Below are 54,870 nucleotides of genomic sequence, written 5' to 3'. Positions count from 1 at the left end.
GCGGCCGCGCTCGAGCATGCGCTGCAGCTCCTCCTCGCTCCCGACCTCCATCGCCACGTGGAGGTCGAAGTCGTGCTGGTCCTTGAAGTCGAAGTCCCGGTCCGGCGCCTCGAAGAAGGCGAGGAAGGTGCCGTCGCCGAGGCGGAAGAAGGTGTGCAGCACCTTGGTCTGCCGCCCGGTCTGGGTGGTGCGGATGTCCAGCGCGCCGGCGAGTTCGAGGCCGAGGAAGTCCTCGTAGAACCGCCGCGTCACCTCGGAATCGCGGCAGCGATAGGCGACGTGGTGGAAGGCGCGAATGCCCATGGCCCGCCCCCCTTCAGGCCTTCGCCGTCCGCTGCGCGAGGCAGTGGTCGCGCCAGGCCTCCCACGGCCCGTTGACCTCGGCCCAGCAGGGCCGCGCGCGCATCGCCTCCATCCAGCGCGTGATGCGCGGATAGGGCGCGAAGTCGAAGGCGATCATCTCGCCGATGCTGGCGAAGCAGACGCCCAGGTAATCCGCCAGGTCGGGGTCGGCGCCGCCGAGATAGGGGCCGTCCCCGCCGAGCCAGTGGTCGTTCAGGACGCCCATCAGCTGCGCGGACCGCTCGGCGCCGCGCGCCAGCACCGCCGCCTGCACCGCCGGGCCCTTCCAGCCGAGGTGGGGCAGGATCTGCGGATAGACGAAGCCGTAGCCGAATTCCCGGTAGAAGCCGGTGTTGAACCAGTCCATCTGCGCGTTGACCCGCGCCCGCCCGCGCGGGTCGGACGGGTAGGCGGGCGAGCCGGCCTTCTCAGCCAGGTACTTGAGGATCGCCGAGGACTCCGCGAGGCGGAAGCCGTCCGGCTCCTCGAGCACCGGAACGCACCGGTTGGCATTGATCGCCCCGAACGCGGCGGTGAGGTGGGCGCCCGACATCAGGTCCACGGTCTCCAGCGCCAGCGGGACGCCCGCCTCGGCGGCGAACATCTGGACCGGGCGGCAGGTGGTCGAGCCGGGGAAATAATAGAGCTTCATGGCGGCGTTCCTCCCGGAGCAGCCGCGGCAACATAGTCGCCGCACTGCGCGAAGGCACGCACCATCGCCGCCGGCGGGAGTCGCACGCGCGTGAGCGAGAGCGCCCCGGCCGCCTCGCCCGGCCCGGAGAGGGGCGGCGTCAGCGCGGCGGCGGCATGTGCATCGACTCCGTCCGGTAGTCGGCCGGCGGACGGAAACGCGCGGGCTCCTGCGGCCCGTAGGCGACGCGCGTCGCCTCGATTCCCTCCGCGCCGTCGGGCCCGCGGGCGTGCAACAGCACCCCATCGGCGGTGACGCGGGCGGAGCCGCGCCGGCCGTTCTGCTCCTGCACCTGCCAGACGGTGCAGGAATGGCCGGCGACGCGGTCGCTGCCCTCGCGCGTCAGCCGGGCGTTCGGCGGGATCTGGACCGGCCAGGGCAGGCTCCCGCCGGCCGGGATCTCTATGACCACGCGCAGCGCATCCATCACAGGAAGGCGCGGCGCTCCTTCAGGTCCATGATCATCGCGCCCTGGCCCTCGGGCATGTCCACCCGCATGCGCTGCTCGCCGCTGAGCCAGGCGATGCGCATCTCCCGGTCCCCGGCGAGGCGATAGGTGACGGCGATATCGCGCGGCGGCAGGCGCGGCGCCGGCGACAAGGGCGAGCGCAGTGCGGCGCATGCGGAACACTCCCCGGAACGCCGCGCACCGTCGTCCGGCACCGCTGGCCGAATCAAGCGCGGGCGCGGGACGGCGCCGGGCCGCGCCACCGTCCCGCCCCCTCTCCTGCGTCGCCGCCGCGCCGACGCGGGGAGCGCCGCGCCCGCCGTCCGCTCCCGCCCTCACTCCTCCGTCCGCCGCGCCAGCACCTCGCGCTTGCCGACGTGGTTCGCCGGCCCGACGATGCCCTCCTTCTCCATCTGCTCGATCAGCTTGGCCGCGCGGTTGTAGCCGATCTGCAGGTGGCGCTGGAGGAAGCTGGTGCTCGCCTTGCCCTCGATGGTGACGAGGCGCACCGCCTGGTCGAACAGGCTCTTCTCGCCCTCGCTCGCGCCCGCGATGCCGGAGAGCGACAGGCCCCCGGCCTCGCTGCCCTCCTCGTCGGTCTCCGTCACCTCCTCGACGTAGCTCGGCTCGCCCTGCTCGCGCAGGAAGGCGACGACGCGCTCGACCTCCGCGTCGCTCACGAACGGCCCGTGCACGCGGCTGATGCGGCCGCCGCCCGCCATGTGCAGCATGTCGCCCTGGCCGAGGAGCTGCTCCGCCCCCTGCTCGCCGAGGATGGTGCGGCTGTCGATCTTCGAGGTCACCTGGAAGGAGATGCGGGTCGGGAAGTTCGCCTTGATCGTGCCGGTGATCACGTCCACCGAGGGCCGCTGCGTCGCCATGATCACGTGGATGCCCGCCGCGCGCGCCATCTGCGCCAGGCGCTGCACCGCCGCCTCGATCTCCTTGCCGGCGACGATCATCAGGTCGGCCATCTCGTCTATGACGACGACGATCATCGGCAGCGGCTCGAGCGTGAGCGGCTGGTCCTCGAACACCGGCTTGCCCGTCTCCGGGTCGAAGCCGGTCTGCACGCGGCGCGTCAGCACCTCGCCGCGGCGGCGCGCCTCCGTCACCTTCTCGTTGTAGCCCGCGATGTTGCGCACGCCGAGCTGCGACATGGCGCGGTAGCGCCGCTCCATCTCGCGCACCGTCCACTTCAGCGCGCCGATCGCCTTGGGCGGCTCGGTGACGACGGGCGCCAGCAGATGCGGGATGCGGTCGTAGACCGAGAGCTCCAGCATCTTCGGGTCGATCATGATGAACCGGCACTCGTCCGGGCTCAGCCGGTAGAGCAGGCTCAGGATCATCGTGTTCACGGCGACCGACTTGCCCGAGCCGGTGGTGCCGGCGATCAGCAGGTGCGGCATGCGGGCGAGGTCGGCGATCACCGGCGCGCCGCCGATGTCCTTGCCGAGCGCGAGGTTGAGCCGCCCCGGATGGCGCGCCCAGTCCTCCGATTCCAGCAGCTCGCGCAAGAACACCGTCTCGCGCCGCGCGTTCGGCAGCTCGATGCCGATGACGTTGCGCCCGGGGACGGTGGCGATGCGCACCGCGAGCACGCTCATCGAGCGCGCGATGTCGTCGGCGAGGCCGATGACGCGCGCGCTCTTCGTCCCCGGCGCCGGCTCCAGCTCGTAGAGCGTGACCACGGGGCCGGGGCGGATCTCGACGATGCGCCCGCGCACGCCGTAGTCCTCGAGCACGCTCTCGAGCAGGCGGGCGTTGCCCTGCAGCGCCTCCTCGCTCGGCCGCCCGGCGCCGCGCCTCGCGCCCGGCTCGGCCAGCAGGTCGAGCGGCGGCAGGCGCCAGGCGCCGTCCTCCAGCGCGAGGCTCGGCTGCAGCGCGGCGGCGCTCTTCCTCGGATCCGGCGCGCGCTCGGCGACGCGCGGCGCGTCGGGCGGAGCGGCCATGCGCCCCGGGCGCTGCGCCTCGGGCACCACCGGCGGCTCGGGAGGGACATAGGCGCCACCGCCATGCCGGCCGGCCGGCGACGCATGCGCCGCCCCGGCAGCCGCGGCGTCGGCGGCGCGCAGCACGGCGCCGAGCGGCACCGCGCCGTGGCCGTGACCGCGCCGCTCGCGGCGCAGCAGCGGCGGCCACCACCCGCCGCCGAAGGCGCGCGCCAGCAGCGCCGGAGGACGCCGCGGCGGCGCCTCGGCGGCGCGCGTCGGCTCGTCCCGCGGCGCGACCACGGGCGAGGCGCGAGCAGGCCGCGAGTCGCGGCGGCGCAGCGGCCACAGGACGAGGCGGGCGAGCCCGACGCCGTGCCGCCCCGCGCGGGCCGCCGCCCGTCCGACGCCGCGCCACTCGCCGGGAGTGAGCCCGCAGGCGACGAAGCCCAGCCCGGCCGCGGCGCCCGCCAGCAGCGCGTGGCCGATCGCCGTGCCGAGCGGTCCGAACCAGTCCGACAGCCCCTCGACCACCAGCCGCGCCACCAGCGGGCCGGCCGCGCCGCCCGGCCCCGCCTCGACCGGAAGGGAGGCGGGCAGCGGCAGCAGGGTGAGCACGGCGGCGAGCAGCGGCAGCGCCGCGAGCAGCGCCGCGACCCGGCCGGCGAAGGGGTCGAGCCCGCGATGCGACGCCAGTCGCCACGCCCAGGCGAGCAGACAGAGCACCGGCAGCAGCGCCGCGAAGCCGACGCCCTGGAGCAGCAGGTCGGACACCAGCGCGCCGACCGGCCCTGCCAGGTTCGTCGCCGCCCGATCGGTCGCGGTGTTCAGCGACGGATCGGCCGGATCATGGCTGGCCAGCGCGAGCAGCAGCGCCAGCCCCGCCAGCGCCAGCGCCAGGCCAAGGAACTCCCGGATGCGCCGGCGCAGCACGGCGCGGACGACGGGCGAGGCGAAGCGGCGCGGGCCGGAGGCGACCCGGCCGGAGGAGCCGGCGGATCGGTCGGCAGCGAGGGCATCGGTGGCGCGTGGCATCGGGGGCTGCTTGATATCGAACCGCAATCATACACGGGAAACGCTTGCCCGGTCAGCACCTTCGCCAGCCTGGCCGGGTCCCTGCGCGCCATGGCGGCACTCTCGCTCCCCGCGCGGCCGGCAGCGCCGGAGCGGCCGCGCCGCAGTCGGCACGGCGGCGGAGCGGCGCGGACCGCCGGCAGTCTCGCCGGCGATGGTCCCGGGACGGGGGGGCGCCTATCTAGGGGGCTCTCCCCCCGATCCCGTCGAAAGCGCGCATCGTGCCTCCTCCCGCCGACCGATCCACGTCCTCCGCCCTGCCGGCCTTCCTCGACCATGGCCGCCCGCCGGTGCCCGACCTCGTGGTGCCGCGCGGCGTGCTGCCCTTCCATCTCGAGGGGCAGCCCATCCGCGGACGGCTGGTCCGGCTCGGCCCGTTGGCCGAGGCGATCCTCAGCCGCCACGAGCACCCGCCCGTGGTCGCCACGCTGCTCGGCCAGGCGCTCGCGCTGGTCGCCGGGCTCGCGGCGGCGCTGAAGTTCAGCGGCAGCTTCTCGCTCCAGGCGCAGGGCAACGGGCCGGTGCCGGTGCTGCTGGCCGACTGCACCGACCAGGGCGCGCTGCGCGGCTATGTGCGCAGCCGCCCCGACCGCCTCGCCGCGCTGCTCGAGGCCGGCGAGGCGCCCGACGCCGCGGCGCTGCTCGGCAAGGGCCACCTCGCCTTCACCTGCGACCAGGGTCCGGACATGACCCGCTACCAGGGTCTCGTCGCGATCGAGGGCGCGACGCTGTCGCAGATGGCGGAGCACTACTTCGGCGCCTCCGCGCAGCTTCCGACCCACGTCCACCTCGCCGCGGCACGGGCGGGGGAGGACACCGCCTGGCGCGCCGGCGCCCTGTTCCTCGAGCGGATCGCCGTCGCCGGCCGGGGCGAACCCGACGCGGCGGCCGCGGGCGCGGAGGCCTGGCGCACGGCGCGCGCCCTCGCGGCGACGCTGACCGACGCCGAGCTCCTCGACGATTCCCTCCCGGGCCCCGCGCTGCTGCGGCGGCTCTTCGCCACCGAGGGCCGGGTGGTGCTCGACCGGGCGCGCAGCCTGTCCTACGGCTGCCGCTGCTCGCGCGCCCGGCTGGCCGGCATCCTGGAGCGCTTCCCGGAGGAGGACCTGGACCACATGGCCGAGGAGGACGGCGCGATCACCATGAACTGCGAGTTCTGCAACCTCGGCTTCCGCTTCGAGCGGAGCGAGCTCCAGGGTGGCGCCCGGCGCGGCTGAGTGGTTTGCTGCGCTTGCCCGCGCAACGGCCTGCCTGGGGGAGCGATGCCGACGCCGCCGCCGATCGAGCCCGGAGTTCCGCACGGGGCGCCACGCCTGCCGCGCCGCCGCATCCTGCTGGCCGGCGGGCTGTCCCCGCTGGTCGGCCTCGCGCCCGCGGGCTGCGCGGAGGACGGGTCGGCGCCGGCGGTCGCCTTCGGTCCGCCGCCGGGCTACGCGCACCTGACGCCGCTTCGCCTCAACGTCGCCGACATCGAGATCGGCCCGCCGCCGAGCGGCCCGGCCGGCGCGGTGATGGGGCCGGCCCCGATCATCCCGGCCGAGGCGATGGCGACCATGGCGCGCGATCGCCTCGTTCCCGCCGGATCGAGCGGCGTCGCGCGCTTCACCATCCAGGAGGCGTCCCTGGTCCGCAACGACCTGCCCGGCGGGATGTTCGCCCGCGGCGGCGAGCGGCTGGTCTGCGCGCTCCGCTGCCGGCTCGACCTCTTCGCCGGCGAGGGCGGCGGCACCGGCTTCGTCGAGGCGCAGGCGCGCCGGGTGCTGACCGCGCCCGGTCCGACCAGCCCCGAGCGCAGGTCGGCCGCGGCGGACCGCGTGGTGCGGGCGGCCATGGACGCGATGAACGTCGAGCTGGAGTATCAGATCCGGCGCAACCTGCGCGGCTGGCTGCTGGCGTCGCCGCCGCCCGGCGTGGCGCCGCCGCCGGGCGCGGGCGGCCTAGGCGGGCCGGAAGAGGTGCTGCGCGAGGACCTGCCGCGCCAGATGGGAGGGCGATGACGATGGCGACGATCCGGTTCGGCAATCCCGAGGGCGTCCATTCCACCGGCGGGCGCTACGCGCACGCGGCGCTGATCGAGGGCGGGCCCGCGCGGCGGCTCGTGGTCTCCGGCCAGGTCGGGCTGAAGCCCGACGGCAGCCTCGCCGAGGGCGGCGAGGCGCAGGTCGAGCAGGCGCTCGCGAACCTCGGCACGGTGCTGCGCGCGCACGGCATGGCACCCTCGGACGTGGTGAAGGTGACGGTGTTCCTCACCGAGCGGGCGCTGATCGGCGCCTGGCGCGAGCAGCGCGCCGCCTTCTTCGGCGCGCACGTGCCGGCGAGCACGCTGCTCCTCGTCGCGGGCCTCGCCGATCCTCGCTTCCTGGTCGAGGTGGAGGCCGAGGCGGTCCAGTAGGCCGGGACGGACCAGCCGCGAGGGCTGCGTTCCGCGGGAAACCGCGGCAGGCGGAGCCGCGCTGCGCCGGGCAGGGGGACGAGCCATGCCCCGAACCCTGCCGGGCGCGCGACGCTGGTCGCGCTCGCCCTGGCCGGCCTCGGCGCCTGCGCGGCGGTCAGCGAGCAGCCGGCCTACTACCCGCCGATGGCGGCGACGGCGCCGGGCTACCACGCGCCACGCCGACGGGACGCCATGGCGCGCCCGACTACGTCGCCTCCGCGGCCGCGGGCGACACCTGCTGCCGGGGGGCGCTGGCCGCGGTGCGCCAGTCCGAGGCGGAGGCCGCCCATACCGGCTCGCCGCCCCGATCGCGCGGCCGGAGCGCGCGCCTTCGCCAGCCGCGACTGCTGAACCGGGCCGCCCGCCGGGCGCGGACCTCCGTCCGGTCTGCCCGGCTTCGCCGCATCGGTCACTCGCCGAGCGGCAGGCCGACGTAGTTCTGCGCCAGCAGCGTCGCCCCGGCGACGGTGCCGGTCACCAGCTCCAGCTCGGCGAGCTGGCGCCGGTCGTCGAACGCGCTCGCGCCCTCGAAGCGGTGCAGCATCGAGGTCATCCACCAGGAGAAGTGCTGCGCCCGCCACACGCGCCGGAGCGCCGCCGCCGAATAGCCGTCCAGCAGCGCGCTCGAGCCCGTCGCGTAGAAGGCGCCGAGCGCGCGGTCGAGCAGGAAGACGTCGTTGACCGCGAGGTTGAGGCCCTTCGCCCCGGTCGGCGGCACGACATGCGCCGCGTCGCCGGCGAGGAACAGGCGGCCGTGGCGCATCGGCTCGCAGACGAAGCTGCGCATGGCGACGATGTTCTTCTGGAAGATCGGCCCCTCCTTCAGCCGGAACCCCTCGGCCTCGGTGCGCGCCCGCAGCTCCGCCCAGATCCGGTCGTCCGGCCAGTTGTCCACCGCATCCTCCGGGTCGCACTGCAGGTACATGCGCTGCACCTCCGGCGAGCGGGTGCTGATCAGGGCGAAGCCGCGCTCGTGCCGGGCGTAGATCAGCTCCTCCGAGGAGGGCGGCGCCTGGCAGAGGATGCCGAGCCAGCCGAAGGGGTAGGTGCGCTGGTACTCGCGGCGCGCGCCCTCCGGGATGGCGGCGCGGCAGACGCCCCAGAAGCCGTCGCAGCCGGCGACGAAGTCGCAGGCGAGCTCGCCCTCCGCCCCGTCCGGCCCGACATGGCGGATCACCGGGCGCGGGCCGTCGAGGCCGTCGAGGCCCGTGACCCGCGTCCCGAAGCGGATGTCGCCGCCGGCGGCGAGGCGGGCCGCGATCAGGTCCTTCAGCACCTCGTGCTGGGCATAGACGGTGATCGCGCGCCCGCCCGTCAGGGCGTGGAAGTCGATCCGGTGGCCGCGGCGGTCGAAGCGCAGCTCGGTGCCGCGATGGACGAAGCCCTCGCGCCGGAGGCGGTCGCCGAGGCCGGTCTCGACCATCAGGTCCACCGTGCCCTGCTCCAGCACGCCGGCGCGGATCGTGCCCTCGACGGTCTCGCGCGCGCGCGATTCGAGGACGACCGACCCGATGCCGCGCCGATGGAGCAGGTGGGAGAGCATCAGCCCCGCCGGCCCGGCTCCGACGATTCCAACCTGGGTGCGCATCGCGATCTCGGCTCCCTCGCGGGCGGCTCGGCGGCGGCGGGAGCCCGGCCGGCGCGCCGGCGCCGGGCGATCCCGCCCGCCGCTTATAGGACATCCGCCCGCCGACCGGACCCGCCATTTCCCCCCTGGTCGGGCGCCCTCCGCCGCCACAGGCTGGCGGGCCGCCTCCGCGCGCGGCGCGGAGGGAGAGGGAGGGACGACGGATGCGCCACGACAAGGCCCTGATGGACCTGCGGATCTACCCCATCCGCCCGCGCGGCACGGCGGCATGCCCGGGGCTGTTCGACGCGCCGGCGATGCCGGTGCGGCGCCGCCACATCGGCCCGCCGCTCGCCCGCTTCGTCGGCGAGCACGGGCCGCTGGACCGGCTGGCGCACCTCCGGGCCCGCCACAGCCTGGCCGGCATGGAGGCGCGCCGCGCCGCGCGCAACGCCGATCCGGACCGGGCGACCTGCCGGAACGCCTCGGCGCATCCGGTGGTGGCGCGGGGGAACCGGATCCGCCGCCGCGCCGGTCTGCCCAGCCCGCGGCAGGGGAGGGCGTGAGCCATGGCCGGGACGACCTCGGACACGCCCCGCGTCGCGCTCGTCACGGGCGGCGCCGACGGCATCGGCTGGGCGATCGCGCGGCGCTTCGCCGCCGGGGGATTCCGCGTGGCGATCGCGGATTTGCGCGGCGACGCGGCGGCCGCCCGCGCGCGCGAGCTCGGCGAAGGGCACCTCGCCCTCGCGGCCGACGTCGCGGTGGAGGCGGAGGCCTGCGCGATGGTGGCGCAAACCGCGGAGCGCCTCGGCCGGCTCGACGTGCTGGTCAACAACGCGGGCGTCGCCGACAGCCTGCAGCCGACGCTGGAGCAGAGCGCGGCGCATTTCGGCCGGCTGCTCGACATCCACCTCAAGGGCAGCTTCGTCGCCTCGCGCGAGGCGGCGCGCGTGATGCTGCGGCAGGGCGAGGGCGGGGCGATCGTCAACCTCGCCTCGATCGCGGCGCTGACCGGCCTGCCGCGGCGCAACGCCTACGGCGCGGCGAAGGCCGGCATCGTGGCGATGACGCGGTCCATGGCCGCCGAATGGGGGCGCCGCGGCATCCGCGTCAACGCCATCGCCCCCGGCTACGTCCGCACCGCGCTGATCGAGGCGCTGGAGCGCGCGGGCAAGGTGGACACGAGGGCGCTGGAGCGGCGCGCGCCGCTCGGCCGCCTCGCGCGGCCGGAGGAGATCGCGGAGGCGGCGTGGTTCCTCGCCTCGCCGCAGGCGAGCTACGTCACCGGCACGGTGCTCACCGTGGACGGCGGCTGGATGGCCCTCGGCACGGCGGGCGACGCGCCGGAGTGAGGAGCGCCGTGCGCCGGGGGCTTGCGGGGTGCGTGCCTGGGCGTCTGAAGCGGCAGGGCGCGTTTCGCCCGGTCGCGTCCCATCGCATGGTGTAGGAGCGCGATGGCCCTCGCCGGATTGGGCTGCCGGGTCAGGCGGGCACGGCCGAATTCCTTCGTCACCGCGGCCTTCAGGCCCTCATGGGCGTCGGAAACCACCAGCTTCGCGCCTGCCAGGCGGCGCCGCCTCGGGCTGCGCAGGCAGTCCGGCCATAACGGCTCCGCTTCGGAATTGCCGACCGCCACGCCGGGTACCTCGCGCCGGCCGTCGGTATTTACGACGACCGCGATGGCCCCCTTGGAACGATCCGCCCGGTCTCGCGGGCCTTGGCGCAGGTGGCGCCGAGCCAGGGTGCGGCCGATCGCCCCCGATGGGCCGGGCGAGAAGGCCGCCGGCGCACCCGCCGATCCCGGCACAGAGGCGCGAGACCTGGCTGCAGCTGATGCCCTCCATGCCCATGGCACGCACCAGCTCGTCCACCGGGACCGGGCGGGTGGAGATGCCCTGGACATGGGCCTTCCCGATCACCGCCGTCAGCGCCTTCGCGGCGGTCCTGCGGGCCTCCGGGGAGGCCGGGGAGCAGGAGCCGCGCCGGCGCCCGGGGATCCGCGGCTCGCCCGTGCCGGCGCGGGCCTGCCGGTCGCGCTCCCGCTCGCCGTTGCGCAGCCCCGGGCGGTCGGGGCCGCGCCCGCTAGGAGCGGCGCCGGTCATGTCGCGGAGGAGGGTCGCATCGAAGCCCTTCTCCGCCATCTCGCGAAGGCGATCCCGTCGCCGGTCGTCGTGGCCGAGCCACGGTCCCGAGCCGCAGGTCGCGACAACCCAACCCTGCCGAGGATCACCGCGGTGGCCGCCCGGGCCGGCCGCACCACCAGACGCGACGCGACCCACTCCGGCTGGTCGGGCGACTTCGCCCGCTCTGTTCCCGGCCAAATGCGATAGCCGCGGAAAGATTCGGGAGGGCGCTTGATCCGCCTGAGCGGACGGGATAGGAAGCAGCCGCATTTCAACGTCCCCTTCGTCTAGAGGCCTAGGACACCGCCCTCTCACGGCGGCAACACGGGTTCGAATCCCGTAGGGGACACCATTCCTTCCTACAAACTCGCTCTCCGGTTGGGTGGCCGGCGCCTGGAACCACAGGTTGCGCCAGGGTTGGCGCGTGAACCTTGGGAGCGCCGGGGGCGGAGCGGGCCGGAATTCCCTCTCTAGACGGCGCGTTCTCTCCGAACCTCGGGACTTGGCCGATTTAGTCTACAAGCTCATAAACTGCGAAAATTCAAGGACTTGTAAGGGGCTCCTGGCCGACGTGGTTCGCGCTTTACGCGCCCCACCATAAGCTCCAGGGGGCGAACTTTTCATGGCCGACCCCAGGCAGGCCACGCACCTCTCAGTGGCCCATTTGGATTTAGGCCGATACAAGGTCCCCTACACCATCTAGAATCTTCCGCCCGCGTTAGGAGGGAGACTGCACCGGAAGCCGCCATGAGCACGTCCCGCCACATCGTCGCCCTGCTGCAGAGCCACATCGCCGGAGATGAGGACCGCTTCCTCTCCGTGGCAACGCAGCTTGCTGCGCACGAGGCGCGGCAGGGACACGGTAAGCTCGCCCAGGAGCTGCGGGAGTTGATCGACAGCGCGAAGGGCAAGCGAGCGACCGTGGCTCGCCGGGGTGCCGGCCCTGTGCCAATCGCCCAGCCCAAGGGCGAGATCGCGGGCTTTCTCGCTGCTCGCTACTCGGACGTTAGACTCTCCAGCATGGTACTGACCCCCGACCTGGAGGCTCGGCTGACCAGGGTGCTCCGGGAACAACGTCAGCAGGAACGGCTGCGCGCGCACGGCCTAGCACCACGCCGCAAGCTGCTCCTGGTCGGACCGCCGGGATCTGGGAAGACCATGACTGCCGCCGCTCTCGCGGGCGAGCTGAAGCTGCCGCTGTTCACCGTCCTTTACGATGGGTTGATCGGCAAGATGATGGGCGAGACGGCGGCGAGACTGCGCCTCATTTTCGACGCGATCGCCGTCCAGCGAGGCGTCTACCTCTTCGACGAGTTTGACGCGCTCGGGGCGCAGCGCGCCGGCCCGAACGACGTCGGCGAGATTCGGCGCGTCTTGAACTCGTTCCTCCAATTCCTGGAAGACGACGATGGGCCGAGCCTGATCGTCGCAGCCACGAACCATCCTGAGCTGCTCGACAAGGCCCTGTTCCGGCGCTTCGACGACGTCATCCCGTATGCTCTGCCGGGACCGGAGGTCGCGCGGGGCATCCTCGATGCGCATTTGGCTGCCTTTGAGCCGGTGAACATAGACTGGCCGAGCGTGCTGGAGGCGGCGGCGGGGCTGTCCCAGGCGGAACTCGCCCGTGCGGCCGATGAGGCGGCAAAGGCGGCTGTTCTGGGCGAGCACGACGGGGTAACAACAACGGCACTGCTCTCAGCCCTCGCCGAGAGGAAAGCTGCGGCCTTGTAGGTGTCGTCCACGCCCATGACTGACCTCCCGCGCGACCGCCCGCACCTCCACATCGAGGGCGGCGGCCAGAGCGAAACATACACTTCTCCTCGGACAGTGAGGCAGGGTCTGCCGCCGGCACGCGCGCGTGCCGCGCACGCGGCGCGCCTCGAGCGGGCGATCGGGACGGCCCTCGCCGAGGGGCGTCGGCGCATAGCTGCGCGCGAGACGAGCATCGCCGAGGGCGAGCCGGGCTTCTACCTGGAATTCGATATACCCGTTGCCGAGCGCGCGGCGGTCGAGGGCCTGGAGAACAAGCCGAAGGCTATTGAGCTGGTCGCCGTTCGACCGCCGGCCGAGGGCGACGAGATGGTCACGGCGACGGTGTTCGTACCCGAGCGCTCGGCCGACTTCTTCGTCAAGAAGATCGAGGCCTACCGCGACGAGGACACCAAGAAGGGGCGGCCCAAGAACCAGAACCTGATTGCCCGCATCGAGGACGTGCGCCTGGGCGCGGTGCGTTCGCTCTTCACCGACAGCATGGAGTTGTTCCCGGCCGGGGGACGCCAAACCTGGTGGGAGGTTTGGCTGCGGGACGGGCGGCTCGCCACCTTCCAGAGGGTCGCAGCGCGGCTCAGCGTGGCGCTGAAGGAACACGCCATCAGCTTTCCCGAGCGCGACGTGGTCATCGCCCTGGCCGACGAGGCCACGATGGCGCGGCTGATCGAGAACTCGGATGCCGTCGCCGAGCTGCGTATCGCAAAGGACACGCCGACGCTGTTCCAGGAGATGCACCCGGTGGAGCAGGCGGACTGGGCGCGTGACCTGGCCGGGCGCGTGATACCCCCATCTGTGCTCGCGCCCGTTGTGTGCCTGCTCGACAGCGGTGCCACGCAGGCGCACCCGCTGATCGCGCCGGGCCTCGATCCTGTGGACCAGCATGCCTATGACGACGCCTGGGGCGTCGGCGACAGCGCATACTGGAACGGGCACGGCACGGCAATGGCAGGGGTCGCCCTCTATGGCGACCTGGAGGCTGCGCTCGCCAATGGCGGGGCTGTCGAGCTCGGCCACGGGCTGGAGACGGTCAAGATCCTGCCGCCTGCCGGTCAGAACGACCCAGACCTGTACGGCGCGATCACCGCCCTGAGCATTGGCAAGGCCGAGGCCAAGGCGCCTCGCCGGCGGCGGGTCTTCTGCATGGCCGTCACGAGCGAGGTCGGCTTGGGGCGCGGGCGGCCGTCCTCCTGGTCGGCGGCGGTCGACCAGCTCTGCTATGGCGGGGGCGACCGACGGCGTCTGATGGTGCTCGCGGCAGGCAACCTGCGCGGCGACATCAACGCGGGTGAGTATCCAGACCGCAATGACCTCGAGGAGGCGGAGAATCCGGCACAGGCATGGAATCCGCTCGTCGTTGGCGCCTACACGGACAAGATCACGATCACGCAGCAGGACTACGCCGGCTGGGAGGCCTTGGCGCCGGCTGGCGACCTGTCGCCGTCGAGCCGCACCTCCGGCATCTGGGACCGCCAGTGGCCGATCCGGCCGGACGTCGTGTTCGAGGGCTGGAACTGCGCCCACGATGGCGTCAACCCCGCGGTGGCGATCGACGACCTGCAGCTCCTGACCACCCACTACCGACCAAACAGGCGCCTGTTCCAGGAGTTTGGCGACACGAGCGCGGCCTCCGCCCTCGGGGCCCATCTTGCAGCCGGCATCATGACGGCACGGCCGGAGCTCTGGCCCGAGACCGTGCGCGGCCTCGTCGTCCATTCGGCGGAATGGACCCCGGCGATGCGCGCACGATTCGAGGCCGCCGGCTCACAGCAGCAGAAGCTCGCCATGCTGCGGCGCTATGGATGGGGCGTACCGGACCTCGGCCGTGCGCTACTCAGTGCCTCGAACGACGCCACGTTGATGGTGGAGGATGCCCTCCTGCCATTCCGCAAGGATGGGTCGACCATCAAGACGCGCGACATGCACCTCCATCAGCTGCCCTGGCCCCGCGAGGAGCTCCTCGCGCTTGGCGAGCAGGATGTCGAGCTGCGGGTGACACTCTCCTATTTTATCGAACCGAATCCCGGCGAGCGCGGTTGGACACGCCGGCACCGCTACGCATCCCATAGCCTTCGCTTCGCGGTGAAGCGGTCACTCGAGAGCCTCTCCGCATTCCGGCAGAGGATCAACAAGGCTGCCCTCGCCGAAGAGTCTGGGGAGGCACGCGGATCCGGTGGAGGCGATGGTTGGCTCCTGGGCACGATCCGCGATCGTGGATCCATCCATTCTGATATTTGGCGAGGTAGTGCCGCTGCGCTCGCCGAGCGTGACGCGATTGGCGTGTTCCCGATTAGCGGCTGGTGGAAGGAAAAGCCGGGGTTGCAGCGCTGGGACCGCTCGGTCCGCTACTCGCTCCTGATCTCGATCCGCGCTCCGGCTGCCGAAACCGATATCTACACCGCCATAGCCAACCAAATCGCAGTGGCAGTCCCGATATCATCGTAGCTCTCTGGCCGCGGCCGCAGTGAAAGTGGCAGCAGGCACGATCTCGCAGCGCCAATGGCAGCCGCTCGGCGCCATGTAGGGCATCACGCGCACGCGCTGGTAACCGCGCTTGTGCAGATCCCCAACCATGGCGAGGACCCGTACCGAGCGCCGGAGCGGATCCGGGTGCTGGACGGGCGCTTTCATCCCACCTTGAACACCCGCATCGCCTCGTCGCCATAGTGGTTGATCACCTTCACGGCGATGCGCCCTGACTTTGGCGCCGGGAAGGGGCGGCTCTCCTTGGCGTAGAGGGTGGACCAGGCGGCCTCGTCCACCTCGGCCTTGAGCGCGGTCTTCAGCTTCTCGAAGGGGTCCTTGCCGCCGAGGAAGTAGGCCTGGCGGACGAAGAAGCTGTCGCCGTCGTAGTCGGTGTCCACGAACCAGCAGGCAACATCCTCCTCCACCTTGCCGGAGGAGCGGACCTCGCCCGTGGTCGGGTCGAAGATATCCACGCCGCGCAGGCGCACGATGCAGGCGCCGTCCTTGGTGCGGTCGAGGGCGATGTCCGGCTCACCGAACACCACGAACAGGTTGCCGCCGCCGGCCTTGTAGGCGTCCGCCGCGTGCAGCTCCTGGCTCATGCGCGCCTTCAGCACCGTCAGGCGGCCGAGATTCATGGTGGTCTCGCCCACCTGCGGGTCGAAGGCGAAGCCGCAGACCACCAGGGCATCGGCCCAGTCGCGGCACTCCCGCGCCGCCTCCCGCACCAGCTCCTGGCCGACCGTGCCGTATTCGGGGCCGATGACAATGGCGGCGCGGCGCTGCTGGCCGGCTTCCTCGTAGGTGGCCTCGGCGGCGACGTGGCCCTTGCCGGGCCAGGGGCGGATGGTGGCGAAGGTCAGGCGCTCGTTCTTCTTGGTGTTCTGCACACCGGCCTTGGCCAGGTTGTCCAGCACGGCGGTGACGAAGTCGTCGCCGGTGCTGGCGGTGGCTTCGGAGTTGGGCCGCAGCCGGCGGCGGGGCGGCGGAGCCTCGCCGGCCTCGGCGGCCAGCGCCTCCACCACCGCCTCGTCCTCCTCGTCGGCGGGGAGCACGCGGTGAGGGGAGAGGCTCTCCACCGTGAAGGGGCCGGTGACGCGGACGGCGCCCTTCTTCGGATAGGGGCGGTCGTGCAGGAATTCGACCTCGGCGTTGCGGGCGATGGAGGCGTCCATCTCCGCCTGCCGCTCGCGCCGTGCCTGCCAGAAGGCGGCATGCGCCTCCCGTGCCGGGGCCGGGGCATCCTCCGGCAGACTGCGGGGCACCTGCCATTCCTCATGGGCTGTGCCGAGGACAGCGTTCAGCGCGGCGCGGGCGGCGTCGAGCTTCGGCTGCCACTTCTCGTGGATGACGTCGATTTCGGCGTTGCTGGCGATGGACTTCAGCGTGACGTGCGGCACCCGCTCCAGCACGAAGCCCTGGCGGATGTCGCCGTGGAACGGCCCTTCCTCGGGCGGACGGCCGGTGATCTCGGCCTCCTTCGCCGCGCCCTCCCTACTATCGCGCAGCAGATAGGCCGGGTGGCGCGCAGCCATAAGGCGCGTGCGGGCGAGGGCCAGAGCAACGCGCGAGGTGTCGATGGTGATCCAGCGACGCCCGAATTGCTCAGCGACGAAAGCGGTGGTGCCGGAGCCGCAGGCGGGTCGAGGACGAGATCACCGGGGTCTGTGGTCATCAGAATACAGCGTTGAACCACCTGTTCGGCTGTCTGAACCACGTAGACCTTGTCGCGAGCACCGCCAACGTCATTCCAAACATGTCCGAGAAGCCTAACGGGATAGTCGTCCCAGAAAAACTTCATGCGGATCATGCGATCCTGCCGCACGATACGACCTGCACGAGCAGCGCGAGCTAGCTCTGGTGTCGTCACTCCCCAATGCCGGTTTGCGCCAGGGTGGAACACTTGGCCCTCAAACTCGAAATCGACGGTCGTGGTCTCTCGGAAGCCATCGGAAGTAAGGGGATATGCAGACCAGTCATCACGGTCGATTGAGTTGAGGCCCTTGCCCGCAATCTCTGGCTTGCCGTCGCGGGGCAAGAAAAGCTTGCGAAACTTCGAGGCTGCCGCAGTCCGATTTCGGGCATACCAAACGATGACATCAGAGTTTGCTTGGATGAACTCGCCTGTTTGGCTTCCAGTCTTCTGAATCAGAATATCGCAAATGTGATTCTCGTATCCAAATACCTCTGCCAAGAGCAATCTGATCAGCGGACTATTCTCAATGCCAATCTGGATAAAAATGCTTCCGCTGTCCGTTAGAAGCTCGCGTGCGACTATCAGGCGGTCGCGTAAATAGGCGAGATAGCTGTGAATACCATCCTTCCACGTGTCACGGAACGCCTTGATCTGCTCCGGCTCGCGGCTCAGTCCCTTCTCGGATCGGTCCTCAGCTTTTGGCTCTTTGGTGCTCGGCTGCCAGTTGCTGGCGAAGCGGATGCCATAGGGCGGGTCCAGGTAGATCATCTGCACCTGCCCGCGGAGGCCTTCCTTCTCCGCCAGGCTGTTCATCACCAGCAGGCTGTCGCCCAGAATCATCCGGTTCGACCAGTTCTCCGCATGGGCGTAGAACTCCAAGCGCGTCTCCGGATCCTCGATCCGGTCGAAGCCGCCGAACAGGTCTGCCTGCGGCGCCGTGCCCTTTCGGCTCTGCCGCTGCAGGTCGCGGATCAACGCCTCCGGCAGCACCTTTTCCTGGATGTAGATCGGTACCGTGGGTACCGCGAGCGCCTCGGCGTCCTGCGCGTCCTTCCCGCGCCAGACGAGCTGCGGGTCGAGGTCCGGGTTGCGCGGGTAGAGCATCAGCCGCGCCCGCGCCTCCTCCTCCGCCATCAGGGAGGAGGTCTCGGCGGTGGGGATGTTGCGGCGGGTGACGTCGGCGGGGTGGCGCAGCGTCTCCACCTCGGTCGTCGCGGCGGAGGCACCGTTCCCGGTAGTCTTCTTCGCAGGCGGCATGGCGTGATGGTCCCGGGTCAGGCGGCGGTCAGGGCAAGGGGCGCCGCTTGGTGCGGCTTGCCAGCGAGGTGGCGGCGGATGGCCTCCGCGACGTCATAGGGGCCGTCGAGCCGCAGGAAGTCCCAGCGGCCGTAGCGGCCGGTGCCGTTCACCGCCGGCACCCAGAGCCGGGCCATGGTGTCGTGCTTGGCGTCGTCCTGCGCATCGCGCTCGCCCTTCACCTCCAGCACCAGGTGCAGCGGGTCGTCGGGGCCGGCGCCGTCGTCCAGCACGGCGATGAAGTCGGGGCGGTAGAGGTGCTCCGCCCCGCCATGCTCATAGGGCACCTCGAAGCCCAGCCGGTCGTTCTTCACGTAGCGCAGCACCTCGGGCATGGACTCCAGCGCCTGGGCGCAGGCCGCCTCCCAGTCGCCGTCGCAGACCACCAGGTTCACCTGGCACTTGGCCGGGTCGGTCTGCCAGAAGTTGGTCTTGGTCGTGGTGAAGGCGACGTGCCGGCTGCTCCCCGTCTCGTTGTAGGGGTCCATGATGGGGCGCAGCGTGCCGGCGCCCTCCTCGTGCTCCACGCAGGCGCGGTAGATGCGCTCGGCCGCCTTGTCGCCCACGTCGCGCCACAGCAGATAGGCGGGGAAGGTGCCGCCCACGCAGGTCAGGCACTCCTCTATCCAGCGCCGGGTGATGGCCAGCAGCGAGGGGAAAAGCCAGGGCTTGCGGTTGCCCTCCTGGTCCTTGAACCAGCGTTCCAGCGTGTAGCCGGCCAGGTGGAAGGCAACGGTGGCGGGGCGCGTCTCCGCCAGCTCCTCCAGGCTCAGCTTGATGTTCTCGCCCACGAAGGGGGCGTTGATGGCGTCCGGCGGCGCCATGTCCGGCGTGATCTGCAACCGGCTCTCCGGCGTGAAAGTCGCCCGCAGCCGGCCAGGCGGCAGCACGACGCGGTAGCCGAGGACGCGGGGGAAGGTGATCTCCAGCGCCTCGCGCTCCGGCAGCACGGCGTGCACGCGGGTGGTGGGCTTGGGCGGCTTGTAGTCGGCCGCCGAGTTGGCGGGAACGAAGGAGAAGGGGATGCCGAGGACGTCCGCGTACTCGGCCTCGAACATCCCGTTGCCCTGCTCGTCCTGACCGACCGGGTCGTAGGAGACGCGGCGCAGGGCCCGGCCGATCACCTGCTCGCACAGGAGCTGGGTGCCGAAGGCGCGCACGCCGAGCACATGGGTGACGGTCCGCGCGTCCCAGCCCTCGGTCAGCATGGAGACGGAGACGACGCAGCGGATCTGCTCGCCGAGGCGGCCCTGCTGGCCGACGGTGTTCATCACCTCGCGCAGCAGGTCGCTGTCGCTGAGGGATTCCGCTTCCGCGTGGCGGCCGCGGGCGCGCAGCTCGCGCTTGAAGGCCTCGATCTCCGGCGCCGCCAGCTTGCGGAAGCTCTCCGAGAGGGCCTCGCCGCTCTCCAGCTCCTCGCTGTCGATCAGGATGGTCCGGGCGCGGGCGGCCATGCGGCGCTGGCCCGGGCCGCCGTCCTCGACATTGGAGAGGAGCGGCAGCTTGCCGGGGACCAGAACCGTGCGCTCGGTGCCGTCCGGCGCCTTCTCGGTCTTCTCGTAGCCGGCGATCCAATCGAAGACGAGCTTCGAGGTCGCGGTGTTGTTGCAGACCACGATGAAGACCGGGGGCGTCGGTCCGCCCTTCGCCTGCCAGTTGGCGAAGACCTTGGCGTAATGGCCGTAGAGGGCCTGCAGGGCGCCGACGAGCTGGCTCGGCAGATCCTCGGGGTCCAGCGCCTTGGCCTGCTTGCCGCGCCCGGCCTTGGGCAGCCGGTCGCGGACGTGCTTGTAGACGTGGCGGTAGATCGGCTCGTCGGCGCCGGCCAGGTCCTGCACCGGCACGCGCGGCACCTTCACGATGCCGCACTCGATGGCGTCGATCAGGGAGAAGTCGGAGACCACCCAGGGGAAGAGCATCCCCTCCGGGTAGCCGGAGCCGCGCAGGAAGAAGGGCGTGGCCGAGAGGTCGTAGACCGTGACCGGGTGCTTCACCACGCGCTGCAGCGCCTCGATGCCGCTGATCCAGAGGCGCGCGGCGGCGTTGTTCTTCTTCGCCTCGGCCTTGCCCTCGGCGTCCAGCTTCGGCGCGCCGGGGCCATCCTCCGCCCCGACCTTCTCGCGGTAGCAGTGGTGGGCCTCGTCGTTCAGCACGATGATGCGCCGGCGCCCGAGCAGCGCGCCGCAGACGCGCTGGACCATCTGGCCCTCGGTCTCCAGCGTCTCCACCGGCCCTTCCCGGCCGCCGAGGATGGCCTTGGCCAGCTTCGGCGCTTCCATCGTCTCCCGCCGCTGGAAGGCGTGGTAGTTGGTGATGACGATCCGGGCCCGCTGGAGGTCGTCGCGCATCTCGCGCGGCACGATGTCGTGCAGCGTGTAGGTGTTGTTCGGATCGGAAGGCAGCAGCACGCGCAGCCGGTCGCGCACGGTGATGCCGGGCGCCACGATCAGGAAGGCGTCGGTGAAGCGGGTGGAGTTGCGGGCGCGGGCGGCATTCAGGGTCTGCCAAGCGATCAGCATCGCCATCACGGTCGTCTTGCCGGCGCCGGTCGCCAGCTTGAAGGCGATGCGCAGGAGGTCGGGATTGGCCTCGGCGCTGAGCGCGCGCAGCCGGTCGAGCTCCTGCTTCGGGGCGACCTCGGTGAGCCAGATCGCGGTCTCGACCGCCTCGACCTGGCAGAAGAAGAGGCGCCGCTGCCGCGTGGGGTCGCGCCAGTGCTGCAGAAGGCGGGCGGTGACCGGGGTGACGGTGGAGCGGAGGCCGGCCTCGCCGAGGGAGCGCCAGGCGGCGACCTTCGACCGCACCTCGTTGATGTAATCGTTCGGCTTGCGCTGGCCGAAGTTGTCCTCGAGGTCGAGGCTGCCCTGCGCCTTCAGCTTGTGCTTGGGCGGGGGGACCGGGACGACGAACTCGCTCCGGCGCCGGCCTTCCGCCGGGAAGCCGGTGGGGATGCCATTCTCGTCGAGCACCCAATGGCGGGTCGGCTCGGCGAAGGGGCTGTTGAGGATGGGGTTGTCGATGACTGTCGTGGGCACATTACGATAATGCCACGCTCTGCGCCCCCGAACAGGGGGGAGGCGGTCATCGCGCCGGATCCCCAGCCTGGTTCCCATGCGCCGAAGATCTGCGGCTGTTCCTCTTCTGTCCTCCCGCGCCGCCCGGAAGGCCGAGTCGCTGCTCGGCCCAGACGGCGGAGAAGGGTGCCATCAGGGTCGGCAGGCTGAGATCAGGAGGCTGCCGCCCATCCAGGATCGCCTCAATGAGGTCCGGTGCGAGGAGCGTCAGTTGGAGGAGTCGGCCGAGATAGCCGCGGTCGATTCGTTCGGCGGCGGCCATCTCGCCGAGCGAGACGTAGCGCCCCTCCTCCAACAGCCGCTTCCACCGGTGCGCCCGGGCCAGCGCCTTGACGAGGGCCGGGTCGGCCCGCGTGCGCGCCGCCGCAGCGCCGGGGCTGCTGCCGTCCGGCGTGACCACCAGCTTCCGCCCGCCGCGGCGGCGGATCGCCAGCGGGACGCGGACCGTGATGCTGGTGGCCGTCGTCACGCCGCCCTCCGGGTCTCGGTCCCGATGCCGCCGAGGTCGCGCGCCAAGCTGGCCAGCCCCTCCAGCCGCAGCCGGATATCGGCACCGGCGGGGCTGATCTCGACGCGCTCGACCAGCAGCCGGACGATGCGGGTCTGCTCGGCCGGGAATAGCTCGTCCCAGAGCGGGTCGAGCCGCTCCAGGGCGGCCAGCGTCTCGGCCTCGGTCAGGTCCGGCGCCTCGGCCCGCGCCGCCCGCCAGGTGCCGACCACCACCTCGGGCTGGCGCAGCAGCGCCCGGACCTGATCCACCACCGCCGCCTCGATCTCGGCCGCCGGCAGGCGCCGGACCGGGCAGTCCTCCGCTTCCCCCTTCAGCACCGCCTGGCTGATGTAGTAGCGGTAGAGCCGCCCCCGCCGCCGCGTGTGGGTGGGCGACATGGCGCGCCCGTCCGGGCCGAAGATCAGGCCGCGCAGCAGGGCCGGGGTCTGCCGGCGGTTCCGGTTGGCGCGGACCCGTGGGCTCTCCCGCAGGATGGCATGAACCCGGTCCCACAGCTCCCGGGGTACGATGGGCCGGTGCTCGCCCGGGTAGACCTTCCCCTTGTGCGCCACCTCGCCGAGGTAGGTGCGGTTGTTCAGCAGCCGGTAGAGCGCCCCCTTGTCGAAGGGCCGGCCGGTCTTGGTCAGCACGCCCTCCGCCCGCAGCCGCCGCACCGTCTCCACGCCGGAGCCGGTTTCGGCGAAGAGTTCGAACGCCCGTCGCGCCCGCGCGGCCTCTTCCTCATTCACCGCAAGCTTGCGGTCGCGGACCTCGTAGCCGAGCGGGACCGAGCCGCCCATCCACATGCCGCGCGCCTTTGAGGCGGCGATCTTGTCGCGCACCCGCTCGCCGATCACCTCGCGCTCGAACTGGGCGAAGCTGAGCAGGATGTTCAGCGTCAGCCGGCCCATGCTGGTCGTGGTGTTGAAGCTCTGCGTTACCGAGACGAAGGTGACGTCGTTGGCGTCGAATACCTCGACCAGCTTGGCGAAGTGCATCAGCGAGCGGCTGAGGCGGTCGATCTTGTAGACCACCACGACGTCCACCCGGTCGGCCTCGATGTCGCGCAGCAGGCGCTGGAGGGCGGGCCGCTCCAGGGTGCCGCCGGAGATGCCGCCGTCGTCGTAGTGGTCCGGCACCAGCACCCAGCCCTCGGCGCGTTGGCTGGCGATGAAGGCCTCGCAGGCGTCGCGCTGGGCGTCGAGGCTGTTGAACTCCTTCTCCAGCCCCTCCTCGGTCGACTTCCGGGTGTAGACGGCGCAGCGGAGCTTCCTCGCCGCGGCCGGCAGGACGGCCTCGGCCGCGGCGGTGGCCTTGCGCCTCATGCCTGCCCCCGCTGGTTCTTCAGGCCGAAGAAGCTCCAGCCGTTCCAGCGCGTGCCGGTGATGGCGCGGGCGATGGCCGAGAGGGAACGGTACGGCCGGCCCTCATACTCGAAGCCGTCCTGCAGCACGGTGACGGTGTGCTGGACGCCCTGGTATTCGCGCACCAGCCGGGTGCCGGCGACCGGCCGGTCCTCGCCGGCGCGGATGCGGCGCAGCACCACGTTGCCGCCGTCCAGCTGCTCGCCCAGCGCCTCCAGCCGGGCCACCGTCTCCGGCTTCAAGCCGCCATAGGCCAGCTCCTGGATGCGGTAGGCGAGCCGGCTCTCCAGGAACTTCCTGTTGTAGGGCGGCGGTTCGGTGCCGCAGAGCTCGCGCCATTGCCGCTTCAGGTCGGCGATGTCGGCGGTCTTCAGGGCCGCCAGGCGGGGCAGCACGCTGGCGGGCGGAATGCTGGCGACCACCGCGGTCGGCGCCGCGGCGGCCTGCACATTATAATTCGAGCGCTTCGTCATGCCTGTCTCCGACGAGTCGGGTTGGCATGACGGCGCTGCCAGGGCGCGGAGTGTAGGCGAACCTCTCCCCGGTCCCGGGCCTCGGCGGCGTCGCGCGCCAGTTCCTCGGCGGCGCGGCTGCGCAGCCGCAGCAGGCCGGCGGCCAGGAGGGCGCAGACCTCGCGGAGGTGCGGCGGGAGGTGCTGCAGGGCGGCGGAGTGGGGTGAGGGGCTCGGGATCATCGGTTCGCGCCCAAGATCACCCCGACCGGCCAATTTGGACAGCCAAAACAATCGCTTAGCGAACCACAGCGAAGAAGAAGGCAGCCGTGCGCAGCCTCCCTCGCACCCGCCGCCCGCCCCGCTCCCGGGCCGGCAGCCCGAGTCGCGGCCATCGCCTCCCGGCGGGTTCCGAATCCCTGCTTGACCCCGGAGCCGCCAGCCAAGATACGTCAATCCGCGAAGCACCGTAGGATGGGAAGCCGCGGGATGGACGCGCGATGACATCGCGGGCGACGACGCTGGGCAAGGCCATCGTGGCGGCCCGCAAGGAGAAGGGCATCAGCCAGAAGGACCTGGCGGCGTCCGTGCTGAAGGACGACGGCTCCGGACCGATCTCGCCCCAGTACCTGAACGACATCGAGCACGACCGGCGCAGCCCGAGCTCTGACCACCTGATCCGCCAGTTCGCGAGGGCCCTGGGCGTCGACGAGAACTACCTCTTCGTGCTGGCCGGCAAGATCCCCGACGAGGTGCGGCTGAAGGCGCGCGATCCTGATAAGGTCGCCGCGGCGTTTCGGAACTTCCGGAAGAGCGTGTCGAACTGAGGGGGTGGCGCATGGTGGCTTGGGTGCCCGACAGATCCGGCCGATTCGGCCGGCGCCCCCACTTCGGCCAGGAGGAGCTCGACCGGGAGTGCGAGGCGATCGTCGGCACCTTCCTCCGCGGCCGGTACGGCGAGGCGCGGTACCCGATCTCCACCGATGACCTCACGGTGCTGGTGGAGCGGTACACCTCCAGCCTCGACCTCTACGCCGACCTGTCCGCCCACGGCGGCGACGTCGAGGGCATGACCGAGTTCTTCCCGGACGAGCTGCCGGCCGTGGCGGTGTCCGAGCGCCTGTCCTCGGACCCGCGGCGTGAGAATCGGCTGCGGACGACGCTGGCCCACGAGCTCGGCCACGCCCAGTTCCATCGCGCCCTCTGGGCCGAGCGGTTCTCCCGCGGCGGCCTGTTCGACCGCGCCGACCCGGAGACGAAGGCGATCTGCAAGCGGGACTCCATCCTGGGGGCCCGCGAGGTGGACTGGATGGAGTGGCAGGCGGGCTACGTCAGCGGCGCCATCCTCATGCCGCGCTCCGTCCTCGGCCGGCTGGTGGCGGAGCTCTGCGTCCCCCGCGGCATCCACGCCGCCGTGCACGCCGAGTCGCCGCTCGCGGCGGAGATGGTCGGGCGGGTGGTCGAGGCCTTCCGGGTCTCCCCGGACGCGGCGCGGATCCGCCTCCTCAAGCTGGATTTCCTGACCACGGAGCGCCGGGCGCCCACGCTGTTCGGCTGAGCGCCGACCCTGCTACGCCACTCGGCGTAGATTTGCGATTGATTTCGTCGCCGTGCTGTTGCTACGGCAATGAGCGGATCGCCGTATGGTCCGCGCGATTCGCTCATCGGAGTCCGAGCATGCTCACCGTGGCGAGCTTCATCCGCAGCACCCCGCCGACGTCGCTGCGCACCTACTTCACCACCCTCACCGCCCCCCTGCCGGAGGAGGTCCCCTGGGAGGGTCCGGCCAGCGCGGTCGCGGCGCCGCTCCTCCGCGCGGTCGACGCCATGGACGAGGCCGATCGGCTGCGCCTGATGAACGACGCCGAGCGGGTGGGCGCCATGGCCGACGAGCCCGGCCAGGCGGCGCTCTACGCGGTCTGCGCCCGCCACGACCTGCTCGACGGGATGGAGAACGGCCACGCCCGGGCGCTGTGGGTGTTCATCAATCAGCCGGAGGCCTTCCGCCACGCCGAGGAGGTCCGCTACGCCGACGAGAAGCGCTACGGCCGGATGTGGGACGGCTTCGCCGGGCAGCCGGGCCTCGCCGTCGCGCGCGACGGCGAGGCCGTCGCCGCCTTCCGGCGCGCCGTCGCCGAGCGCTTCGGCAGCCCCAACGTCGAGGTGGAGATCTGCGACCGCTCCCGGCCGGCCCTGGAGGGCGCCGGCGCGGCGCTGGTCCAGGCCGCCGTCTACCGCGAGGGGCGCGCCGGCGACGTGCTCGAGTTCGTGGACGGCAGTCTCGCGCGCCGCGCCCGCAGGCCCGTCATCGAGGCGGCCCTGACCTACGAGCCGGCGACCGGCGCGATCGAGGTGGTGGCCGCGGCCCGCGAGACCCGCGAGGAGCTCGTCCGGCTGTTCGCCGAGCATCTGCTGGATGCCACCTTCCCGGGCGAGCGGCTGCCGATCCGCCACTACACGCTGGACCACCTGCGGCGGCCCTTCGACTTCCCGACCGACCCCGAGGACAACATCGAGTCGGTGCGAGTCACCCTGATGCGGCTCATGCCCTACGACACCCAGGGCGAGCGCATCACCCTGGAGTGCATGCGCGACGCCGAGGCGAGCATCTGGCAGGTCGCCGAGGCCCGGCTGCGGGACCAGGAGCACGGCATCGAGGGCTACATGCTCACCAAGGTGCGCTTCACCATCAGGTTCCGCGCGGTGCCGGGGGTGCGCGGCGGCCGCACCCTGCCGGTCACGATCTCCATGCCGAAGGGCTGCGACCTCAAGGACCGTACGGAGCGGGAGCGGCTCATCGGCGAGAAGTACCTGCGGCGCTGGCGGCTGCTGCGCGATGTCTGACGGCCGGCCGTCCCTCGACGCAGAGGCGGTCGAGTTCCTCCTGGAGATCCTGGAGCTCCGCGAGACGCGGCTGTCCGGCGCCGCGGCGGAGCTGCGGCCCGGGCCGACGGCGCTGCTGGCGGCGGCCGGCCTGCTCGTGCCGCACGACCACGAGGCGGTCACGGCGTCCCTCGCCGACCACGACGACGTGCCGGTGTCCCTGGCCTGGTCGGAGCGGGCCGGCGGGCTCGCCTACTTCAGCCCCGCCGTGGGGCCGGTCGCCGTCCCCGGGGAGCGCCTGGTGCGGCGCCGCGTGGACATGGCCGCGGTGCTGGCCGCCGTCGCCTCCGGCCTCGGTCTGCCGCGCGGCCGCCCATCGTCCGTCCTGGTCGACGGCCTGCTGTGGGAGATCGGCGAGGCGCGCGTCGGCAGGCGCCCGGCCCGGGTCCCGCTCTGGTTCGCGCGCCGGCTTTCCGATCCCGCCGTCCAGCGCCAGGTCGCCGACGCTGCGCGAGCCCGGCCCCACACGCGCCCGCGTGTCGTCCTCACGAGCGCGCGGCCGGCCCGCGTGCGCGACATCGCCGTCCCGGGCGCGGTCGTGGTGGCGTTGCGCGACGTGCTGGCCGCGCCGGACGGCCTCGCCGTCAGTCCCGACATCCTGGACGCCCGGCTCAGCGGCGTGCCGCCCGTTGCGGCGGGACCGTTGGTCCTGTCACCCGACGGCACCAGGCTCTCGATCAACGGCGGTGACCCGATCCTGTTCCGAAGCGAGGCGCAAAAGGAGGCCATCGGGAAGCTGGTCGACGCCTTCTACGCCGGCACCCGGCTCCGCGCACGCGACCTGACCCACCACCACAGCCTGCAGACCTTCTTCGGCAAGGCGAAGTGGACACGACTTGCGCCCTTCTTGAAGAGCAAGGGCGGCCTCTGGGGGTTCGAGCCCTAACCGAATTTCTGCCGGTTCTTCTGCCGATCGCCGGCTCCGTTTTCTGCCTCCACCGGCGCGACCTTCCCCGCAGTTGTTCGAGGGAAGTCGCCATGTCCGTCAGGCACCTGCACCAGGCCGATCTGGCCCGCCGCTGGAACGTCAGCCCGCGCACGCTGGAGCGCTGGCGCTGGCTCGGCCAGGGACCGCGCTTCCTGAAGATCGGCGGCCGCGTCGCCTATCGCATCGAGGACATCGAGGCATTCGAGGCGGCGCAGGTCCGCACCATCAGCGGCAGCACCAGGGAGCATCGTCCCGCCGCCTGACCGCACCCGGCTTTCCTGCCGGGTCTTCCTGGGAATGCAACACCGCCGCGAGGCGGAAACACCAGGACGGTCAGCTCCGCCGCGTCGGGGCCCGGCAGCGCCTAGATCGACGGAACAGGAGCGCGACGACGAAGGAGTCACGCTTCCATGTTCAAGACCACCACGCCGCTGCAGCGGCTCCGCGAGTCCTCCTACGCGCTGGCCGAGCTGCCGGACAGCTTCCGCACCGGCGAGCTCGGCGAGTACGGCCAGCCGGTCAGCAAGGCGGTCACCGATGCGACGGTGGATGACGTCGCCTTCGCCATCCAGGCGCTCGGCGACGAGGCGGATACGATCTACCGCCGCGTCACCGCCCTCAAGCAGCTGCACGACCGCGCCCGGCGTGCCGGCGCGCGCGGCGCGGACCTCGCCGTGGAGGCCGCCGTCCGCTTCGCGGAGCGCCGCAAGTGAGCGCCCCCTTCACCCAGACACAGCCGGGCCGGCTGCGCATCATCGGCGCCGACGAGCGCATGGCGGAGCGGCGCGGCATCAAGGGCGTCCTCGCCGGCGCCTCCGGCATCGGCAAGACCAGCCAGCTCTGGTCGCTCGACCCCGCGGCGACGCTCTTCGTGAATCTCGAGGCAGGCGAGCTCGCGGTCGCCGGCTGGCCCGGCGACGAGGTCCGCGTGCGGGACTGGGATCTCGCCCGCGACCTCGCCTGCTGGATCGGCGGCCCGAACCCGGCGATGCGGGACGACCAGCCCTACGGCGCCGGTCACTACGCCCGGGTCTGCGAGGCCTTCGGCAGCCCCGCGCAGCTCGCGAAGTACCAGACGATCTTCGTGGACTCGATCACCGTCGCGTCGCGCCTCTGCCTGCAGTGGTGCAAGGGCCAGCCGCAGGCGGTCTCGGACCGCAGCGGCAAGCCCGACCTGCGCGGCGCCTACGGCCTGCTCGGCCAGGAGATGATCGCCTGGGTCACGCACTTGCAGCACGTGCCGGACAAGAACGTCTGGCTGGTCGGGATCCTCGACAAGAAGCTCGACGACTTCAACCGGCCGTTCTTCGCGCTGCAGGTCGAGGGCACCAAAACCGGCCTCGAGCTGCCCGGCGTGGTCGACGAGCTCATCACGCTCGCCGAGCTGCGCACCGAGAAGGGCGAGCCCTACCGCGCCTTCGTCTGCACGACGCTGAACCCCTTCGGCTATCCGGCGAAGGACCGCAGCGGCCGCCTCGCGACGATCGAGGAGCCGCATCTCGGCCGGCTGATGGAGAAGATCCGCAGGCCGGCCGCGGCGCCTCCGACGGCGCTGTTCCAGGTCGCCCTGCCCGCGGCCCCCACCACCGACACGACGACGCAGGAGAGCTGAGCGGTGTCCGACAGCTTCACGCACGACTTCAACGGCGCCGAGGCGCAGCAGAACGCCTTCGAGCTGATCCCGTCCGGCACGCTGGTGAGGGTCCGCCTCACCATCCGGCCCGGCGGCGTCGGCCCGGAGGGCTGGGTGACCCAGAGCCGCACCAGCGACGCGCAGTACCTCAACACCGAGGCGGTGATCCTGGAGGGCCCGCACGCGCGGCGCCGCGTCTACACGCGCATCGGCCTCCGCGGGAAGGGCGCGCAGGGCAGCGACGATCCCTACGGCAACCGCGGCCGCGCCCTGATCCGCGGCATCCTGGAGAGCGCGCGCGGCGTCGCGTCGAAGGACACCTCCGACCGCGCCCGCGCCGCGCGCACCATCCGCGGCTACGGCGACCTGAACGGGATGGAGTTCCTCGCCCGCATCGGGGTCGAGAAGGACAAGGCGGACCCGCGCGACGAGGGACGCAACGTCGTCGCCGCGGCGATCGGGCCCGAGCACGCGGACTACGCCCGGCTCATGGGCGGGGCGCCGGTCGCGGCGCAGCCGACGCCGCCCGGCCCCGTGACCCAGGGCACCGGCGGCGCTGCGCCGCCCTGGGCGGCCGCCCAGCCCCCCCAGCCGCCCGCCGCGGCGGGCAACGCGCCCTTCTGGGCGCGCTGAGCGGGAGGCAGGGGAATGATCCCGCGCGACTACCAGCGGGCGGCCGTGGACGCCGCCCGCGCCAAGACCGCGGCGCACGGCAACACGCTGGTCGCCCTGCCGGTCGGCGCCGGCAAGACCGCCGTCGCCGGCTTCTACATCGGCGAGGAGGCGGCGGCGCAGCCCGCCTCCCGCTTCCTGGTGCTGCAGCACACGGACGAGCTGATCGAGCAGAACCGCGCCACCATCGGCCGGGTCGCCGGGCTGTCCGCCTCGGTGGTGAAGGCCGAGCGGGACGACTGGTCCGGCCAGGTCGTGTTCGGCAGCGTGCAGACGCTGGCCCGCTCCGCGCGGCGCGCCCGCATGGGGCAGGTTTCGCACCTCGTCATCGACGAGTGCCATCGTGCGGCCGCCGACAGCTACCAGGCAATCATCGCCGACGCGCGAGCCGCGAACCCGAAGGTCAAGCTGCTCGGCCTCTCGGCCACGCCCGAGCGTGGCGACGGGCGGAGCCTCCGGAAGACCTTCTCGAACATCGCCTTCCACCTGCCGATCTCGGCGCTGATCGCCCAGGGGATCCTGGTGCCGCCGCGCACCTTCACCATCGATGTCGGCGTCTCCGACGACCTGGACCAGGTGGGCGCCACGGCCGGCGAGTACGACATGGACGCCGCCGCGAAGGTGCTGAACCGGGCGGTGGTGAACGAGGCGGTGGTCGAGCACTGGCGCGAGCGCGCCGGCGACCGCCGCACCATCGCCTTCTGCGCCACGGTCGCCCACGCCGAGGCGGTCGCGGCCGCCTTCCGCGCCGCGGGGATCACCGCCGAGACGGTGACCGGCGAGATGCCGGCGAAGGAGCGCGCGGCGCTGCTCGCCCGCTTCGACCGCGGCGAGGTGCAGGTGGTCACCAACTGCATGGTGCTGACCGAGGGCTTCGACAGCCAGCCGGTTGGCTGCATCGTCGTCCTCCGCCCGATGCTCCACCGCGGCACCTTCATCCAGGCGATCGGGCGGGGGCTGCGGAAGGTGGACCCGGAGCGCTTCCCCGGCGTGGTGAAGACCGACTGCGTCGTCCTCGACTTCGCCGGCGCGGCGCAGCGCCACGGCTCGATCGAGCACGACGGGATGCTCTCCGAGGAGGAGGAAGCCGGGCCGGGCCAGGCGCCCTACAAGACCTGCCCGGACTGCGAGGCGGAGGTGCCGCTCGGCACCCTCGCCTGCCCGTTCTGCGGCCACGTCTGGGAGCGCAAGCTCCGCGAGAAGCGCCCGCTCCAGTGCTTCGGGCTGACCGAGATCGACCTGCTCGACCGCTCCCCCTTCCGCTGGTGGGACATGCACGGCGACGGCCACGCCATGATCGCCTCCGGCTTCGACGCCTGGGCCGGCGTGTTCTTCGACGGCGAGCATTGGCACGCGGTCGGCAAGCTGCGCCAGGGGCGGCTGCGCCACCTCGGCGTCGGCGAGCGCGCGCAGGTCCTGGCCGGGGCCGACGACTTCCTGCGCCAGGCCGAGACCGGGGCCGCCGCCACCAAGAGCCGGCTGTGGCTGAACCACCCGGCCAGCCCGCGCCAGCGCGAGCTGCTGGTCAAGGCCGGGGACGCCGATCCGGCGCTGGACTTCGGCCTGTCGAAGTACGCAGCGAACTGCCGGCTGAACTTCCTCTGGCACCGGCCGCAGATCCTGGCCGCGGTGTTTCCCGGCGGCCTGGGGAGGGCGGCATGACCCCGGCGCACGACCATGCCCCTCGCGCCCGCGCCGCGCTCGCTCTGCGCCGCCTGTCGGCGGTCGGAGCGCGGCTTCGGCTGGTTCGACCCGACATCGTCGAGGCCGCCGCGGCCCTCGGTCTCCTTCTGCTCCATCACCTGCCAGGGCTGGTGGGTGCGCTTGGCGCGGCGGTCCACCGCCATGGTTGACCTCACCGAACACGAGCGCGCTGCCCTCCGCGCCGCCATGCGGGCCATGGCCGAGGTCATGGCCGAGATCGGCTGGACCACGGCGCTGAACGCGCTTTCGGAGCAGCAGGTGCTGACGCTGGCGGAGGTGGCGGTCGGCGCCTTCCAGGACGCGATGCGCGCATCCGCCTCCAGCGGAACGCCGGAGGTGCCGTTCTGATGACGGAGCCCAGCCTCGACTTCAACCATCGCCCGAAGCCGCCCACCGCGGCGGAGGCGATCAACGCGCTCGTCGACGCGGCGCTGGTCGCGGAGAACGGGACGCGGGCGCGCCGGGAGTATCTCGGCGGCTCGCGGCTCGGCGATCCCTGCGCCCGACGCCTGCAGTATGAGTTCCTGGACGTCCCGCGCGACCCGGACACCGGCTTCTCGGGCCAGACGCTGCGGATCTTCGCGGTGGGGCACGTCTTCGAGGACCTCGCCATCGGCTGGCTCCGCCGCGCCGGCTTCGACCTCCGCACCCGCAGCCGCGCCGGCGAGCAGTTCGGCTTCTCCGTCGCCGGCGGGCGAGTGCAGGGGCACATCGACGGCGTGGTCGTTGCGGTCCCCACCCCGGCGCAGGGCGTGGTCGCCGTGCCGGCGCTGTGGGAGTGCAAGTCGGCCAACGCCCGGAACTGGAAGGAGATGGTCCGGCGCGGCGTCGCCGCGGCCAAGCCGATCTACGCGGCGCAGATCGCGCTCTACCAGGCCTACATGGGCCTGACCGAGGCGCCGGCCCTGTTCACCGCGGTGAACAAGGACACGAGCGAGCTCCACCACGAGCTGGTGCCCTTCGACGGGGCGCTGGCCCAGGCCACGAGCGACAAGGCGGTGCGCGTCCTGCAGGCCTGCGACGCCGGCGAGTGGCTGCCCCGCGTCGCGGCCGAGCCCGAGCACCTCGAGTGCGCCCGCTGCCCCTGGCGCACGCGGTGCTGGTCGTGAGCGCCGCCGAGGTGATCCCGCCCATGCCGGTCGCCCCCGATGCCGCGATGGTCGCAGCCTATGCCGACATGGTCTTCGGCTGGTGCGAGGGCTGGGTGGCGGTCCGGGCCCTCGCCGAGAAGGGTGGGCCCGACCGCGCCCCGCACACGCCCTTCCTGCCGGCCGATGCCGATCTGCCGGCCAAGCTCGCCGTCCAGGCGCAATGGGCCGCCGAGGCGGGCATGGCGCTCTACGTCATCCCCGGCACGGTCGCCGCGCCCGGCCAGGCCAGCGCCGAGCACATTGCGCAGATGCAGGTGGTCCTGGTCGACCTCGACGGCGGCGACATCGCCGCGAAGCGCGCGCACCTGCTCCAGCACCTCGGCCCGCCCAGCCTCGAGGTCGCCTCGGGCGGCGTCACCGCGGACGGACAGGCGAAGCTCCACCTCTACTGGCGGCTCACCGAGCCGGCGGCGGGCGAGGACCTGGCGACGGTGTGCCGGCTGCGCCACGTGATCGCCGCGAAGGTCGGCGGCGACCCGGCCTTCCGGTCGGCGCACCAGCCGATCCGCGTCGCCGGCTCGGTCCACGCCAAGGGCGGCCGCCGGAGTCTCGTCGCTGTCCTGGCCACGCACGGTCGCGACCACGATCTCGCCGAGTTCGCGGAGGCCGTGCTCGCCATGCCGCCTCTGCCAGGGGTCGGCGCCGGGGTGTCTGCCGACGCGGACGGCGACCCTCTCGACTTCAACGGTGCGGGCGCCACCCGCGGGGAGGTCACTGAACTCTTCGGCCAGCAGATCCGCGAGGGCGGTGTCGATGGCGTGACCCGGTTCGACGCGCTCTCCCGGATCATCGGATACTGGATCCGGCGCTGCCAGGACGGCTTCGTCACCGCGGCCCAGGCCTGGCAGGAGATCTGCGACTACAACGCCGCGCGGATCAGCCCGCCCTGGCCCGAGGACCGGCTGCGCCAGGAGGCGGAGCGGCTGTGGCGCAGGGCCGAGGCGAGCCACGCCGGCCCGGACGCAGCCGACTCTGGGAATGGCGAAGCCGGCGGCGATGGCACCGGGGATGACGGCCTTCTGCCGATCGGCTTCACCGAGGATGCGCTCGCGGCCGAATTCAGCGAGGAGCACGGCGAGGACTGGCGGCACGTCGCCGTCTGGGGCGCTTGGCTCACCTGGACCGGATGCCGCTGGGAGCGCGAGGGCACGCTGCGCGCCTTCGACCTGGCCCGCCGCGTCTGCCGCGCCGCGGCGAACCGCGCGAACAACGCCAAGGTCCGGACGAAGCTGTCGCAGGCCTCGACGGTGGCTGCCGTCGAGCGCCTGGCGCGCGCCGATCGCCGTCACGCCACCACCGCCGAGGTCTGGGACCGCGATCCCTGGCTGCTGAACACCCCGGCCGGCGTCGTGGATCTGCGCAGCGGTGCGCTCGCTCGGCACGACCGCGTCCTCTGCATGACGAAGATCACCAGCGCGGCGCCGCAGGGGGATTGCCCGGCGTGGGTTGCCTTCCTCGCGCAGGTGACGGGCGGCGACGCCGAATTGCAGGCCTATCTCCGCCGGGTCGTCGGTTACGCGCTCACCGGCGTCACCACCGAGCATGCGCTGTTCTTCCTCTACGGCACCGGCGCGAACGGCAAGTCGGTGTTCGCCAACACGCTGACGGCCCTGCTCGGCGACTACGCGACCGTCGCGCCGATGGACATGTTCATGGCGACCACCGGCGATCGCCACCCGACCGACATGGCCGGGCTGCGCGGCGCCCGCATCGTCACCTCGATCGAGACCGAGCAGGGAAGCCGCTGGGCGGAGAGCAAGCTGAAGGCGCTCACCGGCGGCGACCGCATCACCGCGCGGTTCATGCGGCAGGACTTCTTCGAGTTCACCCCGCAGTTCAAGCTGCTGGTCGCGGGCAACCACAAGCCCTCCATCCGCAATGTCGACCAGGCGATGCGGCGGCGGCTGCACATGGTGCCCTTCACGGTCACCATCCCGCCCGCCCAGCGCGACAAGCGCCTGCCCGAGCGGCTGCTGGCCGAGCGTGACGGCATCCTCGCCTGGGCGCCGCAGGGCTGCCTCGAGTGGCAGCGGGTCGGCCTCCGTCCGCCGGCGACCGTCCTGGCGGCCACCGACGAGTATTTCGAGGCCGAGGACGCCCTCGGGCGGTGGATCTCCGACCATTGCCAGACATCCCCGGCCAGCACGGAACTCGTCTCGACCCTGTTCGCCGCCTGGAAGGCCTGGGCGGAGGCGAACGGCGAGTTCGTCGGCTCGGTCCGGCGCTTCTCGGACAACCTCGTCAACCGCGGCTTCGAGCGGTGCCGGGACGGCGCCACCACTCAGCGCGCCTTTCGCGGGATCGCGCTCAAGGCCGGCGGCACGGCCACCACCAGCAGCATGGAGTTCTGATGATGGATCTGCACGGAAACCCGCGGATGTCCACCATCCTGACGCAACTGACAGATCGCCCCCAAACACCCGTCACGCGGGCGCGCACGCCCGCGCGTGACGGGGTTTCCCGGAGCTGCGTCAGATCTGTCAGGACCGTCAGCGGCCCGGCCGGCAGCCTGCTGGCCCTCGACCTCGGCAGCACCCTCGGCTGGGCCGTCCGCTTGGCCGACGGCACCATCACCTCCGGCACGGCCAGCTTCCGTCCGGGCCGCTTCGAGGGCGGCGGCATGGGCTGGCTGCGCTTCCGCCGCTGGCTGGACAGCATGGGCTCGAGCGCCGGCCCGCTCGGCAGCGTCGTCTTCGAGGAGGTGCGGCGCCATGCCGGCACCACCGCGGCGCATGTCTATGGCGGCTTCCTCGCCCATCTCACCGCCTGGTGCGAAAGCTCCGGCGTCCCCTACCAGGGCGTCCCGGTCGGCACGATCAAGCGCTTCGCAACTGGCAAAGGCAATGCCGGCAAGGACGCTGTCATCGCGGCCATGCGGGCCCGTGGCTTCGCACCCGCAGATGACAACGAGGCGGATGCCCTGGCCCTTCTGCTGTGGGCGATCGACGCCCAGGGTGGTGCGCAGTGAGGCTGCCCGGCGCACCGTCGCTTCCGCGCTGCCCGCTCGGTCGAGAGCCGAGCCCGACCAACGCCGCCGACCTCGAGGCGATGCGCCGGCGCGTCTGGCGAGAACAGGGCGTTGTCGCTCTTCGCCTCGAGGACATCACCGATCCCTGGCTGCGCCAGGCCCTCACCAACGAAGCGACGCGGCGCTGGGGGCCGCGGAACGGAGGCATGAGCCATGGCCGCTAAGCGCAAGAAGAAGATCGGCAGCCAGCCGGAGAGCCTCGGGACGCCGAGCCGGTGGCGCCTGCAGCACGGGGGCTTCTCGGAGCCGATCCGCGAGGCCGATCCGGAGACGGGCAGTCCTGTGCAGCACCGGCGCGCGGTGGACACGCTCGGGATGATGCTGGCCAACGGCACCATCACGCAGGAGATGCACGATGCTGGCGGCTACTTCCGCGCGCTGTTCCGACGCGCGGCTCTGGACGGCATGTCGCGCTCGCCGCTGATCCGGCTGCCGGGGAAGACCGCGGACGCGCTGTCGGAGCGGAACATGGACGCGCGCCGCAAGGTCGCCGAGGCGCTCGACGCGCTGGGCGGCCACGAGAGCGCCGCAGGCTCCTGTGCCTGGTACGTCGTCGGCCTGGAGATGTCGGTGCGGGAGTGGGCGATGCGCCAGGGATGGGGGGGCCGCCCCGTCGCGCCGCCCCAGGCGCAGGGCATGCTGGTGGCGACGCTCAGCGTCCTGGCAGGGCACTTCGGGCTCGTGCCGCGGACGAGGGCGGCATGAGGGTCTCAGTGGGGGGAGATCGCCTAGCGCCCTCCCGATTGAAGGACCACGATCAGAAGCGATGATCGGCCTGTGAACCGAGGTGACTGGATGACTCTGGAGCCCCTCAACGTGTTCCGGGAGCTCACGGCTCGTGAGCCGGTCCAACTGGACGCGCTACCTCATGATCACGGGATCTATGCGCTTTACGACCACACCGGTGTGATCCGCTACGTTGGCATCACCAGAAAGGACAAGTATGGCTTCCACGGGCGAATCTATGGCCGCCACGTTGGTGGCTCTGAGGGCCGCAGCCACAAGTTCTCGCACGCCTACAACACGGGCCGGATGTGGCGAGCCAAGGGGGATAGATGCCCGGATGCTCGGCAGTCGAAAGCGCTACGTATGGCATTTGCCAGACGGTACTGCCGCGCGGCATTTCTCGTCGTGCCGCCGACGCTCTCCGGCATCCTGGCAGAGCTCGAGTTGGCGGTTCAGGCAATAGCGCCAGCAGGGATGCTTGCCTGGGGGAGCAAGCGCAGCTTCGTCCCCGTGCCAGAGCCGACTGGTCTCGTTGACGCTCTGCTCGACGAGCTGCGCTACACGCCTGAGCAGCATGCTGCGATTCGTCGCCAAGCGGCTAAATGTCCCAGCACCTGAAAGACAATCGACGGAGGGAGCGCTGTGCCATTGGCTCCTTCGGGACAAGGAAGAAAGCGAGGAGCGTAGACAAGCATAGCACAGCGAACGAATGTCGTGTTGCGGAGCGAAATCCACACGACCTATCATCAGGTCACCTCGAAAAGGCGCGGCCGCGCCGCGGCTCGCCAGCCACGGCGTCGCTCGATCGAGACAGTGGCTCTCGAGCCGCAGGGTCCTTCCTGAGCCTGGCGTATGCGGGGGGCGGAAGCGCGCGACTTCGCCAGCGCCAGGCCGAAAACATGGTTCGCGGTTCGCACCACACGGCCCTGATCTCAATCGTTTAGCTGCGAACCGTGGCGGCGCGCGGTTCCCGCTGGCCGCCGCGCATGGTTCGCACCCACCCTGATCCCGGATGGCCCGATGACGCTCCCCTGGATGGCGGCGAAGATCCTGCTGCGCCCGGTGGCCGAGCTGCGCGCCCACCCCGGCAACGCCCGGGTGCACGGCGCGGCGCAGATCGAGCAGATCAAGGCCAGCATGCTGGCCTTCGGCTTCACCAACCCGCTGCTGGTGGACGAGGCGGGCGTGCTGATCGCCGGCCATGGCCGGCTCGAGGCGGCGGTGGCGCTCGGCATCGAGCGGGTGCCGGTGATCGTGCTGCGCCACCTCTCGCCGGCGCAGAAGGACGCGCTCCGACTCGCCGACAACCGCATCGCGGAGAACGCCACCTGGGACCAGGCGCTGCTGCGCGAGGCGCTGGCCGGCGTGCAGGCCGCGGCGGAGATCGACGTGGCCACGCTCGGCTTCTCGGCCGACGAGCTGAGCGCGATCCTCGCGGCGGCAGAGACCGCCGTCACCGATGGCGAAGCGCCCGAGGAAGCAGATCAGCCGGAGGCCGGCGGGGGTGGCGCGCCTGGCATGGCGGATACGGACGAGGCGCCGGCGGAGGACCCCGCCGATGCCGAAACGGACCCGCCGCGCCAGGCCATCACCCGCCCCGGTGACCTCTGGCTGCTCGGCGAGCACCGCCTGCTCTGCGGGGATTCCACCGACGCTGCTTCGGTGGCTCAGGTCATGGCTGGCGACCACGCGGCGCTGCTGTTCACCAGCCCGCCCTATGGCAACCAGCGCGACTACACCACCGGCGGCGTCTCCGACTGGGATGCGCTGATGCGGGGCGTGTTCCAGCATCTGCCGCTGATCCTGCGGGACGACGGCCAGGCGCTGGTGAACCTCGGCCTGATCCACCGCGAGGGGGAATGGCAGCCCTACTGGTCCGGCTGGCTGGACTGGATGCGAGCGCAGGGCTGGCGCCGCTTCGGCCTCTACGCCTGGGACCAGGGTCCCGGCCTGCCCGGGGACTGGAACGGCCGCCTCGCGCCGGCCTTCGAGCTGGTGTTCCACCTCAACCGCGAGGCGCGCCAGCCGAACAAGATCGTGCCCTGCAAGTGGGCCGGCACCCCGAACAAGGGCAGCGGGCTGCGCGCCGCCGACGGCGAGGTGAAGGCCTACACCCACATCGGCCTGCCGGTGCAGGAGAGCCGGATCCCGGACAGCGTGCTGCGGATCACCCGCCACAAGGGCCGCGGCATCGAGACCGAGCACCCGGCGGTGTTCCCGGTCGCGCTGCCGGAGTTCCTGATGCGGGCCTACACGGACGAGGGCGAGGCGGTGTTCGAGCCCTTCGCCGGCTCCGGCACCACGCTCCTCGCCGGCCAGCGCACCGGGCGGCGGGTGCGGGCCATCGAGCTCGCCCCGGCCTATGTCGACCTCGCGATCGCCCGCTGGCGCCTGCTGCACCCCGACCTGCCGGTCACCCTGGCGGAGGACGGGCGGGACTATGACGCCGTCGCCGCGGCACGGGTCCCGGCGGAGGCCGCCGATGCAGCCTGAGCTTCAGGTCACCACCGTGGCAGTGGTAGCGCTCGTCCCCTACGCCGAGAACGCCCGCACCCACTCCGAGGCGCAGGTGGCGCAGATCGCCGCCTCGATCGCCGAATTCGGCTTCGTGAACCCGGTGCTGGTCGACGCCGCCGGCGTGCTGGTCGCCGGCCACGGCCGGGTCATGGCGGCCAAGCGCCTCGGCATGGCGGCGGTGCCGGCGATCCGCCTTGCCCACCTGACCGAGGCGCAAGCCCGGGCCCTGCGGCTGGCGGACAACCAGATCGCGCTCAACTCCGGCTGGGACGAGGCGCTCCTGGCGGCCGAGATCGCCCGCATCCGCGACGAGGCGGCGGTGGACCTCGACGTCCTCGGCTTCTCAGGGATGGAGCTCGACCGGCTGCTGGCCGCGGCCGACGCCGGGCTCGGCGAAGACGGCGCCGACGACGCCCCGCCGCCGCCCGCCGTCCCGGTCACCCGCGCGGGCGACCTCTGGCGCTGCGGCGAGCACCGCCTGCTCTGCGGCGACGCGACCAGGTTAGATGACGTGCAGCGGGCGCTCGGTGCCGATCGCCTCGCCGACATGGCCTTCACGGACCCGCCCTACAACGTCGCCTACCGGGGCGGCACAGCGGCCAGGATGACCATCGCCAACGACGCGCTGGGCTCTGGCTTCCTCGACTTCCTTCGCCCGGCGCTGGCGAACCTGCTCTCGGTGACGAAGGGCGCCTGCTACGTCTGCATGTCCTCGTCCGAGTGGCCGACGCTGCATCGCGCCTGGCAGGAGGCCGGTGGGAAGTGGTCGAGCACCATCATCTGGGCGAAGAACACCTTCGCGCTCGGCCGCGCCGACTACCACCAGCAGTTCGAGGCGATGCTCTACGGCTGGAAGGCAGGCGCCCAGCACTACTGGTGCGGCGCCCGCGACCAGGGCAACGTCTGGCACTTCGACAAGCCGGCGCGGAACGACCTGCACCCCACCATGAAGCCGGTGGCGCTGGTGGAGCGCGCGATCCGCAACAGCAGCAAGCAGCGCGACACCGTGCTCGATCCCTTCGGCGGCTCCGGGACGACCATGATCGCGGCGGAGCGCACCGGGCGGCGCGCCGTGCTGCTCGAGCTCGATCCCGCCTACGCCGACGTCATCGTCCGGCGCTGGCAGGAGGCCACCGGGGAGGCCGCCGTCCTGGACGGCGAGGACCGCACCTTCGGCGACATCGCCGCGGCCCGCGGCGTCGGCGAAGCTGGGATGACCGAGAAAGCCCAATAAGAGCAATCATCTGACGCTGCATGTTGCTTGGCTCGGGCGCGCCGCAGCGCGAATGGTCCGTCACGCGATGAGCAGGACGGAGAGCCCGATGACCAAGCGCGAAGCCAACCAGCAGCGGAGCCTCGAGGCCTTCCTGGCCAAGAAGGCCGAGTTCGATGCGCTGCTCGCGGAGTTGCAGCAGGCCAGCGCGGATCACTTCGGCGCCGATCCCGAGGCGGTGCTCTGGGGCGAGACCGCCTGGCTCGCGGACGCCGCCGCGAAGCTGAAGGACATCGCGGACCAGCACTTCAAGCGCGGCGAATACGCCGGCTGATGCGGTCGCCACCCGCATGGCCCCGACCGGGTGGCGCCCGGCGGGGCTCGGGGCGGTAGCACCCGGCTGGTCGGGTGCCGGACCGAGGACCCCGAGGATGAAGCTCACCGAGACGCAGATGGCGATCCTGGCCGCCGCCGCGCGGCACCCCGAGCACCTGGCCTACCCGCCCGAGCGCCTGCCGGCCGCGGCGCGGCAGGCGGTGGCGAAGGCGCTGCTGAAGAACGACCTGGTGATCGCGGTGCACCGCCCCGCCTACGATGCGCAGGCCCTCTGGATGGTGGATGGCGACAGCGTCTTGCTGAAGATCACGGACGAGGGACTGCGCGCCATCGGCATCGACCCGCAGGGCGCCGCACCGGCCCCGGACGCGGCGCCCAAGGGCGCACCGGAGGCGCCACCGCAGGCCAACCCCGCCGGCGCCACCGAACCCACCCAGGCCGCGCCTGCGGCGCCGGACGACGCCACCCGCGCGGAGGACCTTGCCCTGCTCGACCAGGCCCTCGCGGCGCCAGGCCCCGCGCCGCGGGGCAGCCTGCGCGATGCCGCCGCGGCGGTGCTCACCGCCTGGGAGGACGCGACCAACCGCGACACCGACATGATCGGCGCCCTCGAAGGCCCGATGGCGCGTCTCCGCGCCGCCCTGGCCGGCAAGCCGGCACGCATGCCGCGCGAGCCCGGAGCGCCGCGCAAGCCGCGCGAGGGCACGAAGCAGGAGCAGGTGCTGGCCATGCTGCGTCGGCCCGAGGGCGCGACGGTGGCGCAGATCGCCGAGGCGACCGGCTGGGCGCCGCACACGGTCCGCGGCTTCTTCGCCGGGCTGAAGAAGCGCCAGGGGATCGCGGTCGAGGTGCTGGAGCGGGTGCGCCAGGTCGGGCCGAACAAGGAGGGCGCCCGCGGCTCCTACACGGTGTACCGCATCGCCGGGTGACGCCCCGCAGAACGGCTCAGGGCTCGCGGCGCGACGGCAGCGGGCCCTGATACTTCTCCCAGGGCTTCGGTTTGGGCTTCGGCGGATCGAGCGCCAGCAGCATCTCCGACAGCTCCCATTGCTGGCGCTTCGCCGCTTTCAGTACATCGACCAGCACCTTCCGCGCGTCATCCACGTAGAGCCGAACCACCCGCGGCGTGCCAACGCCACCGTCCGCCATGGCCATCGCGTAAGCGGTCGCCATCACCATCTTCTCGGGATCCTTCGGCGACATCCCGCTTCTCCGCTGATGTCGCGGCGATGATGCGCCGCGTGCCCCGTGAGGCGCACGCAGAATGCGCGGTGCCGCGCGATCACATGCGCCGGCGATCCTCCCGGCGCGCCGTCAATCCAACCTGACGAGGCCTGCATCATCGTCGCGCGCGGCGGGAGGTCGCCGCCATGCCCGAGATGACCCCATCGAACCGCGAGGCGGCCCGCCGCATCGGCATCAGCGAGACGGCGCTGCGCAAGGCCGAGGGCAGCGGCCGCATCGTCCGCGAGCCGGATGGCCAGTGGGATATCGACAAGACCCGCCGCCGCCTGGTGGAGACCGCGGATCCGCACCGCTCCCCGCTCGCTGGCGGTTCGGGTGCCGAGGGCACGCCCTATGCCCGACTGAAGGTCGCGCAGCTCGCCCTCAAGGTCGAGGCGCAGCGGCTTGCCCTCGATGAGAACAAGCGCCGGCTGCTCGATGTGGCGGAGGTCAACGCCACGATCGACGAGATCGCGGGCGCCATGCGCGACGCGCTGCTGAACTGGCCGGCCCGCGTCTCCGGGCTGATTGCCGCCGAGCTCGGCGTCGACCCGCACCTGCTGCAGACGGTCCTGCAGGGGCACATCACCGACCTGCTTTCGGAGGCGGCCGATCGCTTCGATCCCCCAGGCCTCGGAGATCGGGCCCAGGACCCGTGACCATGTCCGGCGCCGGGCGGGCTCCATGCTCCGTCCGCCGCCGCAGCTCAGGGTCTCGGAATGGGCGGAACGGCACCGCATCCTCGGCAGCCGTGCCTCCTCGGAACCCGGCCCTTGGCGCACCAGCCGGACCCCGTACCTGCGCGAGGTGATGGACGCGCTCTCGGCGGTGCACCCCGCCCGGCGCGTGGTGTTCATGAAGGGCGCCCAGGTCGGCGCCACCGAGAGCGGCAACTGCTGGCTCGGCTACATCCTCCACCATGTGCCGGCCCCGGTGCTCGCGGTGCAGCCCACCGTCGAGCTGGCCAAGCGCTTCTCGCGCCAGCGCATCGACCCCTTGCTGGAGGAGACGCCGGCGCTCAAGGAGCGCGTCGCGCCCGCCCGCGCCCGGGACAGCGGCAATACGCTGCTGTCGAAGGAATTCCCGGGCGGCATCCTGGTGCTGACCGGCGCGAACAGTGCGGTCGGGCTGCGCTCGATGACCGCGCGGTTCCTCTTCCTCGACGAGGTGGACGCCTATCCCGGCGACGTCGAGGGCGAAGGCGACCCGATCGCGCTGGCCGAGGCGCGGGCGCGGACCTTCGGCTGGCGGCGCAAGGCCTTCCTGGTCTCGACCCCGACCATCGCCGGCCGCAGCCGGATCGAGCGCGAATACGCTGCCTCCGACCAGCGGCGCTATTTCGTGCCCTGTCCCCACTGCCAGGAGATGCAGTGGCTCAAGTTCGAGCGCCTGCGCTGGGAGAAGGGCGACCCGCGCTCGGTCCGCTACCACTGCGAAGCCTGCGACGAAGGGATCGAGGAGCACCACAAGACCGCGATGCTGGCCGGCGGCGAGTGGCGCCCCACGGCGGAAGCGCAGGACCCGCACACGGTCGGCTTCCACATCTCCGCACTCTACTCGCCGGTGGGCTGGCTCTCCTGGGAGCAGATCGCCCGCGACTGGGAGGCGGCGCAAGGGAAGCCCGAGGACCTGAAGACCTTCAAGAACACGGTGCTCGGCGAGACCTGGCAGGAGCAGGGCGAGGCGCCGGACTGGGAGCGCTTGGTCGAGCGGCGCGAGGACTTCCGGATGGGCATCGTCCCGCCAGGCGCGCTGGTGCTGACGGCGGGCGTGGACGTGCAGGACGACCGGCTCGAGTGCGACGTCTGGGGCTGGGCGGAGGGGTTCTCCTCCTGGCTGGTGGACCACCTGGTCATCCCCGGCAGCCCGCGCGAGCGGGAGCCGTGGGATGCGCTGGCGAAGCTGCTCGCCAGGGACTGGCCGCGCGAAGGCGGCGGCACCATCCGCATAGCCAAGGCCTGCGTCGACACCGGCGGGCGCGACACCGCCGCCGTCTACGGCCATCTCCGCCGGCTGCGGGACCCGCGCATCGCGCCGACCAAGGGCGTCGAGGGCTGGAACCGGGCGCAGCCGGTGCAGGGTCCGACACCGGTCGATGCGCTGGTCGATGGCCGCAAGCTCCGCCGCGGCCTCAAGCTGTGGACGGTGTCGGTCTCGACCTGGAAGGCCGACCTCTATCGCCGGCTTTGGCTCGGCCGCGGCGACGCAGAGGAGTTCCCGCCCGGCTGGGTGCATCTGCCGCAGGGCATCGAGGCCGAGTGGGTGAAGCAGCTGGTCGCCGAGCAGCTGCGCACGGTGAAGGACCGCCGCGGCTTCGCCCGGCAGGAATGGGCGAAGCTGCGCGAGAGGAATGAAGCGCTGGACTGCGCCGTACTGGCGCGTGCCGCGCTCTGGCTGCTCGGCGCCGACCGCTACGGCGAGCGTTTTTGGGCGCAGCTGCGCGAGCAGGTCGCCAACGCCCCACTCCAACCGAGCGAGCTTCCCACCGGCGGGAATGTCGCTCCCCCATCACCGCCACCGGTCGCGACCGACACTCATCGCCCGCGTGGCTGGCTCGCGCCGCGCAGCGGCTGGCTGCGCTGACCTGGAGAAAGACATGGCCGCCATCGTCCCGGTGCGCACCAGCATCGCCGCCGGCCAGGCGCTGAGCGGACCCGTCGCCAGCGTCGGCTACGGCGTCTGCCTGCTGCTGCTGCCCGCCGCCTGGACCGACGCCCCGCTCACCCTGCAGGGCTCGCTCGACGAGGGGGAGCCCGCCGGCTGGGCCGACCTCCACGACCACCTCGGCAACGAGGTGGTGCTGACGGTCGCCGCCGGCCGCGCGCTCACCCTGCCGCCGACCCTGCTGCTCGGCTGGCGCTGGCTCCGGCTGCGCTCCGGCCTCGCCGCCGCGCCGGTGGACCAGGCGGCGGAGCGCCTCCTCACCCTCGGCATCCGGCCCCTCGCATGACCGCTCTGTTCCAGCACCACCTACCGCCCGCGCCGGCGATGCTGCCCTACGTCTCGGGGCGCTTTTACGCCTCGCAGCATGCGCGCGCGGTCGGCGGCGCCGTCGCGATGACGGCGAACCGGCTGTATGCCGTGCCCTATGTCCTCGCCCGGCCCGGGCTGTTCGCGGCCATGGCGGTCAGCGTGACCACCGGCGCGGCGGGCGTCCTGCGCATGGCATTGGCCGCCGACAACAGCGCCGGCCGGCCCGGCGCGCTGATCGAGGAGCCGCTGGCGGACGCCGACACCGCCGCCGCCGGCGGCGCGGTCTGCCCCTTCGCGCGGCCGCGCTGGATCCCGGCCGGGATCTGGTGGCTGCTGCTGTGCTTCTCGGGCACGCCCTCGGTGCGCGGCACCAGCACCCAGGCCTTCAGCGGCGGCAACACGCTGCTGCTCGGCTCGGCCGCGGCGGATGGCGGCGCCGGCGGGGGCGCCGCCGGCAGCGAGAACGGGTTCTTCGCGCCGCTGACGCACCAGGCCGGCGCGCCGATCATGCCGAGTCCGCCGAGCGGGCTGTCCTATCTCGTCAACGCGGCGGCGCCGCTGCCGACGCTGCGGGCGGCGTGATGGATCCCTCCGTCCTGGCCTGGGCGCTGGCGCAGCCGGCGGGCAGCCGTGCGGCGGCGCTGGCCGCGGCCTACACCGGCGGCACCACGCGCGTGAGCTTCGAAGGCCGCACCGTCGAGTATCGGAGCCTCGACGAACTCGGCCGGGCGCTGGCCATGTTGCGCGGCGCGGAGAACAGCGCCGCCCGTCGGCCCTCTGTGACGCTGGCCAGCTTCTCGCGGGAGAGAACCGGGTGATCCGACGCCTCCGCGACGCATGGCAGGTCCTGCGCGGCTACGCCGCGGCGGGGGACCACCGCGCTTCTGCCTGGGCGCCCTCCGGCGGCAGCGCCAATGCCGAGATCGGTCTGGCTGCCGCGACGGTCGCCCGCCGCGCCCGCGACGCCGTCCGCAACGACCCCTACGCCAGCCGCATCGTCGACCTCTGGACCGGCAACGCCGTCGGCGCCGGCATCACCACGCGCTGGCCGGACGACGCGCATGGCCGCGCCTGGCAACGCTGGGCGGAGGGCACCGCGTGCGATGCCGAGGGACGGCTCGACCTCTACGGCCTGCAGGCGCTGGTGATGCGGGCGGTGGTCGAGAGCGGTGAGTGCTTCGTCCGCTTCCTGCTGGCGCCGCCGTCGCCCGCCAATCCGATCGGCCTGCGCCTGCAGGTGCTGGAGAGCGATCACCTCGACACGGCGCGCAACGGCATGGTGGACGGCGTGCCGACCATCCAGGGCATCGCGCTCGGCGAGGCCGGCGCGCCGATCGGCTACTGGCTGCACAGCGTGCATCCGGGCGCCGCCTGGATCCTGCCCGGGGCCACCTGGCAGAGCAGCGAGCGCATCCCGGCGTCGGAGGTGCTGCACGTCTATCGCAAGCGCCGGCCCGGCCAGCTGCGCGACGTCTCCTGGTTGGCGCCGGTGCTGCTCCGGCTGCGCGATCTCGGGGACTACGAGGCGGCGCTGCTGATGAAGGCGAAGATCGAGGCCTGCCTCGCCGCGGTGGTCACGGAGGAGGGCGACGAGGCGCTCACCGGCGCCGCTTCCGGTCTGCTCCGCGACGCCCAGGGCCGGGCGGTCGAGAGCTTCGAGCCGGGGATGATCCTGTACCGCCGTGGCATGGGCAGCGTGGAGGTGGTGAATCCCTCGGGGGGCGGGTCGCACGCCGCCTTCGCCCGCAGGGCGTTGGAGGCGGCGGCGGTGGGCGCCGGCCTGACCTACGACCAGGTCTCCGGCGACCTGACCCAGGCGAACTACTCCTCGCTCCGTGCCGGCAAGATCGAGTTCCGCCGGCTCTGCGAGCAGGTCCAGTACGGCATGCTGATCCCGATGCTGGTCCGTCCCGTCGCCGAGCGCTTCCACGCCCAGGGCGCGCTGCTCGGCCTGTGGGGTGCGGAGATGCCGGACGGCGTCAGCCACGTCCCGCCGGCGCACGAGATGATCGACCCGCTGAAGGACACCACCGCCCTGATCGCCCAGGTGCGCGCCGGCTTCGTGCCGCAGCCCGAGGCGGCCGGCGCCTTCGGCTACGACTTCCGCGCCGCGGTCGAGCTGATCCGCGAGGCCAACGCCCTGCTCGACGAGGCCGGCCTCGCCCTCGATACCGATCCGCGCCGCGTCGCCAAGTCCGGCGCCGCGCAGGACGCAGCGCAGATGGCCGCGGTGGAGATCGCTGCCACCGGTGCCGCGGCGCCGCCCCGAGACACGGCACCCCAAGGCTGAGCATGACCGAACCGATCGAACCGGGCGGGGTAGATCCCGCGCCGGATACTGATGCCGTGCGTGATCGGCTTCCCAGCGCTGGGCAGTCGCTCGTGGCGCAGCGTGCCATCGCCGCCCCTGCCACCGTCGATCGCGCCGCCCGCACCGTCGAGGTGGTGTGGTCCACCGGCGCCCGCGCCCGCAACTTCGTCCCCGCCCTCGGCCCGATCACCGAGGAGCTGGAGATGTCGCCGAACGCGGTGCGCATGGAGGCGCTCCGCTCCGGCCGCGCCCCGGTGCTCGACACCCACCGCCGCGGCGGCGCGCGCGACGTGCTGGGGCGGGTCGTCGCCGCCCGCCTCGACGCCGGCCGCGGCTACGCCACGCTGCAATTCTCCTCGGCGGCCGACGTCGAGCCGGTCTGGCAGCGCATCGCCGACGGCACGCTGCGCGCCGTCAGCGTCGGCTACCGCGTGCACCGCTACGAACCGCGGCCCGACGCCGCCACCGGCGAGACCGTCCACCGCGCGGTGGACTGGGAGCCCTTCGAGATCTCCGTCGTGCCGGTCCCGGTGGACCGCGATGCGGCGGTGCGCGCGCAGGGGGAACAGGGCCTCCCCGCGCCGGCAATCGAGCCCGCCCTGCCTGACGAGGACCCACCCATGCCCGAGACGACGCCGGCCCCGCAGGCCGAGCCGGCCGCCCCGCCGGCGCCGCCGACCCATCCGCCCCAGGAGACCACCGTGACCACCAGCCCCGCACCGGCCGACCGGACCGCGCCCGCCACGCCGCCCGAGCCGATCCGCGCCGCACCGGACCTCGACGCGGTCCGCGCCGAGGCGCAGCGCACCGAGCGCGAGCGCATCGCCGGCATCGACACCGCAGTCGAGGCCGCCCGCGCCTTGCTGCCGGCGGAACGCATCTCCCCGATCCGTGCCGAGGCCATCGCCCAGGGCTGGACCGGCGACCAGGCTCGCCGCGCCCTGTTCGACGCCTTGGTGGCGCAGGGCCCGCGTCCGTCCATTCCGGCGCGCCCCGAGACCGGCCCCTGCCACGATGACCCGGCGCAGATCCTCGACGCCATGGCCGAGGCGCTCGCTGCCCGCGCCATGCCCGGCTACCAGCCCCAAGGGGAGAATGGTCGTTCCGGGCGCCACGCCGAGTTCCTCGGCTGGCGCCCCTCCGACATGCTGCGCGAGCTGCTCGCCCGCCGCGGCGAGCGCAACCCGCCCCGCAATCCGACCCTGCTCGCCGAGCGCGCCTTCCACACCAGCTCGGACTTCCCGCTGCTGCTCGCGGCCGCCGCCAACAAGATGCTGCTCGCCGCCTACCAGCCGGCGCAGCCGACCTATCGGCAGATCTTTCTCCGGCGCGACTTCCGCGACTTCAAGCCGCACCGGCACCTGCGCATCGGCGACTTCCCGACCCTGCTGCCGCTCGCCGAGAACGGCGAGATCCAGGTCGGCACCATGTCCGAGAGCCAGGAGATCGTCCTGCTCCAGACCTTCGCGCGGCGCATCCGCGTCACGCGGCCGATGCTGGTCAACGACGACCTCGGCGCCTTCACCGACTTCGCCGCCTCCATCGGTCGTCGCGTCGCCGAGTTCGAGAACGCCACGGCCTACAACCTGCTGAACAGCGCCAATGGCGACGGCCCGACCCTCGCCACCGGCAGCGCCCCGGTCTTCGCCACTGGCGCGGCGCGCGCGAACAAGGCCAGCACCGGCACGGTGCTCGACACCTCGACCATCGGCGCCGGCCGCACCGCCATCATGAAGCAGCGCACGCTGGACGGCCTGCCGATCTCCATGGGCCAGACCATGCGCCTGCTGGTCGGGCCGAACCTCGAGCTCGCCGCGCGGCAGGCGACGGTGGTCGTGCAGGCGAGCGAAATCGGCAAGGCGAATGTCTTTGCCGGCTTCGTGCAGCCCGTGGTCGAGCCGCTGATCCAGGCGAACCGCTGGTACCTGTTCTCCGACCCAGTCGCGGCGCCGGTCTATGTCTACGGCTACCTGAACGGAGCGGAGGGGCCGCAGGTGACGACCGGACCGGTGCAGGGCGCGGACGGCGTCGAGGTCAGCGTGATCTTCGATTTCGGCGTCGGCGCCATCGACTGGCGCGGCGCCTGGTTCAACCCGGGCACCTGATCCCGCCGCTCTCCTCCTTCCCATCCGCATCGCGCCAGGGCGCCGCCGGAACGCCGGTCGGCGCCCTGCGCGCTTTCAGGAGACCCTCTCATGCGCAACTGCATCCGCCCCGACGCGCGCTCCATCCCGATGGTGGTGCCCTATGCCGGCGGGATCCTCTCCGGCCAGGGCATGCTGGTCGGCGCCTTCTTCGGGGTAGCGGCGTCCGACGCAGCCCAGAACGCCAGCGTCGAGTGCGAGACCCGCGGCGAGTTCGAGCTCACCAAGGAGCCTTCCCTCGCCATCAGCCAGGGCGCCCGAGTGTTCTGGGACGACACCAATCGCCGCATCACCACCACCGCGACCGGCAACTTCCAGGTCGGGCTCTGCACCGTCGCGGCGCTGACGGCCGATGCCACGGTCCGCGTGATGCTGGCGCGCGTGCCGGCCTCGGGGGCGTGATGGTCGCGCTGCTGCCGCGCGACCACGCGCGCCTCGCGGGCGTGCACCGCGACCTGGTGCGCGTCGTCGAACGCGCCCGCCAGTCGGTGCCGTTCATCGTCACCGAGGGCGTCAGGTCCCGCGAGCGCCAGGCCCGGCTGGTCGCCATCGGCGCCTCGCGCACGCTGCACAGCCGGCATCTGACCGGCCATGCCGTCGATTTGGCCTACTGGCTGGACGACGGCGACGGCTCCGTCGAGCAGGGCGAGATTCGCTGGGACTGGCCGCTGTACGAGCAGCTCGGCGCCGCGATGAAGGCCGCGGCCAAGGAGGTCGGCGTGCCGATCGCCTGGGGCGGCGACTGGCCCTCCTTCCGCGACGGGCCGCATTTCGAGCTCGACCGCGAGGCCTATCCGTGACCGGCGCGGCGCTCCTCGGGCTGCTGTCCCGCCACGTTCTGCCGCTGGCGCTCGTCGCGGCGGTGGTGCTCGCCGCCACCGCGGCCTGGCACTTCCGCTCCCAGCGCGACGCGGCCCGCCTCGACGCGGCGACGGCCAGCCGCGCGGCGGAGGCCAATGCGGCGGCGCTCGCCCGCGCCACCGCCGAGCACGCGCGCCACATCGCCGCCCTCACCGGCGAGGCCGAGCGCGCCCGCGCCCGGGCCGCGCGCCTTGGCGCCGATCTGGAGGCCCTCCGCCGTGACCCGAGCCACGCGACGGGCGCTGCCCCTGTGCTGCGCGCTGCTGTCGAGCGCCTGCGGCTCGCCCGCGGCGCCGGAGATCCGGCTGCTGCCGCTCCGCCTCCCTGACGTGCTGCTGGTCTGCGCCGCCGCGCCGGCGCTGCCGGCCTCGGACCGCCTGACCCAGGGGCAAGCGGCGGAGCTGCTGCTGGCCTACGACGCCGCGCATGCCGACTGCGCCGGGCGGCTGGCCGCGGTGCGGCGGCTGAACCCCACGGAGGGAGGCGAGCGGTGAACGCCTTCGCCGGCGCGATGGCGGCGCTCGTCGCCGACCCGAACCTCGGCACCGACGCCGTCTATCGGCAGGGCGGCACCGGCATGCCCATCAGTCTCCGCGTCCTGCGCTCCTCGCCCGACCGTGCTGCCGACGCCTTCGGCACCGGGATCCTGCAGGCCACCGACATCCTCTCGGTCGCCGTCGCGACACTGCCCGACCTCGCCGCCGGCGACAGCTTCGCCCTCGGCCCCGACCTGCTCACCGTCACCCACGCCGAGCGCGATGCCTCCGGCACCGCCTGGCGCGTCCTCTGCCAGCGATAGGAGCGTGCCATGCCGCAGACCACCCTCACCCTGCTGGAGATGCTGCGCGACCTGCTGCTGGGTGCCGCCGCGGGCCTCGCCGGCGGCTTCGTCCGCTGGAACAACCCCGAGCGCCGCCGCTTCGGCTGGTGTCTCGCCTGGGAGGTGCCCTCCGCCGCGCTGGTCGGCAGCGCCGGCTATGCCCTCGGCGGCTTCCTCGAGTTCAACGAATACGGCCGGTTCCTCTTCGCTTTCGTGTTCGGCTACCTCGGCCAGGCGGCACTGCACGACCTCGCCGTCGCCATCATCCGGCACCGCACCGGCCTGCCGCCTGGCGGCGGATCGTGAGGCTGGCTGCCCGCATCGTTGGCGACCTGCGCCAGGTGCTTGCGGCCGAGGTCCGGGCCGGCGAGCGCGCGGCCATGACGGCGATCCGCGCCGAGACCGAGCAGGTCAAGCAGGAGCTGCGGCGGCAGGTCACCAGCAGCTTCGGGGGCAATGCGCGGGGGATCGCCAATGCCTGGCGCTCGCAGGTCTTCCCCCGCTCGGGCCAGTCGCTGCGCCCCGCCGGCCTGGTCTGGACCAAGGTGCCGAAGGTGATCGACGCGTTCGAGCGGGGCGCACTGATCCGCGCCAAGGGCGGGCGAAAGTTCCTGGCGATCCCGACCGGCTTCAACGCGGCGCAGGGCCGCCGGGGTCGCAGCGAGAAGGGGATGCGCGTCACGCCGGCACAGATGGTCGCCTCCGGGCAGGGCTTCCTGCGGCCGTTCCAGTCGGGACGGGGCTTCGTGTGGTGCCTGCCGCTCCGCCAGGGCGAGCAGACCAGCCGGCGCCGCTGCACCCGCCTCGTCGCCGGCGGCCTCGCCGAGATCGGCACCGGCAACCGCAAGGGTCGCGAGGCCTGGGCGCGCGGGATGCTCGCGCGGGGGATGGTGCCGATGTTCCTGCTGCTGCCGCAGGTGAAGCTCGCCAAGCGCCTGGACGTGAAGGGCGCGGCGGAACGCGGCCTGCGCCGGCTGCCGCGGCGCTTCGTGGCGGCCTGGGAGCGCGAGAGCGGAAGGCCAGCACCGTGAGCATGCGCGAGGCCGCGATCGCGGCGCTGCACGGCCGGCTTGCCTCATCCTTGGCGGGTAGAACTCCAGCGCCGCTGGTGCTGCGCGGCGAGACCGTGCCGCAGCGCCTGCCGCCCGGCGGGCTGGTGGTCGTCCGCGACGGGGAAACCGTCGAGGAGACGGCGATCCTCTCGCCGCTCGCCTGGGCGATCGAGCACCGCGCCGAGGTCGAGGTCACCGTAGGCGGCGCGACGCCCGCGGCGAGGAACACTCTGCTCGACGCGCTGCTGGTTGACATCGCCGCCGCCGTCACCGCCGACCGCACGCTCGGCGACGCGGTGGAATGGACGCAGCCCGGCGCGCCCGACTTCGAGGACGTCGAGTTCGAGGGCGCCGCGCCCGCCCGCGCCGCATCGGTCCCCGTCACGCTGTTCTTCACCGTCGCCGGCTCGCCGCTGGCCTGACGCTTCCCCCTCCCGCTGATCCCGGAGACCCCCGATGCCCCGTGCCATCGGCGCCAACTGCCGTCTGCTCATGATCCCCGAGGCGACCTACGGCACCGCGCCCGCGGGCGACTGGCTGCGCGTGCCGTTCCTCTCCTGCGACCTCGGCGCCGAGCAGCCGCTGCTCGATGCCGACGTCATCGGCGTCGGCAGCAGCCGCGATCCGGCCGCGCCCTTCCTCGACACCATCACCGTGCAGGGCCAAGCGGTGGTGCCGGTGGACCTGGTGAACATCGGCCACTGGCTGCGCCTGCTGCTCGGCCCGCCAACCACCACCGGCACCGATCCAAACTTCATCCACAGCTTCGGCTCGGGCGCCGCCGCGCTGCCGTCGAACAGCGTCGAGATCGGCTATCCGGACGTGCCGAACTACGATCTCTGCGCCGGCGTGCGCGCCGACACGCTGGAGATCGACTTCTCGCCGGCCGGGCCGGCGACCGCGACCTTCGGGCTGATGGGGCAGGGCTCGACGCGCGGCGCCTCGAGCGCGGGCGGCACGCCGACCAGCGCCGCCTACACCGCCTTCCACAAGGCGCAGGGGGCGATCAATCGGAATGGCTCCGCACTCGCGCAAGTGACCGGGGCGCGGCTTACCTATGCCAACGGCATGGAGATGGTGCGCACCATCCGCGCCGACCGGAAGGTCGAGGGCGTGGATCCCGGGATCGCGCGCGCCACCGGCCAAATCACCGCGCGCTTCGCGGACACTACGCTGCTGACCCAGGCGCAAGACAACTCCCCCGCGGAGTTCGCCTTCGGCTATGCGATCGACGCCAACCGCAGCCTCACCTTCACGCTGCACGAGGTGTATCTGGCGCTGGCCAAAACTCCGGTCGAAGGACCGGCTGGTGTCGAGGCGAGCTTCGAGTTCCGCGCCGCTTTCAACGCCACAGCGGCCCGCATGATGACGGCGGTGCTGAAGAACCAGCAGGCGGGGACGGAGTACGCGTGAAGCATGCTTCTATCGGCAGCCATACCCTCCAAGCCACCACACGCGAGACGCAACTCAATCGACGCGGCCGCTCGTCACAATCTGCCTGAGCTTGAAGCGTTCGTCTGGCGTGATGAGCACCGACGTTGTGGCAAGTGTAGGGTGAACCTCTCGACTCCAGCGGCCCTCAGGGAACACCGGCCTCAATGCGCACAGGGCAGGGTTGAGGCGGCGGACAGACCATCCGAGGCGCTCCTTCAGCCTATGGACGCTCCGCATCTCGTCTTCGGCCAACCAGATCCGCGCGATTTCAGTAGCGTCCGCACGCGTGTCGTGCCCTGTTGCAGCCAAATCGAAGGCCAGAAAGAGGTTGGCTGTCGGTCGATACGCGCGGATCGGGTGACCCATCGCAGAACTGGTGGTCACGTAGCCATGGTGCGCCAGCTCGGCGACGGCCTCCTCAAGGAGGGCCTTCTCCACCGACGTGAACGCAGCCTGCAAAGTGCCAAAGATGACGGAGTCTCCGCGCCCGGTTTCGTTTGTGCGCAATGTGTAGAAGGCGACTTCAAGCGCCATTGCGTTGAGGACAGCCCGGGGCGCCATCAGCGCCTCTAGCCGGACCAGACGGTCAGCGTGGTCATTGACGGTCGTAGCAAGCTCCCGCTGGAACTTCTCGAGATCCTGCTCGAACTGGCTCGGATGCGTGTAGCCGTACAGGTGCGCGAGAGCAGCCGTAACCGGCGTCGCCTGGGAGAGCGCTTCGAGGACTCTGCGGAAGGCCGCTCGGCCTTCATTCCGCTCTGGGTAAGCAATAGGCATCTGATCCTCCAAGGCACTTCGCAGTGCAGGGTCCGAATCGGCGGGCACTAACAGCCCCCCTTTAATGTTACGATTGGGAGTCTTCCATGCTCACCCTCGACCTCCCGGCCGAGCCGTACTGGCTCGACCTGCCGCGCGGCGTGCGCGTCGAGATCCGGCCCGTGACCACGGCCGTCATGGCGGCGACGCAGGCCGCCGCCGCGCGCCGTCTCGCCGCGATCCGCGTCGCTGACCCAGACCTCGACCCGGACATGTCGCGCGGCCTGTCCTTCGCCTTCCTGGTCAAGGCGCTCGCCCGGCACGCCGTCACCGCCTGGGAGGGCGTGGGCGACGCCGCAGGCAAGCCGCTGCCGCTCTCGCCGGAGGCGGTCGAGCGCCTGATGGACCTCGACGACATCGCCGCCGCCTTCTGGGACCGCGCGACGGCGCCGGTGGTCGCGGTGGCCGCCGAGGGAAACGGCTGAGGGCCCGCGCCGCCTGGCACTTCGGCCGCGGGCCCGAGTACTGCCGCGGCTGTGCCGCCCTCGGCCGCGACTGCGCCGGCGCCTGCCCTTACACCGCGCACGCACCCACCAGCGTCGAAGGCCACGCCTGCTGGGCCGCCGGGACCGCCTGCACTGAAGCCAGCATGGCCGGCCTGACGCTCGACACCGCCGGCGCGCTCGCCGCGGCGCGCGACCTCGGCGCCGCCGGCTGGGCAGCCGCCGAACTGCTGCTCGCCATCCGCCTCGGCATGGCCGAGGGCGCCACCGCACGTCGCGAGGGGGAGACGACCTGAGATGGCCGACGCCACCCGCCGCGTTTCGGTCCGCCTCTCGCTGGACGATGCCGCCCGGGTCAAAGCCGGGCTGCGCGAGGTCGGCGAGACCGGCCAGCGCTCCCTCGACCGGATCAAGGGCGGCGCCGAGCGCGCCTCCCGCTCGCTCGAGCTGCTCGACCTGGCCGTCCGCGGCCTGCAGGTGGCCGGCGTGGCCGCGGCGGCCCGCGCCCTGGTCCAGGCCGGCGACGCGCTCACCCAGGGCCTGTCGCGCCTGCAGAACGCCACCGGCTCTGTCGAGCGCGCGAGTGCGGTCTACGAGGCGCTGTATCGCAACGCGCTCTCGACCGGCGTCGCGGTCTCCGAGAGCGTCGACGCGTTCCAGCGCTTCTCGATCGCCGCCCGCGAGATCGGCGCCACCTCCGACCAGGTGGTGCGACTGGTCGGCGGCCTGCAGCGCGTCGCCATCGTCTCCGGCGCCTCGACGGGGGAGATCTCCAGCGCCACCC

The 54,870-nt window shown here is 72.3% G+C and carries 59 protein-coding genes, 1 tRNA gene and 1 pseudogene (1 of these 61 only partly in view); 46 read left to right on the top strand and 15 right to left on the bottom strand.

What is annotated here, in order from left to right; translation table 11 throughout:
• The 4 genes from IEX99_RS18505 to IEX99_RS18490 form a co-directional block, all read right to left on the bottom strand.
• Positions 1-303 carry the 5' portion of a VOC family protein gene (locus tag IEX99_RS18505; protein ID WP_188903021.1) on the bottom strand. 195 nt of this gene lie to the left of the window's left edge, so 303 of the gene's 498 nt are visible here — the first part of the coding sequence; the start codon lies at positions 301-303; its stop codon lies off the left edge, out of view.
• A gap of 13 nt (positions 304-316) precedes the next feature.
• The gene (locus IEX99_RS18500) at positions 317-994 is read right to left on the bottom strand and encodes a glutathione S-transferase family protein (protein WP_188903019.1); all 678 of its coding nucleotides are present in this window, start codon (positions 992-994) and stop codon (positions 317-319) included.
• Positions 995-1,133: 139 nt separating this feature from the next.
• Positions 1,134-1,445: a hypothetical protein gene (locus IEX99_RS18495; protein ID WP_188903016.1), complete on the bottom strand. Its 312-nt coding sequence runs from the start codon at positions 1,443-1,445 to the stop codon at positions 1,134-1,136.
• A gap of 371 nt (positions 1,446-1,816) precedes the next feature.
• Positions 1,817-4,447: an FtsK/SpoIIIE family DNA translocase gene (locus IEX99_RS18490; RefSeq protein ID WP_188903014.1), complete on the bottom strand. Its 2,631-nt coding sequence runs from the start codon at positions 4,445-4,447 to the stop codon at positions 1,817-1,819.
• A 260-nt stretch (positions 4,448-4,707) separates the two neighbouring features.
• Here IEX99_RS18490 and hslO point away from each other — a divergent pair, with 260 nt between their 5' ends.
• Genes hslO through IEX99_RS18475 form a run of 3 tightly spaced genes read left to right on the top strand, consistent with a single transcriptional unit; the run spans position 4,708 to position 6,878 of the window.
• Complete coding sequence (gene hslO, locus IEX99_RS18485; RefSeq protein WP_188903012.1) at positions 4,708-5,703, top strand: Hsp33 family molecular chaperone HslO; 996 nt, start codon at positions 4,708-4,710, stop codon at positions 5,701-5,703.
• A 45-nt stretch (positions 5,704-5,748) separates the two neighbouring features.
• Positions 5,749-6,483, top strand: coding sequence for a hypothetical protein (locus IEX99_RS18480; protein ID WP_188903010.1), 735 nt, complete (start codon positions 5,749-5,751; stop codon positions 6,481-6,483).
• Positions 6,484-6,485: 2 nt separating this feature from the next.
• Complete coding sequence (locus tag IEX99_RS18475; RefSeq protein WP_188903008.1) at positions 6,486-6,878, top strand: RidA family protein; 393 nt, start codon at positions 6,486-6,488, stop codon at positions 6,876-6,878.
• Positions 6,879-7,329: 451 nt separating this feature from the next.
• Here IEX99_RS18475 and IEX99_RS18470 read toward each other — a convergent pair whose 3' ends face one another.
• The gene (locus IEX99_RS18470) at positions 7,330-8,508 is read right to left on the bottom strand and encodes a 4-hydroxybenzoate 3-monooxygenase (RefSeq protein WP_188903006.1); all 1,179 of its coding nucleotides are present in this window, start codon (positions 8,506-8,508) and stop codon (positions 7,330-7,332) included.
• 203 nt (positions 8,509-8,711) lie between these two features.
• On the opposite strand from IEX99_RS18470, the gene IEX99_RS18465 reads away from it, so the two are divergent.
• A complete protein-coding gene (locus tag IEX99_RS18465; protein ID WP_188903004.1) occupies positions 8,712-9,053 on the top strand; it encodes an NIPSNAP family protein in 342 nt (113 codons plus the stop codon).
• Between the two features lie 3 nt (positions 9,054-9,056).
• The gene (locus tag IEX99_RS18460; protein ID WP_188903002.1) at positions 9,057-9,842 is read left to right on the top strand and encodes a glucose 1-dehydrogenase; all 786 of its coding nucleotides are present in this window, start codon (positions 9,057-9,059) and stop codon (positions 9,840-9,842) included.
• Here the strand turns inward: IEX99_RS18460 and IEX99_RS22855 are convergent.
• Both IEX99_RS22855 and IEX99_RS22850 read right to left on the bottom strand, forming a co-directional pair.
• Positions 9,767-10,126 carry a transposase gene (locus IEX99_RS22855; protein WP_373285229.1) on the bottom strand — a complete coding sequence of 120 codons (360 nt, stop codon included), beginning with the start codon at positions 10,124-10,126 and terminating at the stop codon, positions 9,767-9,769. The two genes, IEX99_RS18460 and IEX99_RS22855, sit on opposite strands and share 76 nt — an antisense overlap.
• On the bottom strand, positions 10,020-10,631 hold the full coding sequence (locus IEX99_RS22850; RefSeq protein WP_188903000.1) for a transposase: 612 nt from the start codon (positions 10,629-10,631) through the stop codon (positions 10,020-10,022). Before IEX99_RS22850 ends, IEX99_RS22855 begins: the two co-directional genes overlap by 107 nt.
• Before the next feature lie 258 nt (positions 10,632-10,889).
• On the opposite strand from IEX99_RS22850, the gene IEX99_RS18450 reads away from it, so the two are divergent.
• The 3 genes from IEX99_RS18450 to IEX99_RS18440 all read left to right on the top strand — a co-directional run bounded on the left by IEX99_RS18450 (position 10,890) and on the right by IEX99_RS18440 (position 14,825).
• Positions 10,890-10,965, top strand: a tRNA-Glu gene (locus IEX99_RS18450).
• Between the two features lie 395 nt (positions 10,966-11,360).
• On the top strand, positions 11,361-12,344 hold the full coding sequence (locus IEX99_RS18445) for an AAA family ATPase (RefSeq protein ID WP_141853587.1): 984 nt from the start codon (positions 11,361-11,363) through the stop codon (positions 12,342-12,344).
• A 15-nt stretch (positions 12,345-12,359) separates the two neighbouring features.
• Entirely contained in the window at positions 12,360-14,825 is a 2,466-nt protein-coding gene (locus IEX99_RS18440) for a S8 family peptidase (RefSeq protein ID WP_188902998.1), read from the top strand.
• Between the two features lie 182 nt (positions 14,826-15,007).
• Here IEX99_RS18440 and IEX99_RS22570 read toward each other — a convergent pair whose 3' ends face one another.
• The 6 genes and pseudogenes from IEX99_RS22570 to IEX99_RS18415 form a co-directional block, all read right to left on the bottom strand.
• Complete coding sequence (locus IEX99_RS22570; protein ID WP_229678134.1) at positions 15,008-16,381, bottom strand: modification methylase; 1,374 nt, start codon at positions 16,379-16,381, stop codon at positions 15,008-15,010.
• 116 nt (positions 16,382-16,497) lie between these two features.
• A pseudogene (locus IEX99_RS22565) lies at positions 16,498-17,310 on the bottom strand (DNA methyltransferase); the annotation flags it as partial.
• Positions 17,311-17,816: 506 nt separating this feature from the next.
• Positions 17,817-20,873, bottom strand: a complete 3,057-nt coding sequence (locus IEX99_RS18430; protein WP_161988358.1) for a BPTD_3080 family restriction endonuclease — start codon at positions 20,871-20,873, stop codon at positions 17,817-17,819.
• A 46-nt stretch (positions 20,874-20,919) separates the two neighbouring features.
• Positions 20,920-21,381 carry a hypothetical protein gene (locus IEX99_RS18425; RefSeq protein ID WP_229678133.1) on the bottom strand — a complete coding sequence of 154 codons (462 nt, stop codon included), beginning with the start codon at positions 21,379-21,381 and terminating at the stop codon, positions 20,920-20,922.
• Complete coding sequence (locus tag IEX99_RS18420) at positions 21,378-22,727, bottom strand: recombinase family protein (RefSeq protein WP_141853595.1); 1,350 nt, start codon at positions 22,725-22,727, stop codon at positions 21,378-21,380. The genes IEX99_RS18425 and IEX99_RS18420 overlap by 4 nt, the downstream gene beginning before the upstream one ends.
• A complete protein-coding gene (locus IEX99_RS18415) occupies positions 22,724-23,239 on the bottom strand; it encodes a DUF2924 domain-containing protein (protein WP_141853597.1) in 516 nt (171 codons plus the stop codon). Before IEX99_RS18415 ends, IEX99_RS18420 begins: the two co-directional genes overlap by 4 nt.
• 478 nt (positions 23,240-23,717) lie before the next feature.
• Here IEX99_RS18415 and IEX99_RS18410 point away from each other — a divergent pair, with 478 nt between their 5' ends.
• The 19 genes from IEX99_RS18410 (at position 23,718) to IEX99_RS22555 (ending at position 40,937) form a co-directional block, all read left to right on the top strand.
• Complete coding sequence (locus IEX99_RS18410) at positions 23,718-24,044, top strand: helix-turn-helix domain-containing protein (RefSeq protein WP_141853601.1); 327 nt, start codon at positions 23,718-23,720, stop codon at positions 24,042-24,044.
• 23 nt (positions 24,045-24,067) lie between these two features.
• On the top strand, positions 24,068-24,775 hold the full coding sequence (locus IEX99_RS18405; RefSeq protein ID WP_229678132.1) for an ImmA/IrrE family metallo-endopeptidase: 708 nt from the start codon (positions 24,068-24,070) through the stop codon (positions 24,773-24,775).
• 119 nt (positions 24,776-24,894) lie between these two features.
• Entirely contained in the window at positions 24,895-26,061 is a 1,167-nt protein-coding gene (locus IEX99_RS18400) for a hypothetical protein (RefSeq protein ID WP_188902994.1), read from the top strand.
• Positions 26,054-26,986 (top strand): hypothetical protein, encoded by a 933-nt coding sequence (locus IEX99_RS18395; RefSeq protein ID WP_188902992.1) that lies wholly within the window; start codon positions 26,054-26,056, stop codon positions 26,984-26,986. Before IEX99_RS18400 ends, IEX99_RS18395 begins: the two co-directional genes overlap by 8 nt.
• A 92-nt stretch (positions 26,987-27,078) precedes the next feature.
• Positions 27,079-27,291: a helix-turn-helix transcriptional regulator gene (locus IEX99_RS18390; RefSeq protein ID WP_188902990.1), complete on the top strand. Its 213-nt coding sequence runs from the start codon at positions 27,079-27,081 to the stop codon at positions 27,289-27,291.
• Positions 27,292-27,438: 147 nt separating this feature from the next.
• Complete coding sequence (locus IEX99_RS18385; protein ID WP_141853611.1) at positions 27,439-27,741, top strand: hypothetical protein; 303 nt, start codon at positions 27,439-27,441, stop codon at positions 27,739-27,741.
• Entirely contained in the window at positions 27,738-28,640 is a 903-nt protein-coding gene (locus IEX99_RS18380) for an ATP-binding protein (RefSeq protein WP_229678131.1), read from the top strand. The genes IEX99_RS18385 and IEX99_RS18380 overlap by 4 nt, the downstream gene beginning before the upstream one ends.
• 3 nt (positions 28,641-28,643) lie before the next feature.
• A complete protein-coding gene (locus IEX99_RS18375) occupies positions 28,644-29,294 on the top strand; it encodes a hypothetical protein (RefSeq protein WP_188902988.1) in 651 nt (216 codons plus the stop codon).
• A 15-nt stretch (positions 29,295-29,309) separates the two neighbouring features.
• Positions 29,310-30,995, top strand: a complete 1,686-nt coding sequence (locus IEX99_RS18370; RefSeq protein WP_188902986.1) for a DEAD/DEAH box helicase — start codon at positions 29,310-29,312, stop codon at positions 30,993-30,995.
• A 15-nt stretch (positions 30,996-31,010) separates the two neighbouring features.
• Positions 31,011-31,385, top strand: a complete 375-nt coding sequence (locus tag IEX99_RS22560; RefSeq protein ID WP_229678130.1) for a DUF6511 domain-containing protein — start codon at positions 31,011-31,013, stop codon at positions 31,383-31,385.
• Positions 31,385-32,146, top strand: coding sequence for a hypothetical protein (locus IEX99_RS18360; protein WP_188902984.1), 762 nt, complete (start codon positions 31,385-31,387; stop codon positions 32,144-32,146). Before IEX99_RS22560 ends, IEX99_RS18360 begins: the two co-directional genes overlap by 1 nt.
• Positions 32,107-34,539 carry a phage/plasmid primase, P4 family gene (locus IEX99_RS18355; protein ID WP_229678129.1) on the top strand — a complete coding sequence of 811 codons (2,433 nt, stop codon included), beginning with the start codon at positions 32,107-32,109 and terminating at the stop codon, positions 34,537-34,539. The genes IEX99_RS18360 and IEX99_RS18355 overlap by 40 nt, the downstream gene beginning before the upstream one ends.
• Positions 34,539-35,156 (top strand): hypothetical protein, encoded by a 618-nt coding sequence (locus IEX99_RS18350; RefSeq protein WP_456304531.1) that lies wholly within the window; start codon positions 34,539-34,541, stop codon positions 35,154-35,156. The genes IEX99_RS18355 and IEX99_RS18350 overlap by 1 nt, the downstream gene beginning before the upstream one ends.
• A 213-nt stretch (positions 35,157-35,369) precedes the next feature.
• On the top strand, positions 35,370-35,921 hold the full coding sequence (locus tag IEX99_RS18345; RefSeq protein WP_188902982.1) for a hypothetical protein: 552 nt from the start codon (positions 35,370-35,372) through the stop codon (positions 35,919-35,921).
• A gap of 90 nt (positions 35,922-36,011) precedes the next feature.
• Positions 36,012-36,560, top strand: coding sequence for a GIY-YIG nuclease family protein (locus IEX99_RS18340; protein WP_188902981.1), 549 nt, complete (start codon positions 36,012-36,014; stop codon positions 36,558-36,560).
• A gap of 402 nt (positions 36,561-36,962) precedes the next feature.
• Entirely contained in the window at positions 36,963-38,435 is a 1,473-nt protein-coding gene (locus IEX99_RS18335; protein ID WP_188902979.1) for a site-specific DNA-methyltransferase, read from the top strand.
• Complete coding sequence (locus IEX99_RS18330) at positions 38,425-39,693, top strand: site-specific DNA-methyltransferase (protein ID WP_135468454.1); 1,269 nt, start codon at positions 38,425-38,427, stop codon at positions 39,691-39,693. Before IEX99_RS18335 ends, IEX99_RS18330 begins: the two co-directional genes overlap by 11 nt.
• Before the next feature lie 88 nt (positions 39,694-39,781).
• Complete coding sequence (locus IEX99_RS18325; RefSeq protein ID WP_176559886.1) at positions 39,782-40,006, top strand: hypothetical protein; 225 nt, start codon at positions 39,782-39,784, stop codon at positions 40,004-40,006.
• 97 nt (positions 40,007-40,103) lie between these two features.
• The gene (locus tag IEX99_RS22555; RefSeq protein ID WP_229678128.1) at positions 40,104-40,937 is read left to right on the top strand and encodes a DUF3489 domain-containing protein; all 834 of its coding nucleotides are present in this window, start codon (positions 40,104-40,106) and stop codon (positions 40,935-40,937) included.
• 16 nt (positions 40,938-40,953) lie between these two features.
• Here IEX99_RS22555 and IEX99_RS18315 read toward each other — a convergent pair whose 3' ends face one another.
• A complete protein-coding gene (locus tag IEX99_RS18315) occupies positions 40,954-41,211 on the bottom strand; it encodes a hypothetical protein (RefSeq protein WP_099096616.1) in 258 nt (85 codons plus the stop codon).
• Positions 41,212-41,378: 167 nt separating this feature from the next.
• On the opposite strand from IEX99_RS18315, the gene IEX99_RS18310 reads away from it, so the two are divergent.
• From IEX99_RS18310 to IEX99_RS18235, 16 genes are all read left to right on the top strand, one after another.
• Positions 41,379-41,891, top strand: a complete 513-nt coding sequence (locus IEX99_RS18310) for a hypothetical protein (RefSeq protein ID WP_099096615.1) — start codon at positions 41,379-41,381, stop codon at positions 41,889-41,891.
• A gap of 25 nt (positions 41,892-41,916) precedes the next feature.
• On the top strand, positions 41,917-43,815 hold the full coding sequence (locus tag IEX99_RS18305; RefSeq protein WP_184481386.1) for a phage terminase large subunit family protein: 1,899 nt from the start codon (positions 41,917-41,919) through the stop codon (positions 43,813-43,815).
• Between the two features lie 13 nt (positions 43,816-43,828).
• On the top strand, positions 43,829-44,182 hold the full coding sequence (locus tag IEX99_RS18300) for a hypothetical protein (RefSeq protein ID WP_135468451.1): 354 nt from the start codon (positions 43,829-43,831) through the stop codon (positions 44,180-44,182).
• Positions 44,179-44,787 carry a hypothetical protein gene (locus IEX99_RS18295; RefSeq protein WP_099096612.1) on the top strand — a complete coding sequence of 203 codons (609 nt, stop codon included), beginning with the start codon at positions 44,179-44,181 and terminating at the stop codon, positions 44,785-44,787. Before IEX99_RS18300 ends, IEX99_RS18295 begins: the two co-directional genes overlap by 4 nt.
• Positions 44,787-45,023, top strand: a complete 237-nt coding sequence (locus tag IEX99_RS18290; protein WP_188902977.1) for a phage head-tail joining protein — start codon at positions 44,787-44,789, stop codon at positions 45,021-45,023. Before IEX99_RS18295 ends, IEX99_RS18290 begins: the two co-directional genes overlap by 1 nt.
• Positions 45,020-46,495, top strand: coding sequence for a phage portal protein (locus IEX99_RS18285; protein ID WP_229678127.1), 1,476 nt, complete (start codon positions 45,020-45,022; stop codon positions 46,493-46,495). Before IEX99_RS18290 ends, IEX99_RS18285 begins: the two co-directional genes overlap by 4 nt.
• Positions 46,496-46,587: 92 nt before the next feature.
• Positions 46,588-48,621: a prohead protease/major capsid protein fusion protein gene (locus IEX99_RS18280; RefSeq protein ID WP_229678126.1), complete on the top strand. Its 2,034-nt coding sequence runs from the start codon at positions 46,588-46,590 to the stop codon at positions 48,619-48,621.
• A gap of 90 nt (positions 48,622-48,711) precedes the next feature.
• On the top strand, positions 48,712-49,062 hold the full coding sequence (locus IEX99_RS18275; RefSeq protein WP_135470901.1) for a DUF2190 family protein: 351 nt from the start codon (positions 48,712-48,714) through the stop codon (positions 49,060-49,062).
• Positions 49,062-49,460 (top strand): M15 family metallopeptidase, encoded by a 399-nt coding sequence (locus tag IEX99_RS18270; RefSeq protein ID WP_135470899.1) that lies wholly within the window; start codon positions 49,062-49,064, stop codon positions 49,458-49,460. The genes IEX99_RS18275 and IEX99_RS18270 overlap by 1 nt, the downstream gene beginning before the upstream one ends.
• A complete protein-coding gene (locus tag IEX99_RS18265; protein WP_135470897.1) occupies positions 49,457-49,849 on the top strand; it encodes a hypothetical protein in 393 nt (130 codons plus the stop codon). The genes IEX99_RS18270 and IEX99_RS18265 overlap by 4 nt, the downstream gene beginning before the upstream one ends.
• 1 nt (position 49,850) lies before the next feature.
• A complete protein-coding gene (locus IEX99_RS18260) occupies positions 49,851-50,015 on the top strand; it encodes a hypothetical protein (protein ID WP_188902973.1) in 165 nt (54 codons plus the stop codon).
• Positions 50,012-50,320: a head-tail joining protein gene (locus IEX99_RS18255; protein WP_229678125.1), complete on the top strand. Its 309-nt coding sequence runs from the start codon at positions 50,012-50,014 to the stop codon at positions 50,318-50,320. Before IEX99_RS18260 ends, IEX99_RS18255 begins: the two co-directional genes overlap by 4 nt.
• A gap of 9 nt (positions 50,321-50,329) precedes the next feature.
• Positions 50,330-50,647 carry a phage holin family protein gene (locus IEX99_RS18250; protein ID WP_188902970.1) on the top strand — a complete coding sequence of 106 codons (318 nt, stop codon included), beginning with the start codon at positions 50,330-50,332 and terminating at the stop codon, positions 50,645-50,647.
• On the top strand, positions 50,644-51,372 hold the full coding sequence (locus IEX99_RS18245; protein WP_188902968.1) for a DUF6441 family protein: 729 nt from the start codon (positions 50,644-50,646) through the stop codon (positions 51,370-51,372). The genes IEX99_RS18250 and IEX99_RS18245 overlap by 4 nt, the downstream gene beginning before the upstream one ends.
• A gap of 2 nt (positions 51,373-51,374) precedes the next feature.
• Complete coding sequence (locus IEX99_RS18240; RefSeq protein WP_229678139.1) at positions 51,375-51,815, top strand: hypothetical protein; 441 nt, start codon at positions 51,375-51,377, stop codon at positions 51,813-51,815.
• A 34-nt stretch (positions 51,816-51,849) separates the two neighbouring features.
• Positions 51,850-52,806, top strand: coding sequence for a phage tail tube protein (locus IEX99_RS18235; protein WP_188902964.1), 957 nt, complete (start codon positions 51,850-51,852; stop codon positions 52,804-52,806).
• A 54-nt stretch (positions 52,807-52,860) separates the two neighbouring features.
• Here IEX99_RS18235 and IEX99_RS18230 read toward each other — a convergent pair whose 3' ends face one another.
• Complete coding sequence (locus IEX99_RS18230; RefSeq protein WP_188902962.1) at positions 52,861-53,604, bottom strand: hypothetical protein; 744 nt, start codon at positions 53,602-53,604, stop codon at positions 52,861-52,863.
• 86 nt (positions 53,605-53,690) lie between these two features.
• Between IEX99_RS18230 and IEX99_RS18225 the strand changes: the two genes are divergently transcribed.
• The 3 genes from IEX99_RS18225 to IEX99_RS18215 form a co-directional block, all read left to right on the top strand.
• Entirely contained in the window at positions 53,691-54,068 is a 378-nt protein-coding gene (locus IEX99_RS18225) for a hypothetical protein (protein WP_188902960.1), read from the top strand.
• A 164-nt stretch (positions 54,069-54,232) separates the two neighbouring features.
• Positions 54,233-54,382 (top strand): hypothetical protein, encoded by a 150-nt coding sequence (locus tag IEX99_RS18220; protein WP_188902958.1) that lies wholly within the window; start codon positions 54,233-54,235, stop codon positions 54,380-54,382.
• 1 nt (position 54,383) lies between these two features.
• The coding region (locus tag IEX99_RS18215) for a tape measure protein (protein ID WP_229678124.1) at positions 54,384-54,870 on the top strand (487 nt) is incomplete at its 3' end.

It is taken from the genome of Caldovatus sediminis (assembly GCF_014644455.1).
Classification (GTDB): domain Bacteria; phylum Pseudomonadota; class Alphaproteobacteria; order Acetobacterales; family Acetobacteraceae; genus Caldovatus; species Caldovatus sediminis.
Note: the sequence above shows the minus strand (reverse complement) of the source record. Positions and strands in the feature narration are given on the sequence as shown.

Bases quoted from the DNA above. Each gene is read 5' to 3' on its own strand.
- IEX99_RS22560 (WP_229678130.1), top strand. From the start codon at position 31,011: ATGCCCCTCGCGCCCGCGCCGCGCTCGCTCTGCGCCGCCTGTCGGCGG.
- IEX99_RS18460 (WP_188903002.1), top strand. From the start codon at position 9,057: ATGGCCGGGACGACCTCGGACACGCCCCGCGTCGCGCTCGTCACGGGC.
- IEX99_RS18345 (WP_188902982.1), top strand. From the start codon at position 35,370: ATGGCCGCTAAGCGCAAGAAGAAGATCGGCAGCCAGCCGGAGAGCCTC.
- IEX99_RS18400 (WP_188902994.1), top strand. From the start codon at position 24,895: ATGCTCACCGTGGCGAGCTTCATCCGCAGCACCCCGCCGACGTCGCTG.
- IEX99_RS18310 (WP_099096615.1), top strand. From the start codon at position 41,379: ATGCCCGAGATGACCCCATCGAACCGCGAGGCGGCCCGCCGCATCGGC.
- IEX99_RS18440 (WP_188902998.1), top strand. From the start codon at position 12,360: ATGACTGACCTCCCGCGCGACCGCCCGCACCTCCACATCGAGGGCGGC.
- IEX99_RS18325 (WP_176559886.1), top strand. From the start codon at position 39,782: ATGACCAAGCGCGAAGCCAACCAGCAGCGGAGCCTCGAGGCCTTCCTG.
- IEX99_RS18235 (WP_188902964.1), top strand. From the start codon at position 51,850: ATGCCCCGTGCCATCGGCGCCAACTGCCGTCTGCTCATGATCCCCGAG.
- IEX99_RS18360 (WP_188902984.1), top strand. From the start codon at position 31,385: ATGACGGAGCCCAGCCTCGACTTCAACCATCGCCCGAAGCCGCCCACC.
- IEX99_RS18370 (WP_188902986.1), top strand. From the start codon at position 29,310: ATGATCCCGCGCGACTACCAGCGGGCGGCCGTGGACGCCGCCCGCGCC.
- IEX99_RS18420 (WP_141853595.1), bottom strand. From the start codon at position 22,727: ATGAGGCGCAAGGCCACCGCCGCGGCCGAGGCCGTCCTGCCGGCCGCG.
- IEX99_RS18475 (WP_188903008.1), top strand. From the start codon at position 6,486: ATGGCGACGATCCGGTTCGGCAATCCCGAGGGCGTCCATTCCACCGGC.
- IEX99_RS18225 (WP_188902960.1), top strand. From the start codon at position 53,691: ATGCTCACCCTCGACCTCCCGGCCGAGCCGTACTGGCTCGACCTGCCG.
- IEX99_RS18490 (WP_188903014.1), bottom strand. From the start codon at position 4,447: ATGCCACGCGCCACCGATGCCCTCGCTGCCGACCGATCCGCCGGCTCC.
- IEX99_RS18445 (WP_141853587.1), top strand. From the start codon at position 11,361: ATGAGCACGTCCCGCCACATCGTCGCCCTGCTGCAGAGCCACATCGCC.
- IEX99_RS18230 (WP_188902962.1), bottom strand. From the start codon at position 53,604: ATGCCTATTGCTTACCCAGAGCGGAATGAAGGCCGAGCGGCCTTCCGC.
- IEX99_RS18330 (WP_135468454.1), top strand. From the start codon at position 38,425: ATGCAGCCTGAGCTTCAGGTCACCACCGTGGCAGTGGTAGCGCTCGTC.
- IEX99_RS18410 (WP_141853601.1), top strand. From the start codon at position 23,718: ATGACATCGCGGGCGACGACGCTGGGCAAGGCCATCGTGGCGGCCCGC.
- IEX99_RS18315 (WP_099096616.1), bottom strand. From the start codon at position 41,211: ATGTCGCCGAAGGATCCCGAGAAGATGGTGATGGCGACCGCTTACGCG.
- IEX99_RS18305 (WP_184481386.1), top strand. From the start codon at position 41,917: ATGCTCCGTCCGCCGCCGCAGCTCAGGGTCTCGGAATGGGCGGAACGG.
- IEX99_RS18415 (WP_141853597.1), bottom strand. From the start codon at position 23,239: ATGACGAAGCGCTCGAATTATAATGTGCAGGCCGCCGCGGCGCCGACC.
- IEX99_RS18240 (WP_229678139.1), top strand. From the start codon at position 51,375: ATGCGCGAGGCCGCGATCGCGGCGCTGCACGGCCGGCTTGCCTCATCC.
- IEX99_RS22570 (WP_229678134.1), bottom strand. From the start codon at position 16,381: ATGGCTGCGCGCCACCCGGCCTATCTGCTGCGCGATAGTAGGGAGGGC.
- IEX99_RS18480 (WP_188903010.1), top strand. From the start codon at position 5,749: ATGCCGACGCCGCCGCCGATCGAGCCCGGAGTTCCGCACGGGGCGCCA.
- IEX99_RS18275 (WP_135470901.1), top strand. From the start codon at position 48,712: ATGCGCAACTGCATCCGCCCCGACGCGCGCTCCATCCCGATGGTGGTG.
- IEX99_RS22555 (WP_229678128.1), top strand. From the start codon at position 40,104: ATGAAGCTCACCGAGACGCAGATGGCGATCCTGGCCGCCGCCGCGCGG.
- IEX99_RS18390 (WP_188902990.1), top strand. From the start codon at position 27,079: ATGTCCGTCAGGCACCTGCACCAGGCCGATCTGGCCCGCCGCTGGAAC.
- IEX99_RS18250 (WP_188902970.1), top strand. From the start codon at position 50,330: ATGCCGCAGACCACCCTCACCCTGCTGGAGATGCTGCGCGACCTGCTG.
- IEX99_RS22850 (WP_188903000.1), bottom strand. From the start codon at position 10,631: ATGGCGGAGAAGGGCTTCGATGCGACCCTCCTCCGCGACATGACCGGC.
- IEX99_RS18385 (WP_141853611.1), top strand. From the start codon at position 27,439: ATGTTCAAGACCACCACGCCGCTGCAGCGGCTCCGCGAGTCCTCCTAC.
- IEX99_RS18220 (WP_188902958.1), top strand. From the start codon at position 54,233: ATGGCCGGCCTGACGCTCGACACCGCCGGCGCGCTCGCCGCGGCGCGC.
- IEX99_RS18350 (WP_456304531.1), top strand. From the start codon at position 34,539: ATGATGGATCTGCACGGAAACCCGCGGATGTCCACCATCCTGACGCAA.
- IEX99_RS18300 (WP_135468451.1), top strand. From the start codon at position 43,829: ATGGCCGCCATCGTCCCGGTGCGCACCAGCATCGCCGCCGGCCAGGCG.
- IEX99_RS18335 (WP_188902979.1), top strand. From the start codon at position 36,963: ATGACGCTCCCCTGGATGGCGGCGAAGATCCTGCTGCGCCCGGTGGCC.
- IEX99_RS18395 (WP_188902992.1), top strand. From the start codon at position 26,054: ATGTCTGACGGCCGGCCGTCCCTCGACGCAGAGGCGGTCGAGTTCCTC.
- IEX99_RS18295 (WP_099096612.1), top strand. From the start codon at position 44,179: ATGACCGCTCTGTTCCAGCACCACCTACCGCCCGCGCCGGCGATGCTG.
- IEX99_RS18270 (WP_135470899.1), top strand. From the start codon at position 49,062: ATGGTCGCGCTGCTGCCGCGCGACCACGCGCGCCTCGCGGGCGTGCAC.
- IEX99_RS18340 (WP_188902981.1), top strand. From the start codon at position 36,012: ATGACTCTGGAGCCCCTCAACGTGTTCCGGGAGCTCACGGCTCGTGAG.
- IEX99_RS18465 (WP_188903004.1), top strand. From the start codon at position 8,712: ATGCGCCACGACAAGGCCCTGATGGACCTGCGGATCTACCCCATCCGC.
- IEX99_RS18470 (WP_188903006.1), bottom strand. From the start codon at position 8,508: ATGCGCACCCAGGTTGGAATCGTCGGAGCCGGGCCGGCGGGGCTGATG.
- IEX99_RS18500 (WP_188903019.1), bottom strand. From the start codon at position 994: ATGAAGCTCTATTATTTCCCCGGCTCGACCACCTGCCGCCCGGTCCAG.
- IEX99_RS18290 (WP_188902977.1), top strand. From the start codon at position 44,787: ATGGATCCCTCCGTCCTGGCCTGGGCGCTGGCGCAGCCGGCGGGCAGC.